Origin of the sequence: Winogradskyella litoriviva (genome assembly GCF_013249065.1) — a bacterium.
Classification (GTDB): Bacteria; Bacteroidota; Bacteroidia; order Flavobacteriales; family Flavobacteriaceae; genus Winogradskyella; species Winogradskyella litoriviva.
In genome coordinates, this window is the sequence record NZ_JABRWQ010000001.1 from 173015 (window position 1) to 230685 (window position 57671).

Here is a 57671-nt window from a genome sequence, read left to right on the forward strand (position 1 = left end):
GAAAAATCATTGATTGCTTTAGCTGTAGCGCATACAGAACAATGTCCTTATTGCATTGATGCGTATACAAAAGATTCGCTTCAAAGAGGTGTAACCAAAGAAGAAATGATGGAAGCCATACATGTTGGTGCTGCTATTAAAAGTGGTGCAACCTTAGTACATGGTGTGCAAATGATGAATAAAGTAAATAAATTAGATGGGTAAAAAAAGCCCCTTTTAATTTCCCCAAAAGGGAAAAACTAGCACTTGATTAATTAGCAAGCTTACAAAACCCGAAATAGATTAATGGCGACAGCAACAAAATCCCTAAAAAAGCAAGGAAGCGATTTAGCACAAAGCAACAAGCAATTAGAAATTCTCTCTAATGGTATTTTTCAAAATGGAGAATTACCAACGTTTAAAACTAAGATTTCTGAAACGAGTCAATTTCCCTTAAAAGCAAAAAAGCTTGAAATTCTACAAATCAATGTTGGCTACATGTGCAACCAAGTTTGCGACCATTGCCACGTAGATGCTGGTCCAGACCGTAAGGAAATAATGACCAGAGATACCATGAGACAATGTCTTGAGGTGATTAAAAATACAGGCGCACATACTTTGGATTTAACAGGTGGTGCACCAGAAATGAATCCAGATTTTAGGTGGTTTGTAGAAGAAGCTGCTAAAGCCGGAATTAAAGATTTCATTGTGCGTTCTAACCTTACCATCATTAGAGCGAATAAAAAATATTACGATTTACCTGAGTTTTTTAAAAAACACAATATACACGTCGTAAGTTCTATGCCTCACTGGACGCGTGGAAAAACAGACAAACAACGAGGCGATGGTGTTTTTGATAAATCAATTAAAGCCTTGCAAGAATTAAATGCCGTAGGTTATGGTATGCCAGGAAGTGATTTACGTCTCGACTTAGTTTACAATCCGTCTGGTGCATTTTTACCAGGAGACCAAGCGGCTATGGAAAAAGATTTCAAAAAAGCTTTGATGGAAGATTTCGGTATTGAATTTCACAATTTATTTGCCATTACTAATTTACCAATTGCGCGATTTTTAGATTTCCTTATTGCTTCAGAAAATTACGAAGATTATATGTATTCTTTGGTTGAAGCCTACAATCCTGCTGCTGTAGAAAATGTAATGTGTACCAACACCATTTCTATTAGTTGGGATGGTTATTTATTTGATTGTGATTTTAACCAGATGTTAGAATTGCCTGTAAATAGTAAGTCTAAGCATATTTCAGAATTTAATGAAGAATTATTAGAAGGACGAAACATCGTCATTTCGCAACATTGTTACGGTTGTACTGCTGGTGCAGGAAGCAGCTGTCAAGGTGTTGTTGCTTAACCCAATTCCTGTGAAAGCAGGAATCTAAAAATTACGAAACCAAAATTATAAGATTTCTGCCTTCGCAGGAATGACATATGAATAACCAAACCGCCATATTAATCTTTGCAAATTCTGCAGAAAAAGAATTGATGTCTACATCCCATTCTTCTGCTGATTTTTTTGAATTGCTTAATACGGAAACGATAAAAACGGTTAAAAAAACAGGTTTACCTTATTTTCATTATTCTGAAAAAGAACAAATAGGAAACACCTTTGGCGAGCGTTTTACAAATGCTATTGCTACAATTTACAATAAAGGTTTCAAACAAGTTATTACACTTGGTAATGATATACCGCATCTTACAGCCAATCATATATTAAAGGCAAAGGACCAATTAAATCATTCTGATGTTGTTTTAGGACCTTCAACGGATGGTGGTTTTTATTTAATGGGTTTCAAGCAAACACATTTTAATACCACTAAAATTCAGAATTTACCTTGGCAAACCAAACAACTTCGTCATTGTTTAAATGCTGAATTACAACAGCAACATATAAAAACAACTTATCTTGAAACCCTATCAGATATCGATGATGCTTCCGATTTTGAAATCATCTTAGAAAGTTTCAAACCTTTAGCTATTAAGATTAAAAAGCTACTCTTAAAGCTTCGGAAAGCCATTCAAACACACTCTAGTTTTACTACTGTTTTTCATGGTAAAACGGTTTTCAAAAAACACTATAATAAAGGCTCGCCTATTTTACTTCATATTTAAAACGGGAATTTAAATTGTTCTAATTCCCACGATTTTTTCATTCCAACTAAAACATCTCAAAAAAAAATCGCCACGTTTTGTGGTCTTAATATGAAGCACATTTACACAAGCTTACTGCTATGCTTATGCTTTTTCAGTAATGCTCAAATTACAATTACCGGAACCGTCACAGATGCAGTTTCTGCAACACCTTTGCCCTTTGTAAACATTACATCAAACACAGGTTTAGGCACTACAACAAATGATGATGGCACATACAGTATTGTGGTTTCATCTAACGCAGATACACTTACATTTTCGTTTTTAGGTTTTACATCTCAAACTATTGTGATTGGCGACCAAACCCTAATTAATATTGCTTTAGAAGAAGATTCTGCAGCTTTAGATGAAGTGGTAATTACAGCTTTAGGTTTAGAACGCGACACCAAAGAATTAGGTTATGCGGTTCAAGCGATTTCCTCAAAAAATTTAAACGAGGTAAAAACCATCAATTTTTTAGACAACCTACAAGGCAAACTAGCTGGTGTAACCGTTATACAAGGTGCAACAGGTGTTGGGTCGTCTTCTAAAATTACCATTAGAGGCGAAGCGTCTTTTTCTAATAACAATCCTTTGTTTGTGGTAGATGGTGTACCTATAAATAACGAAACAGTTTTTAATTTTACTAATGAAGCTGCTGCTGGATTTCAAGAAATTGATTTTGGTAATGGTGGCATGGAAGTCAATCCAGATGATATTGCGTCTGTTAACGTTTTAAAAGGACCAAGTGCTGCAGCTTTGTATGGCACAAGAGCCTCAAATGGTGTTATTGTTATAGATACTAAAAATGGTAGTAACCAAAGAGGCTTAGGCATTAGTATTAACACATCATTGTTTGTGGATTCAGCGTTTAGATTACCAGATTTTCAAAATTCTTATGGTCAGGGAAATTCCGGCCAATTTGCATATGTTGATGGTCTTGGTGGTGGCATCAACGATAATATTACCTATTCTTGGGGACCGCGTTTAGATACTGGTTTACTTATTCCGCAATTTGATAGTCCTGTGCAATTAGCAAACGGTTCTGTTGTAAGAGGTGGCGACACGGCACTTTATAATGGCATAGACATTACTGCGACGCCTTTTGTTTCTCATCCAGATAATTTAAAAGATTTCTATCAAACTGGAACCACAACCATTAATAACATTTCAATATCTAATGGATTTGATACCGGAAATTACCGCTTATCTTTTACAGATTTAAGAAGTGAATCTATTATTCCTGGTGTTAATTTAGACCGACAAACCGTTGCGGCTAAATTAAATTTTAATCCAAGTGAAAAGACTGAAATCAACGCATCTATTAGTTATATAAATTCTAGTAGCGACAACCGACCTTCTAATGGTTACGGAAGCGAAAATGCTAATTATTCGCTTGTGGCTTGGGGACCACGTTCTTTAAATATTGAAAGTTTAAAGGATTATTGGCAGCCTAGTTTAGAAGGCACACAACAATATTCTTTTAATTATACCTTTTTTGATAATCCGTATTTCATATTAAACGAAAACACCAATTCATTTAATCGCGACCGAATTTTTGGTAATATTTCTATGACACAAGAATTAGCCAAAAACCTAAGTATTTCCTTAAGAACAGGTATGGATTACAGTACAGAAAAGCGTCAATTAAGACGTGCTTACAGTAGCAACCGTTTTAGTAATGGTGCTTACGCAGAGCATGATGTGATGTTTAGAGAAATGAATACTGATTTTTTAATCAACTATAAAAATCAATTTAATGACTTTTCGGTGGATGTGTTTTTAGGTGGCAATAGACTCAACCAAACCGCAACCACAAATCAGTCGCAAACCGTGAGTTTGGCACAACCAGGAATTTACAATCTTAATAATGCAGCTTCGCCCATTGAAACGTTTCAATTTGAAAGTAAAAAACGCATCAATTCATTTTACGGCATTACAAAATTCGGTTATAAAGACTTTTTATTTTTAGATATTACTGGCAGAAACGATTGGTCTAGTGCTTTAGCAACACCATTTTCGGTAGATGGCACATCGTTCTTCTACCCTTCTGTGTCTTCAAGTTTTATTCTCTCTAACGTTACGGAATTACCGAGTATATTTTCATTTGCGAAGTTAAGAGCAAGTGTGGCACAAGTAGGAAATGATACCAGTGCTTACCAAACCTCTGGCGCTTTTGTTTCACAAACGCCTTACAATAGCGAACCCACGTTTAGCAACCAAGATTTTATTCCTAATGCGAATTTAAAACCAGAACGTACCACCTCTTATGAATTTGGTACCGATTTACGATTTTTGGATAACAAATTACGTTTAGATTTCACGTATTACAATGCCAATACCGAAGACCAAATCATTTCGTTACCTGTGGCTATTTCTTCTGGTTACAGTCAGCAAGTGGTAAATGGCGGCAAAGTGAATACACAAGGTGTAGAAATCATTTTAGGCATTACACCAATACAAACGGATAATTTTAATTGGATCACCACGTTTAATTTTGCCACAAACCGTTCAGTCATTAAAGATTTACCACAATCTGATGGACGATTAACGCTCGCGTACAGTAGAATTTACGATAGTTCTAATCAAACCGTTTGGTTTCAAGTGGAAGAAGGCGGACGCGTTGGCGATTTTTACGGCACAGGCTATCAGAAAAACGAAAACGGTCAGTTTCTAATTGATGATAACGGGAATTACATTGCGGATGACAATTTGAAAAAGCTAGGAAATTACAATCCAGATTTCACATTAGGTTGGCGCAATAATTTCAACTACAAAAGTTGGAACCTAAGCTTTTTATTCGATTGGCGACAAGGTGGCGAAGTCGTTTCTAGAACACGCGCTTTAGGAAATGTTGGTGGTCAATTGGCCGAAACTAATTACAGACCAGAGGACGGCATTGTCGCTCAAGGAGTCAACGTTAATACTGGTGCAGCAAATACGGTTGCTATTGCAGCAGAAAGTTATTACAGACAATTTTACGACAGAAACCACGAAGAAAACAATGTGTACGACGCGTCGTTTTTAAAACTTCGTCAATGTGCCATTGGTTACACCTTTAATTTTAAAGATGGCTTTTTAGGCTTAAAAGAAGGTGCAGATTTAAACCTGTCTTTAGTCGGAAATAATTTATTTGCCATTACTGAAAACCCACATTTTGACCCAGAACAATTAGCCGTGCAAGGCAACGGGTTTGTGAGTGGTGTTGAAGATATGAGTTATGCCACAACACGAAGCATTGGTTTTAAAGCCGGATTTAATTTCTAAAATATTAAGATGAAAAAAATCATATATACCATTTCAATTTTAAGCTTAATTTTTACAACAAGCTGCACCAAAGATTTTGAAGACATCAACACCAATCCTAACTCGCCAAGTTCGGTACAACCGAGTTTGTTACTGAGACAAGTTATTTACGATTTTGGCGAAAATATGAGCTACGAAGGTTTTGTGGCTGGCGATTTATTAGCGCAACACAGAACCGCTTTAGATTTTAATTTATTTGATAGGCATGCTTTAAAATCGCCACAATTAGGTGGTAATCCTTGGCCTATATTTTATACCAATTTAAGAGATAATGAAATCATTTTAAACCAATCAAGAACTGTTGAGACTTTTGCGGTTTATGAAGGCCCTGCGTTAATTTTAAAAGCCTATATGACAGCTGGTTTAACTGATTTATTTGGAGACGTGCCTTATTTTGAAGCCTTTAATGGAGTTGAAGGTTCTGTAACACCAACTTATGATTTACAGGAAGATATTTACCTTAACGACAACGGTATTTTAGATAATCTAGACAAAGGCATTGCAGCCATTGAAGCCTATTCAGATGCTATTCCACTAGAAGGCGATATTTTATTTAATGGCGATTTGGACGCTTGGATAAAGTTTGCAAATGCCTTAAAAGTTAAACATTTGCTTCGTATTTCAGATAAAGTAGATGTTTCAAGCTCAATGCAAACCTTATATGATGAAGGCAATTATATCACTTCAAACAGTGAGAATGCTATTTTCAATTTTACCAATACAGACCCAAATAGTTTTAGATTAGCACAATTACGAATTGGCGATTTCAACAACTTTGTATTATCAGAAACTATGGAAGACATCTTAATAAATTTAAACGACACTAGAATTTCGAGTTTATTTCGTCCATTTTCTAATTCAACCACAAATGAATATAACGGATTATTAAATGGAATTGACGCGTCTTCCACGTCTATTGCCTTAGCCGATTATTCGTTAGCAAGCACAGCTTTTAGAGAAGACACATCCACATTAGACGCTAATTTTATTACCGCTTGGGAAGTGCAATTTGCTTTAGCAGAAGCGGCTGCCAGAAACATAATTTCGGCAGATGCACAAACCTTATACAATAATGGTGTTATTTTAGCATTTGAGTATTGGAACACGGAATTACCAGCCGATTATTTAGCTGGTCCTGCAGCTTACAATGCTTTTGGATCAAATCCAATAGAGCAAATTTTGACTCAAAAATGGATTGCAAATGTGATTAATGGTTATGAAGGTTGGATAGAATACAGAAGAACAGGTTTCCCAGAATTACAAACTATTTCTGCGAGTTTAAATAATGATATCATTCCAGTAAGAATGCCATATCCTGCGGAAGAAGAAGCTTTAAATTTTGAAAATTATAGTGTTGCTGCATCTGCAACCGACAACAATAGTATAAATGTTCCAGTGTGGTGGAATGAATAAAAACGTATGGATATAATTGACTGGCAATGGCTTTTAATAATCGCATCGAGTGTTTTGCTCTTTGTGCTTTCGCCATTAGCTAAAACTACCGACCAATTTTTTAAGGCCGTTCATAAAAGAAAAGCGCCAAATGCTTTGGTGCTTACTGGTAGCCTTATTATTTCTTGGATTTTTGCCAAGAGTATTACCAATGCAGCAAATTTAGGCTTAAGCTTTGGTATTGTTGGTGGTGTGGCTTATGCTGGTTACTATTTGTCTTTTGCAGTTGCTGGTTTATTGATTTATAAAATTAGAACTGTTGGTGGTTTTAAGAGTATTCACGAATTCCTGACGAGCAAATTTGGCAAAGGCGCCATGGCTTTATTTTCAATTTTAATTGCCATTCGTTTGTTTAATGAAGTTTGGAGTAACACCATGGTTATTGGTAGTTATTTTGGAGACATTGGCAGTTCAGCCTACTACAAAGCCATTATTGTTTTTACCGCTCTAACCTTAGCCTATGCGATTAAAGGCGGATTGAGTAGTTCTATTTTTACAGATGTAATTCAAATGGTATTATTTAGTATTTTATTGTTAGTCATTCTTTGGAAAATCTTCTCAGTAGAATCCTTTACCGTCAGCGATGTTACGTCTTCAGGCACATGGAGTTTTGAGTTGGGTTTAAATCTGTTTTTTGCAGCTATTATTCAATCGTTTAGTTATCCGTTTCACGACCCAGTTTTAACAGATAGAGCTTTTATAAGTTCGCCAAAAGTCACGCGCAAAAGCTTTTTGTGGGCAAGTTTATTAGGTGCTATTTGCATTATTTTATTTAGTATTATTGGTGTTTATGCACAAACGCAAGGCTTTACTGGTCAGGCAGCAGTTCAAGTTGGTAAAGCGTTTGGTGTTATCATTCTATTAGTCATTAATTTTATAATGATAACTTCTGCAGCTTCAACCTTAGACTCTACATTTTCATCCTTTTCCAAATTATTAGCAGTTGATTTAGGCATGGTAAAAGACCTCACTTTTGGGCGAGTGTCCATGGCAACCATTGCCATTTTAGGAACCCTACCCATATTTTTAAATGCCGAAATTTTATCTGCAACAACTATTTCGGGAACCATGGTTATTGGCTTAACACCTATCTTTTTATTTTGGAAAATGAAAGTCCCAAAAATCAGTTTTTATCTTAGCATCATCACAGGATTGGTATTTGGATTCTTATTGGTATTTAATGTATTTCCTGAAGCCTTAATTTTTACAGAAGGAAAATATGCCGACTTGCTTTGGGTCAATATTTGGGGCATTTTTAGTTGTAATATTTTATATTTCATACCGAGATGGTTGAAATCAAATCAATAAGACTTCCTCTTTAGTGGGAAATAATATGAATAAAAAAATAAATGATATTGGTAAACTCTCTGGCAAAGTGCTACTTTTTGGTGGTGTTTACAGTAATCTTCAAGCGCTTGAAGCCTTAATTGCTGTGGCAGAAGCGGAAGGTATTCCACCAGAAAACTGTATTTGTACAGGCGACATTATTGGGTATTGCGCGCAGCCAGAAGAAACACTGCAAACGTTTAAAACGTGGAAGGCAAAAAGCATTGTCGGCAATGTAGAAATACAACTGCGCGATGATGAAGATGATTGTGGTTGCGATTTTAGAGTAGGCTCACGATGCGATAATTTTTCGCAACAATGGTATCCTTATGCTAAGAGCAAATTATCACAAGATTCTTTAAATTATCTTGAAACACTTCCAGACCATATTAAATTCACTCTAAGTAATAAAACTGTTTCTGTGGTTCATGGTTCTTATTTTAATGTTTCAGAATTTATATTTAAATCAACAGATTGGTCAATAAAAGCTGAAAATTTTGAAGCTGCAAAAAGCGATATGATAATTGCTGGCCATTGTGGTTTACCGTTTTTAGACCAACAAGATGATAAACTTTGGGTTAATCCTGGTGTTATTGGTATGCCTGCAAACGACGGAAATCCTTACGTTTGGTATGCTATTTTAGACGATTCAAAACCATTGACTACCGTAAATTTCCGTAAATTAGATTACGATTATACACGTACAAATCAACTGATGTTAAACGGATTACTACCAGAATCTTATGCAAAAACCATAGTTACTGGTATTTGGGATAACATGGAAATATTACCAGAAACAGAAAAACAATTACAAGGAAAACCTATATTACTGTAAGGTTGGACAAACAAATTATACTAAACCCTTATGAAGAATTTTATTTTACTCTCATTTCTGCTTCTAGGCATTGCAGGACATAGTCAAAGTAGTATAAAAAAGCTACTAAAAAAACATAACGAAGAAAGCGTTCCTTATATCTCAGTTGACGAATTGGCAATGCCAAAAACCGATGCTATTTTATTGGATGCAAGAGAACTTTCAGAATTTAATGTGAGTCATTTGGAAGATGCTATTTGTGTTGGTTATGACGAATTTAATTTAGAAACAACTACGGAATTACTTCCAGATAAATCGGCAACCATAGTAGTGTATTGTTCGCTTGGTATTCGCTCAGAAGACGTTGCAGAACAGCTTAAAAAGGCTGGTTACACCAATGTTTTTAATTTATTTGGTGGTATTTTTGAATGGAAAAATAACGACTTCACAATTTACAATACAGAAGGCGAAACAGATGATGTTCACGCATTTTCTAAAGAATGGAGTAAATGGCTGACAAAAGGAAATAAAATATATGACTGATGCACTTGTAATTGTGTTTGTAAAAAACATTAAACTAGGAACTGTAAAAACAAGACTTGCAAAAACTATTGGCGATTTTGGCGCTTTTGAGGTCTATACCGAATTGGTTAAAATCACAGAAAAAGCAACACAAGCATTAGCGTTTGATAAACGTATTTATTTTTCTACTTCTGTGGTTGATTCTCAATGGCCAAACGATTTTAAAACCGTACAAAACGGAACGGATTTAGGTGAGCGCATGAACAATGCATTTATAGACGGCTTTAAAGCTGGCTATAAAAAAATTGTTTTAATTGGTTCAGATTTACCAGACATTAATGCTTCTCATATTTCTAAAGGCATCGACGCTTTAGAGACTAGCGATGTTGTTTTTGGACCAGCAGAAGATGGTGGTTATTATTTGGTAGGCTTATCACAACCCAACACAACAATCTTTACAGACAAACCTTGGAGTCAACCCAATTTATTAACAGAAACTTTACAAGAGTTACACAAAAATAACGTTTCAGTTAGTACCTTAGACACTTTAAATGATATAGACACTTTTGAAGATTTAATTGCTTCAGATTTTTATAAATCTAACTTAAAACTTCAAGAAAAAATACAACAACTCAATGATTAAATTTATAACAGAAAGCACTGAATATTTACAAAGCAAAGGTTTTGAAAATCCTGAAATAGGTATCATTCTTGGTACTGGTTTAGGACAATTAATTAATGAAATTGAAATCATTGCCGAAGCAAGTTATAACCACATTCCTAATTTTCCAACGGCAACTGTAGAGTTTCATAAAGGCAAACTTATTTATGGTATTCTAGAAGGTAAGAAAATCGTTGTGATGCAAGGCCGTTTTCATATTTATGAAGGTTACACGTTGCAAGATGTTACTTTTCCTGTAAGAATAATGGAAAAATTAGGCATTAAGACTTTATTGGTCTCTAATGCTGCAGGAGCTGTAAATTTAGACTTCAAAAAAGGCGAATTAATGCTAATTGACGACCATATAAATTTACAAGGTGGTTCGCCTTTAGCTTTTAAAGGCGTTTCAGAATTAGGCGAACGATTTACAGATATGAGTGCGCCTTATGACGCTGAAATCAACTCAAAATTTGAAAGTATTGCTAAAGGACAAAACATCACTTTACACAAAGGTGTTTATGCTAGTGTTGTTGGACCACAATTAGAAACAAGAGCAGAATATCGCATGCTAAAAACTATTGGCGCTGATGCTGTTGGTATGAGTACAGTACCAGAAATTATTGTGGCTAACCATTTAAATTTAAAAGCGGCTGCTGTTTCGGTTTTAACTGATGAGTGTAACCCAGAAAATCTAAAACCTGTTGATATTGCTGAAATTATTGCCATGGCAGGAAAAGCAGAACCAAACATGATTACGTTGTTTAAAGAATTGATAAAGACACTTTAATATATAAAAGTATATAGTCCTTATAAAATTCTTATAAATTCCTATAATAGTTGGACTTTAAGAAACTAGATGTCCTTGGCTAAAAAACCAAATGTTAATGCAGTTAGACATAATGCAGTTGGATTATTAATTTGCGTTAATTTTAGACTAACATTAAGTCTTTAGAATTAAATTTTAAAACCGATTATATACCGCAAACAGGTAGAGATATTGAATTAGGTTTTGAAGGCGTTAAAGAATTTTCCAAGGATTTTATTAGTCAAGAATTGTATCCTGCATTCTCTAAAAAAAGAGAATCAGATGTTTAAAACTACTACCAATGAAATATCATTTTGCTTTAATTATATCACTATTTATAATGTCTTGCGCTACAAAAAAGCAGACGATTAAAACAGAAAACAATACTTCTGAAAAGACTACAAAAGAAACAAGCAAAGCAGATTTAACTGCAATTACAGAAGTACCAGAATCCAAAAATGAAACGCTTGTTGACACCGAAGTAGATTTAATTCCGTTACCACCAAAACCACCAAAACAATTATCTAACTTTAAGGAAGTAATACATAACCGATGGAATACGATATTGCAAAAGCATGTTTCTGAATCTGGTAATGTTGATTATAAGGCCATAAAAAATGAATCAGAATTTGACGTCTATATCGATTATCTCAGTGAAACAGTACCTGATGACACTTGGACTAAAGACGAAAAATTAGCCTATTGGATTAACGCTTACAATGCCTTAACTGTAGATTTAATTCTTAGACATTATCCTGTAAAAAGCATTAAAGACATTAAAGACCCTTGGGACCAAAGGCTTTGGCAATTTGGCGATACATGGCAAAATCTTAATGATATTGAACATAAGATTTTAAGAAAAATGGACGAACCTCGTATTCATTTTGCCATAGTTTGTGCATCTATCTCGTGTCCTAAATTACAGAACGAAGCCTTTACCGCTTCAAATTTAGAAACACAGTTAACAACGGCAACTAAAGAATTTTTAAACGATTCTACTAAAAATGAATTAACCGAAGACCACATTAAATTGTCTAAAATTTTTAAATGGTTTAAAAAGGATTTTGAACAAGATGGCGATTTAATAAATCTATTAAATCAATATGCTGACGTTAACATTTCAAGTTCAGCTAAAAAAAGCTTTAAAGATTACAACTGGAATTTGAATGATTAAAAACTCACCTAAAACATTTTTCGTAAGTAAACTATGATAAGTATAATTATTCCTGTTTTAAATGAAGCTGATACTATTGGTAAATTAATTCACCATATTAATCAAAATACATTGGCTTCAAATATTTCGGAAATAATTATTGTTGATGGAGGAAGTACGGATGGGACACAAGAGGTTGTAAATAAAATACTTGATGTCACATCGAGCGAAAGCGAGATGTCTCATAAAGAAGCTACAGAAACAAATTTCGAAAGTTCTGCTAAAGTAATCAACCCAAAAACAAGTTCAACATCCCAAAATCAATCAAAAATTGTATTGGTTAATTCTGAAAAAGGAAGAGCGAAACAAATGAATCTTGGTGCAAAGCATGCCAATGGCAGCATCTTATATTTTCTCCATGCAGATTCTTTTCCACCAAAAAATTTTGACCAACTGATTATTAATGAAGTGAATAATGGAAATAAAGCCGGTTGTTTTAGAATGCAGTTTGACAGTAATCATTGGTGGTTACGTTTAGCAAGTTGGTTAACTCAATTTTCTTGGCGCGCTTGTAGAGGTGGTGACCAAAGTCAGTTTATAACACGAACACTTTTTGATGATATTGGTGGTTATGATGAAAATTACATCATTTACGAAGACAATATTTTAATTAACGAACTGTACGCAAGAAACGAATTTGTTGTCATTAATAAAAAGCTAAAAACCTCAGCACGTATGTATAATAAACATGGCATTTGGAAAGTACAATATCATTTTTGGACGATTTATATAAAGAAAATGTTTGGTGCACCTGCGGATGATATGCTGTTTTACTACAAAAAGCATTTAGGTTAATTACGCTTTGTTTCTTCCTAATTCATTTGGATATAAATCTTTGACAACATCACTCTGAAAGATTTCTTTAGTTTCAATATCTATAGCAGACAATTTACCTGTAAATGCGGCACCTGTATCAATATTCCAAACATTAATGGCATGCATTGGTTTTGTTTTCTTAAAATTAAGCGTTGGTGTGTGACCAATATAAATTTCTGAATAGTGTTTTAGTCGATTTGGATATAAGGACGAATCCTTCTTAATTCGATTGTCCATCGTCAATGCCATTTCCCAAAGTGTCCTATCAAAATAGAATATCTGTGCATTATATTCTTTTTCTACACCATACATAGAAGTAAAACCTGCATGAACAAATAGGCGTTGTTCATTATCTAAATGATATAATGGCATGGACTCAAAAAAATCGAGATGTTTCAATTTCTGCGCTTTAGAAAACCCGTTATAGCTTTCTATGGTTCCTTTTCCACCATGACTGTACCAAACATCATTAACAAATTCTGAAGCCAACCAAGGCTCACACCAAGCATCATGATTTCCTTTTATAAAAACACAATTATTAACTTCAGAAAGTTCTATTAAATATTGAATAACTTGAGCAGACTCACTCCAACCATCTACATAATCACCAAGAAATATTAAATTATCTTCTTTGGTAACTTCGGCACGTTTTAAAAGTTGAATTAAAGCCTTTAAGCCTCCATGAATATCTCCTATGGCTAATGTTCGCATTTGGTAATCAAATTTAGGTGAAATTAAGATTTTTTAACTAAAAATATTGCCCAATACCAAAAACTAAGCCTTGCGTAGCATCTGGTGTTACACCAATACCATAGTCTATTCTAAATATGGCATTATATATTTTTTTATGAATAAAACGAAGTCCTAAACCAGGATAAACGCGGATATTTTTAGAATCAGCTAAGTCACCAAAATCACCTCCAGGATTTCGCCATGTACCAGCATCTAAAAATGCATTACCTTGCAAAGAAAACCAGTTTTTTTCATATATAGTATGGCGATACTCTGTGTTTATAACAATAGCTCCTGTACCTCTATCAATAGTATTACCAACACCTCTTAAGTTAACATTATTATCTACCGAAAATGGTGCAAAAGGTGTCTTATTATTGGTAGCCAAGCCTAATCTTACTCTATTAGCCCAATTGCCATTTTTACCAAATCGTTTGTAGTATAAAAAATCATTCCAACCAATTAAAAAACCTGGTAACTGTGCATCATCTCTAGAATGCACATATTGAAAATTAAATAAACTTCTAAAGCCTTCTATATACTGATAAGTATAATTAAGATTATTATAATCGTATATAAGTTTATAAAGCATTTTTTTTACTACCAATTCTTGTGGTACGTTAGGGTCTGTTGCACCGTATTTATATTCATAATCTTCGGTAAAATAATTCAAACCAAATTCAAACCTATTATTAAAATTTAATTGAAACAGCCCTAAAACCTCAAATGATTCATTATTATATTTATAATCAGCGGTACTATTGTTAAAAAACACAGGTTCTTGAGTTGTTAAATCTTGATAATTAATAGCTAGACCAAAAGACCTACTAAATAAATATGGTGCTCTAAAATTAACTGCATAAGAACTATAAATGTCTTTCTGGTAAAACCCACCAAAAATCATATTCTGTCCAAATAGATTAAACTCATATAACCCTAATCGGTATGCAAATTCATCATTATTAGTTGTATAAATATTTGCGGAAGGTATTATTGTAAAGTTCTCCTCTATATTATAAAACACATTAAATAGCGTTGGAACCTCAGTAGGAAAAACTTGATAGTACGCATGAGCAACAGAGGGCAATAATTTAATAAGTCTTATGTCTTCTTCTATTACTGAAGAATCTAATACAACACCAGGCTTAATATTAGATATTTTCTTTACAAAGGAAGATTTTAGCTTTTTATTACCTTGGATTTTAAGGTCAGCAACCATATTCTGAGAAAAGCTAGAACAGCAAAAACTTAATAATAACAACGTAATTATACGATTCATTCTACTGTAAATTGCGAAACAAATATTTCATTTATCCAATTATCAACGCTCACATCCATAATAGTCATTTTGTAATCGTCACCTAAAACTAAATCTGGAGGCGTTCCGTTTGTAATATTTAAAATCACATTAGACGTATCGTAATATTGAAATTGATTTTCATAGGTATAAGTTCCAGAAATTAAATCATTATTAATTGTAGATAATACTTGAAAAAATATAGCATTATTCATTTCCGAATTCACATTCCAATTAAAGAGCGGCATTTGCGACAGTTGTTGATTAATACTTATAGCATTTGCAAACAAGGTCGGTTGCGATTCATTTTTTAATCTAATTGGGTTAGACAATTTAATCTCATTATCTTTTTCAAAAGATACAATAAACCATCGTTCTGTAGTAAATTCACCTGTAAATTTTCGTAAATACCCATTAAAAACAGGAGCATCATTTAGAAATATCCGATTGTAATTTAAAAAATCATTAGAATCTACGTCAGTAGAACTCGTTTCATATAATCTATAATTAGTAGCGTCTTCTTCTGGATAAAAGAAAATTTCTACACTAACCGTATCATCTTCAGTATTCCCAGCACATGCAATTACGGCTCCATTTTCAACACTTCTATCTTGCAAGTAGTTGGTTAACGTATTAGAATTTTCAATTAAAGTATCTGTGTCATCACTTGTACAAGCCGACAATAATAATGCTACCACAATGTACTTAAATTTACTCATCATCCTTTTTATAATACGTTCTTATTACCTCTTCTACTGGTTTGTTTTGTGGTGTAAATCTTGAATTGTTTTTACCTCCAACCTCATGATGTTTATGAAACCATTTCCATATAAAACCACCTGCAAACCAAGGTTCTTTCCAAAAAGTTTCAAATAATGCTTTAGTTGTATTTACTTGAGCATCGAGATTAACTACATCCATTGCTATGTCTGAAACCCAAGGTTCTCTTCCTGAAAAATCCACACTTCTATAGCCATATTCTGTAAACAAAATAGGTTTGTTATAGGTGTTAGTTAACTCCTCAATTACAGGTTTATGGATTTTCCAACCCTCTAAACAATCTTGATAAGAAGGTGTTTTTTTATCACTTACAGGGAAATAAGCATCAACACCAATAAAATCTAACTGATCCCAAAAAGGTGTACGCTTAAACTCGTCCCAATTTGCAGCATAAGTAAGTTTACCTGTGTAAATATTTTTTATGTCTTTAATAAGGGCTCTCCAATACTCTGGTCTATGTTGTACAAACAATTCTAGTTCTGTACCAATACATAAAATCTCTGCATTAACCTCTTTAGCAAGTTGGGCATACTCTAAGATAAAATTAGAATAAGAGGCCTCTAAGATTTTCCAATTTTCTTCTGAAGACATTTTAATAAGTCCTGTAAATTCACCTCGCCAAACCCATATTTGAGGCTTTATCATTACTTTAATGTTTTTTTTACGAAGTTCCTCTATATACTGTTTAGCACCAGGTTTTGTCTCACCAAACCATTGTCTATCTGTATTGTGATTAATGTCTGGATGGTCTAAGTTTTTTATAAACCCAAATGGCATTACTGCAGCAAAATTGGCATTGACTTCAACTATTGGGTTAACATGAGACGCATCAATTACATCTCTAGAAGCAACGAAACTTACACCATTAATTTTGTCTTCTCGTCCTCTACAAGCTGAGAGCACAACTAATAATACCATGGAAAAAAGACGTTTAAAACTACTCATAAAGGATATTTTGGTCTCCTAATTTATACAAATCCTAAAACAATGCTCTTAAACCTATATTAAATGTTTCGCCTAAACCAGTGTTATTTCCTCTTACAAAATTGGTGTAAAGCGTTTCTATATTCAACACTTTTGTGAGTTGATATTTAAATCCACCTCCAATTGCAGTAAAATCTTGTTCAAAATTATTGCCAGTATCTATACGTTGAGAATGTTGAGCTAATGCCAAAACGGTAAACTTTTCACTTGGAAAATAACTTAAGAAAACACCTGGAGTTAAATTAAGACTATTGTTTGCAAAGCTATCTTCTTTTTTACCAAAATTATACTCTGTATTTAGCTCTGTAAAAATTTGCCAATCACCACTTGGAAACGTATAATCATAGAAAAATCTATTCTGAAAAATAAAACCTTTCTGATCTAAAAAGACACCATTATTATCATTTATAGGTAAAAAATCTTCAGACTCATTATCTACTAAAGGAATATGAAATGCCGTCTGAATCGTAAAATTAGATACATTTTTAAAAGGGTTAAACTTAATTGCTGGTGCAAATGATGTAAAACCAGAACGCCCTGTACCTGTTTCGCCATCAAAAGAAAATACGTCTAAAGCATCTCTATCAGCAATAACATTAGATCTAAACTCTAAAAGCAATCCAACATTAAATTTACTACTCTCTGAAACACCAGTAAAAATATCTACAGTAGACGTAAAAAATGTTTGTCTAGGTTCTTCTCCATCACTAAACGTACTTTCGGTTTGGGTATATAAATTATTAAACCACTTAATATCCCATTGCCCTTTATCTAATAATTTTGAAGGTGTATATTCTTGTATAACACTTTTTTGTACGTCTTCATCTTCTTGAGTAAATCCTAGAAATGTAACCATCATTGCTAAGACTGCTAAACTAATTTTTTTCATTGCTTTTTTTTAGTTGATTAGTATTAAATTATTGTTTGTTCAAATTCCAGTTATACGCAAAATAAGTAAGCTTGTAATTCTCCGGAATTTTTTCTGTTCTGTATTTATTAATAAACTCTATTTCTGTTAAGCCATCCATGGTAAAATCTTCTTTGTACCACTTCATAATTTCGGAAGCCTCAACCCTTTTTTTCTTTGTATTCACTTTTAAAAAATCACCATTTAAAGCTTTAATCGTTTGGCTTTCTAACTGTGTTTCTAATGTATTTGGCATATAAGCTTCACCAATTAACGGCGGACAACCAACGGCACCACAAACTAATACAAAATGAAAACGAGCATCTTTAAATTTTGCTCTTAATAATTTGTGCTCTATATCGTTTAGTGTAATTTCTTTGCCTGCTAAATCATAAGTCGTCTTATCAAAAAAACCTGCTGTATCTAAAGGAGATTTAGTTGGGTAATTATCTATTATACCTTTAATTACGGAAATATTATAGGCATTAATCCAAAAGGCTTTATAATTATTAGCATCTGTAACTTTAACAGTTATACCATTCGCAATTTTTAAAAGTTCATCTAATTCAGATTGGTCCTTATGTATACTTGCGTAATCAACTTTCCCTTTAGAAACGTGTTTATTTAAAAATGAATTTGTCCCTGTAAAAAATGAATTCAGGTCTTGCGCACTAACACTAAAAGTGATTAAAAATGCAATTAAAAAACGGTATACTTTCATAATATTTTAGTGATAGTTTAAAATTTAATAATCTCTAGGTCGTATATAAATGTTAACACTTACAAGGTGTTAAAAAAATAAAGCATTCAAAAAAAACAGATACCTTACAAAAACTCTTTTATTTAAATTCTTTCTAAATTAATAGTAATTCTTAAGTTCTTACCTTTAAATTCGACAGACTATTTAACCAACCACAAAAACATGAAGCACATCGTTATAATAGGCAACGGAATTTCTGGCGTTACACTAGCCAGGCATATCCGAAAACTATCCGATAAAAAAATCACCATTATCTCGGCTGAAACAGATTATTTCTTTTCACGTACAGCATTAATGTATGTGTATATGGGACACATGAAGTTTGAACACACCAAACCTTACGAAAATTGGTTTTGGAAAAAGAACAGAATTGAACTTAAAAAAGGTTACGTAAAAAACGTTGAAACCAAATCTAAAACACTTCATTTTGCCGAAGGAGACACCATGCAATATGATAAATTGATTATTGCAACAGGAAGTAAACCCAACAAATTTGGTTGGCCAGGACAAGATTTAAATGGTGTTATGGGTATGTACCACAAACAAGATTTAGAAAATCTTGAAAAACATGCACCTAATAAAGAGGTCTGTAAACGTGCTGTAATTGTTGGAGGTGGTTTAATAGGAATTGAATTAGCCGAAATGTTGAATTCTAGAGATATTCCTGTTACCTTTTTAGTACGCGAAGATAGTTTTTGGAATGGTGTTTTGCCTCAAGGTGAAAGCAAAATGATTAACAGACATATTAAAAATCACCATATAGATTTAAGACTTTCTACAAATTTGAAAGAAATTAAATCGGACGAAAACGGCTATGTTAAGTCTATAATAATTGAAGAAACAGGAGAAGAAATTCCTTGTAATGTAGTTGGATTAACTGCTGGAGTGACACCAAATATCGATTTCTTAAAAGATTCTGAAATTGAATTAGGACGAGGTGTAAAAGTGAATCGTTTTTTAGAAACGAACATAAAAGACGTCTATGCTATTGGTGATTGTGCAGAACAACATGAAGCTATAGGCAACCGAAGGCCAATTGAAGCCGTTTGGTACACAGGCAGAATGATGGGAGAAACTTTAGCGCAAACTATCTGTGGAAATAAAATTGAATACAAACCAGGTCATTGGTTTAACTCTGCTAAATTTTTAGATATTGAATATCAAACCTACGGTTGGGTTTTTGGAGAACGTGGTCGTCCAGAATACGAAAAACATTTTCATTGGAAACACAATGATGATACTAAATGCATAACCGTAGCTTACCACAAAGACACTAAAGAATTTTTAGGTATCAACACTTTTGGAATTAGAATGCGACATGAAACTTTTGATACTTGGTTAACAGAAAAACGCGATGTAGATTATGTAATAAATCATTTATCTGAAGCCAATTTTGATCCTGAGTTTTATTCAACATTTAAAAACGAAATTTTAAAAGCCTACAACAATCAATTACAAATCGCTTAATTATGAGTCATAAATTAAATCATAGTATGTCTTTAGCTAAACCTGATGCTTTAGATATATCAAACAAACAAAAAATAGCCTTAGCGGTTGGTATTGTAGGTTTATTCATTCTAGTTTTAGCTTTATTTAACACTAATTTCCCTAACAAAGCCATTTTCTTATCACTTTCATTAGGTTTAATTATTGTTGGCATCGTTGTGTATGCAAGAGATGCCTACCTCAACAAATTAGAAGGTATAAAAAATGATGGTGTTTGGTTTAAATCTATATCGTCTCGTGGTATTTGGGGTTGGATTGTTGGTATTATTTTAACCACATTTTATATCGTTCTTTATTTCTTTCCAAAGTATTTAGGATTAGGCTCAGATGGTGAAGCTAACTCAGGCTTAATTGGCTTATTTGACCCATTGAGTCAACTATTGGGAGGCAGAAACGCCAGCCAATGGTTTGTGTATGGCACACTTTACACAGTTGCTATACTGGCTTTTGGTTATAAATTCATTCTAAAATATAGACATAATCGTTACCAACAATTACGTACCGTTTCTGTTATGTTTTTTCAATTAGGTTTTGCCTTTTTGATTCCAGAATTTATGTACGTTATGAATAACGACTTACCTTATTACGACCTTAAAAGTATTTGGCCTCTTAATTATTATATTTTTGATGAATGGTCTGTTAACGGCTTTCTTTCTAACGGTAATATAGGACTAGCACTACTACTGTTTGGTATCATATCCATATTTGTCATTACACCAATTCTTACATACAAATACGGCAAGCGTTGGTATTGTTCTTGGGTTTGTGGCTGTGGTGGTTTAGCGGAAACTGCAGGAGATTCATTCAGACAATTATCATCTAAAAAAATGTCGGCTTGGAAATTAGAACGTTGGTTAATACATACAGTTCTTGTCTTTTCTGTACTAATGACAACAGCAGTGATTTATACGTATTTAGGCTATGACAAAAATGACTTTTGGCTTACTAGAGATGTTTTCATTGCTTTAGTTATTGGCTTTTTAACATTAGTATTTGCCGCTGTTATGTTTTTTAAAAGACAAGAACTCGGTAAAGATGCCAAATATGGAGCCATTGGTTTCTTTGTGGCAATTACCGTATTACTAGTGATGCATTTTACTGGCACAACTGAAAACCTTTTCTATGTAAAAGCAAGTGTATTAAGATCTTCATATGGAATTTATATTGGCTCTATTTTTTCTGGTGTCATTGGTACTGGTTTCTATCCTATTTTAGGAAATCGTTCTTGGTGCCGTTTTGGTTGTCCAATGGCTGCCGTTTTAGGATTTCAGCAACGTATGTTTTCTAAATTTAGAATTACAACAAACGGCGGACAATGTATTTCTTGTGGTAACTGTTCTAACAGTTGCGAGATGGGAATAGACGTACGTGCTTATGCTCAAAAAGGTGAAAACATTGTACGATCTAGCTGTGTTGGATGTGGTATTTGTTCTGCTGTTTGCCCAAGAGGTGTTCTTAAACTAGAGAATGATAGCATGAAAGGAAGAATTAACCCAACAGAAATTTTATTAGGTAACGATGTTGATTTAATGGATTTAGTAAATCAGAAATAATGCGTGTTTTTCTATTTTTATTATTTTTTTCATCCTTGGCATTTGGTCAAAAAAACTACATTAAAAACACCTATGACAATGGTAAAATTAGTTCCAAAGGTTGGCTTCAAAACAATCTAAAAGTTGACTATTGGTACTTTTATCATACCAATGGTCAATTAGAAAAACGAGGTGCTTTTCTCAATGGAAAAGAAAACGGATTTTGGAGTTTTCACGATAAAAACGGAAACATTGAGGCTTATGGTTATTTTAAAAATGGACTTAAAATAAATCATTGGAAAACATTTTATAACAATAGACTTTTAGAAGAAGGCCATTATCATAACGGCAAACGATCTAAATATTGGAAATTTTATTTCCCAAACGGAAGATTAAAAGAAAAAGGACATTACAAAGACAATCAAAAAACCTCCTACTGGAAAACCTATTTCAACAATGGGAAACTAGCCAATGAAGGTCAATATTTAAATGGAAAACAAACAGGATATTGGCGATTTTTCTATAATAACGGCCAAATTGAAAAAGTTGGTGATTATAAGTTAGGAAAACTCACTAGCTATTGGCAATTTTACAGCGAAAATGGTTTAAAAACCTCAGAAGGTCATTTTATAAATGGCAAAAAAGATAGTTGGTGGTTATTTTATGATAAAAATGAAAAAATTAACCACAAGTGTCAATTAACTAACAATAAAAAAAATGGATATTGCCTCATGTATAAAAATGAAGAATTAATAGCTGCTTCAAAATATTCTAAAGGAAAAAAACTGAAAGAATGGACAGATTTAAAATCATTTAAAAGAGACAATAAACTATCAGATTTAAAATAATGCCCAATATAAAAGTTATAATTCCGGCATATAATGAAGAAGAATCTATTCCTCTTGTTATAAAAGCTATTCCCAACCTAGTTAATGAAATTATTGTTGTTAGTAACAATTCTACCGATAACACAGAGATAAATGCAAAAAATGCAGGAGCAACCGTTTTAGTTGAAAACCAAAAAGGATACGGTTTTGCCTGCTTAAAAGGCATGGAATATATTTCTCAACAAAAAAACAAGCCAGATATAGTTGTTTTTTTAGATGGAGATTACAGTGATTATCCTGAAGAATTAACCAAAATAATTCAACCTATTATTGAAGAAAATATAGATTTTGTTATTGGATCTAGAATTAAAGAATTGAGAGAAGAAGGTTCCATGACGCAACCTCAAATTTTTGGCAATTGGTTAGCTACCAGCTTAATGAAACTACTTTTTAAATCAACATTTACAGACTTAGGTCCTTTTAGAGCCATAAAATACGATAAACTTTTAGGTTTAAAAATGGAAGACAAAACGTATGGTTGGACGGTAGAGATGCAACTAAAAGTTTTAAAGCAAAAATTAAGTTACAGAGAAATACCTGTTAATTATAGAAACAGAATTGGTGTCTCAAAAGTTTCAGGAACGATAAAAGGTGCTATCTTTGCAGGCATAAAAATCTTGACATGGATTTTTAAATATAGTTTTAAGTGATTTACCTCCAGTATACAATTATTGTAATTTACACTATTGCCATAGTGCTCATCTTTATGTACGCATTAGCGCAACTTAATTTGCTGTACAATTATCTTTCCTCTAAAAAAAATAGAGAAGACTGTGTAAAATTTGATTTCTCTAATCCAGATGAAATTCCTTACGTTACTATTCAACTTCCCGTTTTCAACGAGATGTATGTTATGGAGCGTTTGTTAGATAATATTGCACTTTTACAATATCCAAAGGACAAGTTAGAAATTCAAGTTTTAGATGATTCTACCGACGAAACAGTAGAAACTACAAAAACTCACATAGAGCAACTTGCAAAAACAGGATTAGACATAAAACATATTACCAGAACTGACCGTAGCGGTTTTAAAGCTGGAGCACTAAAAGAAGGTTTAGAAATTGCTAAAGGCGAATTTATTGCCATTTTTGACGCCGATTTTTTGCCACAACCTAATTGGCTACAACGTACAATTCCTTATTTTAAAAATGAAAAGATTGGTGTTGTACAAACTCGTTGGGGACATATCAATAAGGATTATTCTTTACTAACTAGAATACAAGCATTTGCTTTAGATGCACATTTTACACTAGAGCAAGTTGGTAGAAACAGTAAAGGGCACTTTATTAATTTTAATGGTACTGCTGGTGTTTGGCGAAAAGAATGTATTCTCGATGCTGGAAATTGGGAAGGCGACACTCTTACAGAAGATTTAGATTTAAGTTATAGAGCTCAATTAAAAAACTGGGAATTTAAATATCTAGAAGATGTTGAAACGCCTGCAGAATTACCTATTGTTATAAGTGCTGCACGTTCTCAACAATTCCGTTGGAATAAAGGTGGTGCAGAAAACTTTAGAAAAATGCTTTGGCGCGTTATAAAATCTGATAATATTTCTGCCAAAACAAAAGTTCATGGCTTACTTCATTTATTAAATAGTTCCATGTTTTTAAGCATTTTCACAGTTGCTATTTTGAGTATACCAATGTTGTATATAAAGAATGAATACGCACACCTAAGAAACTACTTTTATGTGATGAGTTTCTTTGTAATGAGTACCATTATTTTCTTTGTTTGTTACTGGTTTATGTATAAAAGTATTTATGGAAGTGGATTTAAAAAATTCTTTAGTTACGTTGGTATGTTCTTTACCTTCTTTTCAATAGCTATGGGCTTTTCACTTCATAACTCTATAGCAGTTATTGAAGGCCATATTGGTAAGAAAAGTGAATTTGTACGTACACCTAAATTCAATATTAAAAAGTTTAAAGACAATTGGAAAAACAATAAATACCTGCGTAAAAAAGTTTCGCCTAACGTAGTGATTGAAGGCATTCTAATGCTATATTTTGCTTTTGGAATGTACAGTGCTTTTATTGTGGGTGACCAAGGTGGTGATTTTGGTTTGTTTCCTTTTCACTTAATGCTATTTATTGGTTTTGCTTATGTGTTCTTTAAATCACTGACATCTAAAGTGTGATTGCGCTCTGGAAATATCACAAAATTCCACTCCTATTTTCTGTTATAAGTAGTTTATTTTATGTCGCTTTCGCCTATGATTTAGTGCGTTCAGATTCCACTAAATTAATATTACTCTACGCTGCACTCTTTGTATTTGCTTTTAAAATTATAAAGACCACTGGGTTTAATTTTAAGCTTTTAGTAATCTTCTCTATTGTATTTCGGTTGTTGTTTCTATTTGCTACTCCGAATTTATCACAAGATTTTTATCGATTTATTTGGGATGGTCAAATAATTCTTTCTGGTTTCAACCCTTACCTATCAACACCAAATTACCAAATGGAAATGGGTGTAATTACTGGGTTTAACAACCAAGTAGAATTATTCAATGGTATGGGAAGTTTAAGTGCGTCGCATTTTACAAATTATCCGCCAATTAATCAACTCTGTTTTGTAATAGCAAACCTTTTTCCTGGGCAAAGTATTTTGAGTTCAGTTATCGGTTTAAGACTTATAATTATTGCTGCTGACATTGGAACCTTATACTTTGGAAAAAAGCTTTTAGAACAATTAAAAATACCATCGTCTAATATCTTCTGGTACATTTTAAATCCTTTTATAATAATAGAATTAACAGGGAATCTTCATTTTGAAGGTGTTATGATTTTCTTCCTTATTTGGAGTTTGTATTTATTACAATCAGGAAAATGGAAATGGGCAGCTGTAGTTTTAGCATGTTCCATTTCGGTAAAATTAATTCCGTTGATGTTGTTGCCTTTGTTTTTTAATCATTTTAAAACATCTCATAAACAGAGTAAATCAATAACGTTTTTAGACACCATTAAAAACCTAAATTTACCACAATTAGTTGCTTTCTACACCATAGTTATTACCACTATAATTCTGCTTTTTATTCCGTTTTTTTCAATGGAATTTGTAACTAATTATACTAAAACAATAGGATTGTGGTTTGGAAATTTTGAATTTAATGCAAGCTTTTATTATCTCGCCAGAGCTATAGGCTATGCTATAACTGGCTATAATGAAATTGCCATAATTGGTAAGATTTTACCCATCGTTTCAATACTAATTATATTAGGATTTACATTCTTTAAAGACAATAGCAGTTTACCAAAACTGATAACTTCCATGTTACTGGTGCTCACACTATATTTATTTTTAGGGACAACGATTCATCCTTGGTATATTGCAACTTTAGTAATTTTAAGTGTGTTTACCAATTATAAATTTCCATTGGTTTGGTCTTTAGTGGTTGTACTGAGTTACCAAGCCTACGCTCACGATATTTTTAAAGAAAATCTATGGATTGTTGCGTTAGAGTATATCATCGTTTTTGCAGTATTTATATGGGAAGTTCTTATAAAAAAAAGACTGCCAGTTCCCTAGCAGTCCATTCTAAACTTCAATAACTTATAACTGATTTATTTCAACTTTTTTATTTCTATTATTTTAAAACTTTCAAAGGTTTCTACATAACCGTTATCGTCTTCTTCTTCGTATTCAGTTATTTCATATGTAATTTGAAAACGTTTCCCTATCATTTCATCAGACTTTAGGTTTACTGCTTTTAAAGCTGTTTCTGAAATTTCTGTAAAGAACATTGTTATCTCACTTTCGGCATCATCTTCATCCTCTTGTATTATAAAAGCATAGCCATCCTCAGCATCGTAACCATCAAAAGTAGCTGTTGCTGTTACTTTTCTTTTGTCTTGTGTTTTAGTTTTTTTCTCTAATAATGCATTTGCGCTAAATACAACGATAGAGCATATAAAAACGAGTATAAATTGTTTGTTTTTCATGTTTGGTAAAAAATTAAAATTCTTGTTTAAATTCCTGTGTTTTAAATTTTAGATATAGATATAGCACTAACTCGCAATATTTTACAAGTATTGTGGTATCTATAACTTAATTACTTTGTGGTTTTGGGAATTTGCTACCTCAAGCCCAAATGCTTTTAGAATATAACCTTAAGGCTATAATTACTGTAGCTACAATTGTAGAAGTACTTTTTAGTTTAATTAAATATTAAATTAAGCATTATGCTTTAAACATCTCATTATAGTTTTTAAAGCTTTTAAACTCTAACATATAATCATTAGGGTCTTTTATAAAAAAAGATGAATGCTCACCTATTTTATCCTCTAAAAAAGTAGCGTGAGTAACTACTTTTAAATTTAGTTGAATCAGTTTTTCGTATAAGTCTTTCCAGCTGGTTTCATTGACTATAACACCAAAATGAAATGATGACAATAATTTGCCTTCAAACACATAATTGGGACTATTGAAATTAAATTTTTCGGCTTGTATAAATGTAATTTGATGTCCAAATAGATTTATATCTAACCAATTTTCATTTGTTCTTCCTAAGGAAGCTCCAATGCTATTTATGTAAAAGTTCTTGGTGTCTTCTACATTTAAACATGGTAACGAGATATGAAATGATGTTTCCATAATTCAACCATTTAAAATTTATAACATTTTAATATATAGTAAATTACAAAATATTCTCAATATGACTACTATGATTTATCCAAAATCTTCATCCTCAGCTCCAGGTTCTAATTCTGGATCTACAACCGCATCTGGATCATCGTCGTCAAAATCTTCGTAATCATCTTCATCGTAATTCTCCATGGTCTGCTCTAGTTTAGTACTTACTTTTACTAAATACTTAGTATCTTCAGTAGTTACCTCAACAGCTTCAATAGTTTCATTTTTAGCATTCTTAAATGAAACAATCTGGTCATCATCATAACCATCAGGATATTTTTCAACAAGAAGAGCTAAAATTTCTGGTGTTAATTTTTTAAAATCTACGATAACTCGCTTTAAATGTGCGTCTTTCGGTTTCATTATTTAATAAAATTTCTAGTGCTAATTTTTTTTAAATATAATACTTATTTGCTTACACGTACAACATCATAAAAATCTTTTCTTCTATCTTTTAAATTTTTTACAGCTCCAAAAGCGTGTAATTCTCTTAAAAGACTGAGGTCCACATCTGCAACTAAAATCATTTCGGTATTGGTAGTAGCTTCCGCTTTTATACCATTACTAGGAAACGAAAAATCGCATGGTGTAAATACAGCTGATTGTGCATATTGAATATCCATATTACTAACATTTGGCAAATTACCAACGCTACCTGCAATGGCAACATAACACTCATTTTCTACCGCTCTCGCCTGCGCACACAGACGTATTCTAGAATAACCGTTTTGCGTATCTGTTAAAAATGGAACAAATAAAATGTCCATGCCTTCATCTGCTAATAGCCTTGATAATTCTGGAAACTCAGAATCATAGCAAATTAAAATGCCTATTTTGCCTGCATCAGTTTCAAACGTTTTTAACTCATTTCCGCGTTGCATTCCCCAAACTTTAGCTTCATCTGGTGTTACATGAATTTTCTCATAGCGCTCTAAACTTCCATCTCTTCTGCATAAATAGCCAACATTATACAACACATCATCTACCAATTCTGGCATGCTTCCTGTAATGATATTTATGTTATAAGAAATAGACAATTGTTGCATTTTCTCAACAATTACCTTAGTGTAACCTGCTAATTCTCTAATAGCTTGTGGCTCGTGCAAGTGATTGTACTTTGCCATTAATGGTGCATTAAAAAATTCAGGAAATACTGCAAAATCTGAACGATAAGCAGACACACTATCTACAAAATATTCTACTTGCTGCATCAACGCATCTAAATCTTTGTAAGGACGCATTTGCCATTGAATAAGCCCTAATCTCACAATGGTTTTTATAGCCGAAGCTCGCTTGCTTTTTTTTGTATAATAAATATTATCCCATTCCATTAAAACAGCATATTCATTTGATGCTGTATCGCCTTCTAAATACCCTTTTAATATTCTTACAGGATGAAAATCATTAGAAATTTGAAAATTTAAAACCGGATCATGTATCTCTTTACGCTTTACTTTTTCAATATATTCTTTTGGTGTAAACTGCTTATGCTTATGGTAATTTGGCATTCGGCCTCCAAAAACAATTCCTTTTAAATTAAGGGTTTCGCAAATTTCTTTTCTGTAATCATATAAACGTCTTCCTAAACGTAATCCTCTGTATTCTGGTTTAATAAATACATCTATTCCGTAAAGTACGTCGCCATTGGCATCGTGCTTTTTAAACGTATCTCCTTTTATAATATCTGCATACGTATGCTCATCATCTATACTGTCATAATCAACAATAAGCGATAATGCACAACCTGCAATATTACCATCAATTTTTATAACCACTTGTCCTTGCGGAAAAATAGAAGTTAAACGTTCTATGTGATGTTTTTTCCAGTAAGAATCTAAAACACCTCCATAAGATTCTAAGGTTGCTGACTTTAATTCTTCAAAATCATCAACCGTTAGAAACTTTAATTCAATATTATCAATCTTTTGATTGTCCATGATTACATATCCAAGAGATAAGCAAAAATTAATGGTGCAACAATGGTAGCATCACTTTCTATGATGAACTTTGGCGTATTAATATCTAGCTTTCCCCAAGTTATTTTTTCGTTTGGCACTGCACCAGAATACGAGCCATAACTTGTTGTACTATCACTAATCTGGCAAAAATAGCTCCAAAATGGTGTGTCTTCTCGCTCCATATCTTGGTATAACATTGGCACTACACAGATTGGAAAATCGCCTGCAATTCCGCCTCCAATCTGAAAGAAACCTATACCATCTTTAGAATTATCTGTGTACCAATCTGCTAAAAACGTCATGTATTCTATACCAGATTTCATAGTGCTTGCTTTTAACTCGCCTTTAAGCACGTAGCTTGCAAAGATGTTACCCATGGTGCTATCTTCCCAACCAGGACATACAATAGGCAAGTTTTTTTCTGCAGCAGCATACATCCAAGAATCTTTTAAATCTATTTCGTAATGCTCTTCTAAAACACCAGATAATAATAATTTGTACATATACTCATGTGGTAAATAGCGTTCGCCTTTAGCTTCAGCTTCTTTCCAAATTTTAACGATATGTTCTTGAATGCGTCTAAATGCTTCCTCTTCTGGAATACAAGTATCTGTAACACGGTTTAAGCCCTTCTCTAATAAATCCCACTCATCTTGAGGTGTTAAATCTCTATAATTTGGTACACGTTTGTAATGTGAATGCGCTACCAAATTCATAATATCTTCTTCTAAATTTGCACCTGTACAAGACACAATTTGCACTTTGTCTTTACGAATCATTTCTGCAAAAATCTTTCCTAATTCCGCAGTACTCATAGCACCAGCCAAAGACACCAACATCTTTGCCCCAGAATTTAATTGGTCTTCGTAGCCTTTTGCTGCATCAACTAAAGCAGCCGCATTAAAATGTAAATAATACTTTTCAATAAATTTTGAAATTTCGCCTTTATTAGTAGTCATCTTCTGATTGGAATTTAGATTTTTTATTTCCTTGGTTATTTGCATCGTTAAAATTACTCTCAAAAATATCTTCGATGTCTTGATCTTTAAATTTGTAACTCAACATTTTGTAGTACAATTTTGCTGCTAGGAAGTCTGAGGATTTATCATTCTTATTCGGACATAATTCAACAATATCAAAACCAACCACGTTCTTTTCTTCAAACACTTGTTTTAAGAATTCTAAAGTTTCGTAATACAATAATCCTCCTGGTTCTGGTGTACCAGTACTTGGCATAATTGAAGGATCTAGCGCATCTAAATCGAATGTAATAAATACGTTATCTGTCATTTGATCAATTGCAGAATCCATCCAGCTATCATCTTCTGCCATTTCATGAGCAAAGTATGTTTTGTCTTCGTCCATTACCGTCTTTTCAATGATATCCATAGAACGAATACCTACTTGAATTAAGTTAGTGGTTTGGCTCGCTTCATAAACTGCACAAGCATGGTTACATTTAGAACCTTCATAACTTTCACGTAAATCTGCGTGTGCATCAATATGTAAGACAGTTAAGTCTTCAAACATTTCATTGAATGCTCTAATGGTACCTATTGAAATAGAATGTTCACCACCAAAAACAGTAACAAATTTATTTTTCTTGATGTATTTTTTTGTTGCTAAATGAACCGCTTCTACCATAGCTTCTGGCGACGCGTTTTCTGTTACTGCATCTGCTAAAAACACACCTTGTTGGTAAACTTCAGAATCTGTTTCAATATCATAAAGTTCCATATTTGCAGAAGCATCTAAAAAAGCATCAGGACCATTGTCTGCGCCTTTTTGCCAAGTACTTGTACCATCATAAGGTACAGGAATTAGAACAATTTTAGCTGTTTCTAATTTTGCTAACTCATCTGGAATACCAGCGTAATTTTGTTTGTTCATAATCTTTTACTCTAAATTTTATTTTCTAAAAGTTCTTTTGACGTAATTATTGTAGGTTCTTTTGTCTCAGTTTCATAACCCAAAATGCCTAATAAATTTTCACTCTTTTGCTGCTCCGCAAATACTCGAGTGCTTAAGTTTCCTTCTTCGTCTTTTTGAATTAAAACATGTTTTGGTGTTGGAATTAAACAATGTTGTAAACCGCCAAAACCTCCAATGGTTTCTTGGTAAGCACCAGTGTTAAAAAAGCCAATATATAAGGGTTTGTCTTTATTATACTTTGGTAAATAGATGGCATTAACATGCTGCTCGCTGTTGTAATAATCATCGCTATCGCAAGTTAAACCTCCTAATAATACACGCTCGTAACTATCATTCCAACGGTTAATTGGCAACATCACAAAACGTTTGTTAATAGCCCAAGTATCTGGTAATGTTGTAATGAAAGATGAGTTAATCATGTTCCATTTTTCACGATCGTTCTGTTGCTTTTGGTAAAGTATTTTATAAATAGCGCCACCGCTTTCGCCTACTGTAAAACTTCCAAATTCGGTAAAAATATTAGGTACTTCAACTTCTTCTTCCTCACAAACCAATTTTATTTGGTTTACTATTTCATCTACCATGTAAGCATAATCAAAATCAAAAGCTAATGAGTTCTTAATGGGAAAACCACCTCCAATATTTAGACTATTTAATGATGGACAAATTTTCTTAAGCGATGTGTACACCTTAAGACATTTGTGCAACTCATTCCAGTAATACGCATTATCTCTTATGCCTGTATTAATAAAAAAGTGTAACATTTTTAGCTCAACTTTTTTATTAGTTTGAATTTGAGATTTGTAAAAAGGCACAATGTTTTTATAACCAATCCCTAAACGCGATGTATAGAACTCAAACTTTGGTTCTTCTTCTGAAGCAATCCTAATTCCAACTTGAAACTTACCGTTTATCTCTTCTGATAATAAATCTATTTCTTCATAATTATCAATTATTGGGATACAGTTTTTATGGCCATCATTAATAAGTTCAGCTATATTTGTAATGTACTTTTCGCGTTTAAAACCATTACTTAACACATAAGTCTCGTTTGTTATTTTCCCCTCTTTTTTAAGGGCTTTAACAATATCTATATCAAAAGCTGAAGACGTTTCAATATGAATATCATTAGTTAATGCCTCATCTAAAACGTGTTTAAAATGCGAGCTTTTTGTACAGTAGCAATAATTGTATTTGCCTTTATAATTGTGTTTCTTAAACGCATCAGCAAACCATATTTTTGCACGCTGAATGTTATTAGAAATTTGAGGTAAATAGGTGAATTTTAATGGAGCTCCATGTTCCTCAACCAATTTCATTAGGTCGATATTATGGAAACGCAAGGATTTACCCTCAAGTTTAAATTCGTCTTGTGGAAAGTGAAAGGATTGATCTATCAGATCAATGTATTTATTGTTCATGATGTTAATTAGATAAAATTCCCACTGTAATGGGACTTAAGTATGTAAAATAAAAAATATATGCGTAAACTGTGTTAAGGTTACGTTATCTCATACCTGGATTTGGCTTTGTGTAGTTGGTACAAAACCATAAATATGCTGGCTAGCAGCAATTACAGAAGCGGAAGTTAGCTCTAAAATTCGGTTACTTAACCTGTAAGCTGCTCTTGAATATGACTTCCTAATTTTCAAGAACCCGAACATAAAAACATGTTTCAATTGTTCAGCTAAAAACGGGCTTTATTATCTTGTTAGATTGACACCAATTTTCGCTGCAAATGTAAATTATTTTTTAATACGGAAAACATTTTTTTATTTTTTTTGAGAATATTTTTTAAAAGAAACAAAACACTAAAAATCAACACCTTAAGCACATCAGTCCCTACCTTTGAAAATTACTTAATTAACCTAGCAAAAAAGTCTTATATATCTCAATATTATTAACTAAAATGTTAAATTTTAAGAGATAAAATCGTTAAATTTGAGATAGAAAGTTGTACGTATTATGACGTATCTATCTTACATATCGGTTTACTTAATATATCTTCTTGCCATAACAAGTTTATACAGTCTCAACGTTGCCAAATTAGAAACTTCCCATACATTAATTTTTAATAAATATAACCATATTATAAAACGAGACTCTGCAAAAGTTGCTCTTCAAAACAAAATAAAAATTGCGAATAATGACAGTTTAAAAATAGCATTAGCCTATTATGATTATGGGCAATACTTAGATGTTAATGGAGAAAAAGATGCTTCTATAAAAAACTTAAAAATTGCTCTGCAAATAGCAAAACAATTAAAGAATGATGAAAAAATTGCTGCAATAGGCAATTATTTAGCGAGTACTTATTGGGAAGTTGGCACTTACCAACCATCAATTGATGTATACATTATTGCTTATAAAAGTGCCGTAAGAACTAAAGACAGCAGCCAGATTGCTAAAATAAGTATGAATTTAGCAAGCAACTACAATTATTTAGGCGAGTATGACTTAGCCATAAAATACGCACTTAACGCACTAAAAATAAAAGAAAAAGCCAAAGACTGGGAACGTATATGTTATCATTACGTTTCTATGGCAACTATTTTTAAAGAAACTAATAATATTGAGAAATGGGAATTCTACATAAACAAAGCCTATAAATTAAAAGACCAAGAAAATTGTGCCTCACTTGGCGATATTGCTAAAATATATAACAACTTAGGCTCTATTTCTGAAAGAAAAGGACAACATAAAAAAGCACTTGCCTATTTTGATTCATTAAAGGTATTAAGCAAAGAAGTTGGCTTTAATAAAGGTATCAGTGCTGCACTAAGTAATAGTTCTGATATTTATAAAAAATTAAATCAAACCGAAAAAGCGCTGCAATTATTACAAGAATCAGAGAACTATTTTAGTGACCCATATGAAATTATTTCTAACAATAATAGTAAGGCAGAACTCTATCGCCTGTTGGGACAAGACAATGAAGCGCTCTCATTAGTTTTAAAGAATACAACGCTAAAAGATCTTTACTTTTATTCTATGGAGCACCAAAAAACATTACAGCTCTTGTCTGAGATAAATGCCAATTTATTAAACTACAAAGAAGCCTTACGTTGGAAAGACTCTCTACGTTCTCTAGAAAATAAGCTTCACGATTCTAAGGTTCAAAAAGGGATTGAAGAATTAGAAACCAAATACGAAACTGAAAAAAAAGAACAACAAATAGAATTATTGACTACTGAAAATGAATTGAAAAATCAACGTATTAATGCAGGCCTTGTAATTCTTTCATTCTTAATCATTTTAATTCTACTCATTTTATACATTTTAAATATTAAAAACAAGCAAGCAGAATTAAAACAAAATAATTTAAGATTACAAGTATTAAGAACCCAAATGAATCCGCACTTTGTTTTTAATGCATTGGGATCTATACAAAACTTTATGATGAAGAATGATGCTCGTAAAGCCTCACAATACCTCTCGCAATTTGCAGCTTTAACACGTGCTACACTAAATAACTCAACAGTAGCATCCATAACTTTAGCTGATGAAATTAGTATGATCGAAAACTATATGGCATTAGAGCAAATGCGAAAGCAAAATAAATTTAATTATAGCATTAATTATGACCAAGATTTGGATCTAGATTTTATAAGAATTCCGCCAATGCTTAACCAACCCTTTATAGAAAATGCTATAAAACATGGTTTCAAAAACATTGACAAAGGCGGCATTTTAACTATTACAATTACAGACAAAAAAGATTGGATTGAATTTATTATTGAAGATAATGGTGAAGGATTTTTAGAAGGCTTCACAAATAAAGATCATAAATCTATGGCAATGTCCATTTTTGAAAATAGAAGAAAACTAATAAGACAGAAATACAAAAAGGACTTTAAGTTCGAAATCGTCAATTTAAGAGACAAACACCCTAACCAAACAGGCGTAAGAATTACAATTAACATTCCAATATTAAATAATGATTAGAGCTATTATCATAGACGACGAACCTGCAATGCAAGAAGTCAACAGCCAATTACTATCCGAGTATTTCCCTAATATTAAACTCGTAGGAACTGCAGATTGTATCAAAACTGGTATTAATTTAATACATAAAAAAAAGCCAGATTTAGTGTTATTAGACATTCAGTTATCTGATGGTTCTGGGTTTCAGCTATTGCAAAAACTACCATCTTATAATTTTAAAGTTGTTTTCATTACCGCGTTTGATTCCTTTGCCATAAAAGCAATAAAGTTTAGTGCTATAGATTATATTTTAAAACCGGTAAATGAGATTGAGTTTCAACAAGCTATACAACGCGCCATTGCGTTAATTGAAAAAAAAGAACATACCGAATCTCAAGTGAATGTTTTAATGGATTCGTTTAAAAAAGAGTTGCAAAATAAAAAGCTTGTTTTGCGTACTCAAAATTCTATGCACATTGTAGACATTAGCGATATTCATTTTTGCAAAAGTGATAATAGTTATACTACATTTTATTTAGATAACAACGAAAAGATTCTGGTTTCTAAAAGTTTAAAAGATTACGAGGGTATACTTAAAGAATATGGTTTTTTTAGACCACATCAATCCTTTCTGGTCAACCTCAATCATATTAAAAAGGTTGACAAAACCGACCATGGTTTTTTAATAATGAAAAACAAAAAGGAAATCCCAATTTCAACACGTCAAAAGAAAAACCTAATTGATCTGTTAGACCGTTTATAGTTAAAAATTGCAAATAGATTTTTAATTATCATAAAAGCGTCAAAAAGGATAGCTACACATTAAGTTTTTCGCATGTTTAACAAACTTCAACTTGCTAAAAACTAAAAACTTGTAACACAAATACAATTAAAAAACTAGCGAATTCAAATTGAGTTGTAACGGAATCAAGTTCTGTTAAAAACAACTAAAAGTGTGTTGTAAATTTATTGTATAAACAGCACATATTATGAAAACTTCTAACCCAAAAACAAGATCAAAATTTCTATTTAAAATATTGATTGTACTCAGTATGCTCATAGTGATACCTCAATACTCTAATGCACAACTATTAAAACGATTAAAAAAGAAAGCGGAGGACAAAGTAGAACGCGAAGCAGAAAAAAGAGCAGAAAAACGTATCAATAAAAAAATTGATAAAGAATTTGACAAAGCCGAAGATGCTATTGATGGTAAAGACAAGAAAAAAACAGATAGCATTTCAGAAAAAACAAAATCTAAAAAAACTGAGACTAACCAAAACACTAAAACAAGTGAAGAGGCAAAAAATCAAAAACCAAATGTAATTTGGAGTAAGTTCGATTTTGTTCCTGGAGAAACTGTAATATTTGAAGATGGACCAAATCTAGACGAGGAAAATGGAGAGTTTCCGAGTCGTTGGGATTTAATTAATGGTCAAGTAGAAATTGCCCAAGTAGATGGTGAAACAGTTATGATGTTTTTAGATGGAGGAGAAATAGTTCCGTATTTAAAATATTCAGCAAAAGATTATTTACCCGAAATATTTACAATTGAATTTGACTTCTATAAACCTTTGGGAGGAAATCGTCTAACTTTTTATTTAACAGACCAAAAAAACCAAAGAGGTAAAAAAGTTTATAATAACCCTCAAGAATTTGAAGTAACACCAGTAAGAATTGATCCACCTGAAGGCTCTGCTGTAATGCATTCTGGCAGAGATTACGATTATTGCGAAAATGGATGTTGGACACATGTCTCTATAGCCTATACAAAAGGAAAATTAAAAGTCTATTTAGATGACACAAGACTAGTTAACATTCCTCACTATTCCTTTAACCCAACGGGTTTTACCATTTATCCATATTTTGCTAGTGCAAAAGATAATGTTCCATTTTATGTTAAAAATGTACGTATTGCCAAAGGTGGTGTAAAATACTACGACCGTGTACTTTCTGAAGGAAAAATTATTGTAAACGGAATAAAATTCGATGTCAACAAAGCAACGCTTAAAGCTGAAAGTATGGGTCCAATTAACAATATTTATGAGTTAATGCTAAAACAACCAGAGCTAAATTTTAGTATAGAAGGACATACAGATAGTGATGGAACAGACGACACAAATATGTCTTTATCTAAAGAAAGAGCAAAAACAGTTATGGAACAACTTATAACAATGGGTATTTCTTCAGATCGATTAAAATTTACTGGCTTTGGCGAATCTAAACCAATTGACAACAATAGCACACCAGAAGGTAAAGCCAACAACAGACGTGTAGAATTTGTAAAATTTTAAGTCATGAAAAGAAAACATCTAATATTAGCAATAGTTTTTCTATACGTCGCAGTATTGAACGCCCAAAAAGAAACGATTAGTGGCAACTGGTTATTAACAAAAGTTATTCAAGGTGACCAACCTTATGAACCACTTTTTATTCAAAAATTTGAAGAGAATGGTAAAATGAAAGCTATGGGACAAGAGCTAGGAACATGGGAATATATCCCAAACGAAAAACGCCTCCTTATGCATTCTGAAGCCTCAAAAGAATTTGATGGCGAATTTAAAATTATTCTATTCAACTCTAAAAAACTTCAACTAAAGCAAGCTGATGTGCAACTATTCTACACTAAAATTAATTTAGATAAAGTAGTAGAAAATAATGCTTTAATGAATTTTGAAGGCGAATGGATCTTAGAAAATGATTTAAATGAAACCCAATTACTAAAAATAGAACTTCCAGATACGTTTTTAATAACACGAATAACTGCTGGTGGAGGATCTTCAGCTTACAATGGCACATGGTTATTTAATCCTGAAGAAAACTCAGTTTTATTTATGGGCAGAACTAATTTATTAAAAGGCTTTTGTGCCATTAAAGAAATTTCCGAGAATAAGTTTATACTAGAAAGAAAAGGCATTAAAATTATTGGCAAAAAAGAATCATCTGTAAAACCAATAGAAAGTTTAACTTTTAATATTGAAGATTTCCCTGAAGAATCAACCGACACATCACCTTGGCAAGATTTTGACGCCTTACTCAACGAATTAAAAAATGTACGCTATTTAAAATATAAGCAGAGTAAACTCATACCAAATACATCATCTTTTAGCCACAAGACTTTGGTATCTAAAATCGATGTAAACTCTGAAGAAAGAAGAATCAGTTTAGCCAATTTAAGCATTACTAAAAAAGATACCATGCAAATTTCAGAGCGTGTAAAAGGCGATTTATACAATCAATACAACGACTTTTTTCCTCAAGAAGAATTAGGCCCTTATAAACTAGTTACAACCGAAACCATAAAAGTACCAGCAGGCGAATTTAAATGCAAAATTTTTGAAGGTTTCGATGGTGATGCTAAAGTTAAATACTGGATGATAATAGACAAACCAGGTATCTATGCTAAAATAATCCGTGAAGATATTGGTCTTTTCGATAAGGTAGAATATTCAATAATTGAATTAGAAGAAATTAAAAAATAGTATCAAAATGAAAGCTTTACTTATATCCATAACATTAGTTATTAGTGTTTCAGTCTTTTCTCAAAACCAAGCGGAACAAACAAAAATTAAAGACTATTTAGAAAGCAGCTTACAAAACAAAAATACGTTACTAATTAGTAACGCTTCGCAAAACGTAACCGCATCAGACATCTATCAAAGTGAATTACTGTTTAGTTCAAGTTATCAAGATGGACATAACATATTACAATTACAGTATTTTATTAAAACTGCAAATCAACTAATCGCTTTTAAAGACAGAAACGATTTGCTAGCCTCGAGCGCATTTATTAAAAGTTTAAATGCTAAAAAGTTTAAACTAAAAACTGAAGATGATGGTGTTGCTTTTCAATCCTTATTAAAATTATTGGACAATGAACGTGGCTTAGGTTTTTTTATTGAAGATAACACTTGGTATTTTAATAGAAATACAAGATTTGGGGAGACTATGGCCTATGTGGTTACAACAGCTAACAACGGACAAATCACTAAAATAGTTTATGAAAACGACTTAAAAAAGACCTTACCAGAAACACTATTACAATCTGGAGAAACAATAGACTATACAGATTACGAAGCTGCTATTTCAAAAAAAGATAGTGCCTTTATGCATCAGTATTTGTTAGATAACGTTAATTATGAATTTGAAATTACACCACTAAATTTTTATTCTCTCAACAAAATATCCACGCTTTCTATCCACAAATGCAATCTTAAAGTAACCGAAGGAGAAGAAGGAAACAGTTTTACAAATAATACACCATTTATGTTAATCTCTAATAATGGTGAGTACATAAAAACTTCAATTGATGGCCTTTTAGAAATGCCAATATTTTTAAATAGTCTTCAAAAAAAATACACACTAAAAACAGAAGATGATGCCAGACTTTTTCAATACGTGTTAGATGACCTTTCACCAGTAAGTAAATTTGATATAGAACTAAAAACCTTTTATAAAAAAGACAATATGTGGTTTTTTGTTAGAGAAAAAAGATTTGATGATTTAAAGGGATTTATTGTTTTAATAGATACCAAAAACAAGGTTAATCATATAGAATACACTACTATTTCTGAAAAAAGCATCATTAGATTAAAAATGAAAGACCCTAATTTTAGGGTAGATTATAAATTTAAACTTGTACAACCTACTACTAATAAAGTTACTCTAAAAAAAGGTGAAGGTTTAAGCATAGAAGTTAGTTTTGACGAAGCTGCAGTAAACGCATCAGGTTGTTGGATTCTTACAAGAAGAGATGGAAGTGATTCAGGAACCTACGCTGGCAATAATCTTCATTCTCCTTATAAACAAGGTATAACAGGTATGTCGTTAGAAGGCAACCATCACATTTTTGAATACTTTTTACTAAAAAATGAAACTATGAATGCAGAAGATGCTTTAAGTACAATAACCGTTGAAGTCGACATAAAATAAAGACTGTAAATCTAGGAATTAACCATTAAATAAAAATATCATGAAAACAACAGCAAAAATTTTATCGGCATTACTTATTTGTTTCGTATTTACATCTTGTGATGATGACATCTTAGATGTTGATTTTGATACCACTGTAAAAGCAACCATTGTTGCAAACGTTGACCAAGGCCAAGAAACAGTAAACGAAAGTGTTGTACTAAGTTTAGACAACAACGATACACACGATTATTTAGACAAAATTAAAGATGTTACCATTAAAAAATTAACCTATAGAATAATTAGTTTTTCTGGTGATTCTCAAGGCTCAGTTGATATAGATTTTTATGCAGACAATATTACTTTACAAACAGAAGCATTTGTTGTTAACGATGCTTACAACTCGGCAACTGTATTTGAAGTTACTGATATTAGTAAGCTCAACACTATGGCAAATATGTTAAAAAACAACAATCACACAACAGTAGGCATCACAGGTAATACAGTAGCAACAGAAGGCGGAATGAACTTTAATATTGAAGTCACTGCAGAACTAGAAATCACAGCAAACCCTTTATAATCTTTAAAACTTAAAATATGAAAACATTCAGCCTCATTGCACTTGCTTTAATGTTATTAAGTTGTAACGAAAGCCAAAGCAATACGTTTGTTGATTCTTCAGAGAAGAGCCAACAGCAAGACACAATACTTAAGCGCTATAAAGTAAAATCCGGAATTATAACCTATGATATAGCCATTAAAGGAGATGTAATAGGAAGTAAAATAACTGGTCATGGAATAGAAAACTTATATTTTAAAGACTTTGGTGCTTTAGAACTCGTTGAAGAAAATTCTTCACAAACCACAGTAACTAATTTATTTGGAAATAAATCTACAAATACAACCAATACGCACACCATTACTAAACTAGATAATGGCACTAGTTTTAGCGTAGATTTTAAACAGAAAAAAATCTATAAACAAAAAGATTTAGCGATGGCCTTAACAAAACAGTTTCAGCCAAATGCTGATGCTGGCGAAGTAGGAAAAGAAATGCTAAAAGGCATAGGAGGAGAAAAAACAGGTATCGAAAATTACAAAGGTTACAACTGTGAAATTTGGGAAGTAATGGGAGTAAAACAATGGATATACAAAGGTGTAACTTTAAAATCCGTTGGCAGTATTATGGGAATTACAACTACAAAAGAAGCTACAAATATTGAGTTTAATGTTAATGTAGATAAAAGTAAATTTAAACTACCAGACTATACCTTTGTTGAGCAAGATGGTTTATTTGAAGATGTAGAAATTGATACTGATTTTCAAGATATGGATGAAAATCTAGATAAACTAAAAAATATGTCTTTTGAAGATTGGAAAAAATATGCACAAGCTAATGACGAAGAAATGCTAGAAATGAATGAAACCGAACTTCGAGAAACCTATGATATGATTCAAAAAATGATAAAGATGAGACAACAATAATTAAAACTTGAAAATAAGTGTTTCATGATCTGTGTTGATTTAGATAACAGTTCTAGTTTTAGGCCTCAGATTTAAGTGTTAATCTGAGGCTTTTTTTACGTCATAATATCTCAACGCACATTATTATACATCCACCTTTACTAACCTAAAACAACACTTTACTAATCAATTCATTGACATTACTCAATACAATTATTAACTTGTATACATAACATCTAAATTTGATAGAAACAAAATACAGATATTATGAAAACACAAACATTACCTCAAACACAAAACCTTAAGACCTTTAGTTTAATTGGTCTTATACTAATGACCTTTTTTGCCTTCAATCTTAGTTATGGGCAAATAGCAACCACTCCTACCAAAAAAATTACCACCAATGAACGCACAATTAAAGGTGTTGTAAGCGATGAAACCGAAACGCTATTAGGAGTAAACATTGTATTAGAAGGTACAACCACAGGAACAACTACCAACGAAAAAGGTGAATTTACGTTTCCTAAGAAATTAAAAACAGGTGATATTCTATTGTTTAGTTATTTAGGTTATGAGACACAGAAAGTAGAAATAAAAGACGATACTACTTTTATAAATTTAAAGTTAACTATAGACTCTGTTACTATGATTGGTGCCTTAGATTCTGGCAAACCTTATAAATCTAAACGTAAAGATTAATTTTAAGATTGTCTCTACGAGCGTAATTTAGAGTTTAAATCTCTAGACTGCGCTCAAAGAGACTTAAAAACAATTAAGTGAAACACCTTCAACTTATATTATTATTTCTGTTCTTTTTAGAAATACCATTGCATGCGCAAATCTCCGATTTTACTCATGCTAATTTTAAAAAAGCAGATAGCATAGCGTTAGCTAACTCAGATGAAGACCTTTATAATTTGCCACTATTAGCTCACAAATTAACCTCAAACTTAGATACAGAAGCAGAACAATTTAGAGCAATCTACTTTTGGGTTTGTCATAACATTTCTAATAACTATAATTTATATTTAAGAAATAGCTACAAACGTAATCGATTTAAAAATGATAGTATAAAGCTTAAAATCTGGAATAACGATTTTAAAAAAAAGCTTTTTAAAAAATTACTCAAAAACCAAACAACTATATGTACAGGTTACGCTTATTTAGTAAAGGAACTGGCTTCACTTGCTAATTTAGAATGCGAAATTGTGCAAGGTTATGGAAGAGTAAGCACTACAGACATAGAGAAATTAGACCTACCAAACCATTCTTGGAATGCTATAAAACTGAATGGCAAATGGTATTTGTGCGATCCAACTTGGGCAAGTGGTATACCAAATCCTAAGACTAATAATTTTAAATTTCAGTATAACGATGGCTTCTTTTTAGCAGAACCAAAACTCTTTGCTATTAATCACTATCCCATAGAAAAAAAATGGTGGCTTTTTGAAGAAAACGTACCATCGTTTAAGGATTTTTTAGAAGCTCCGATTTTATATGGTAAGGCCTATGAAAATTTAAAGTTTCATAATTTCCCAAAGCAAATGCATAAAGACACTAAACTTTTTGAAAACATAACTTTTGAATTTGAAACGAAAGAGACTCTAAACAAAAAAGACATCACGTTCTTAATTGACAATGGGTCAGATAGTAAACAAATAGAACCTAATTCTGTTACCATTGAAGATTACAATTTAAAAATAGAACATCAATTTTTAAAAAAAGGTTTTTATGATGTTCATCTCTACATTAAAAATAACTTAATTTCAACTTATACTTATAAAGTTAAAAACTAATAGTTATATCATTTTTAAAGTGTTCAATTCTTGTTCTGTTAAGTGTTTCCAGTGACCACGAGGAATATCTTTTTTGGTTAAATGACCAATCGCTACACAATCTATTTTTACAATATCGTAGTTAAAATGTTCAAAAATAGTACGTAGAATAGTGTTACCAGTATTTTTTATCTTTATGCCTACTTGATTTTTAGATTCATCTTGTATGTAGCTAATCTCTTCAACAGCTACTAATTTACCATCTACTTTAAAACCTTCTTGTATCTTTTTTAAATCTTCAAATTTCAAGTTTTTATCTAATTCAACCTGAAATAAACGTGGAACACCATTTTTAGAATTTGTAAATTTCTGTACAACAGTATCGTCGTTTGTAAACAACAATAAACCCACAGAGTTTCTTCCTAAACGACCAATTGGTTTTATGTTAGCATTTGTTGCATTGGCAACTAAATCCATAACTGTTCTTCCTTTTCCTTCTGCTGTTGTTGTAGCAAATCCTTTTGGTTTGTTTAATAACACGTATACTTTAGCCTCTGGTGTAATACGTTGTCCATCAAATTTAACCTCATCGGTACGTTTTACTTTGTAACCCATTTCTGTTACAATTTTACCATTAACAGTTACTAAACCAATAGCAATATTCTCATCAGCTTCTCGACGAGAGCACATGCCAGAATTTGCAATGTATTTGTTTAAACGAATCTCATCTGGATTAGAAGTTGATTTTGCAGGTTTAGCTTTTTTCTTGAAAGGAGCATTTCCTCTAGCATAACTTTTGTTTTTGCTATTAGCATTTCCTCTTCCTGAAGTTTTCCCTTTTCCTTTGCTATCTTGATTTCTGCTCATGTTGTAATTTTTCGCAAAGGTAAAACAATAGTTTACATCTTGCACTTAAATGTTTAAGTTGTTTGGTTTTACATCATAATAATGATATAAACATAACCTATATTCTATTTAAAACAACCGAAACATCTATTAATAAGATAGAAAATACACCTGCTACAATTATAAATTTTAAGATATTATGAAGCGTAAGGTAATGGGTTTTCTTATTTGATTTTAAAAGGACAATGAGATAAACCAATAATAAGAATATACTTAGGTAAAAGTAATAATACATGTGGCCAATCTTAAAGAATGAAATCAATATAATAGCAGAAACAATAGTTAATAAACCAACAACAGTAAGCATACGCTTAGATACTTTTTCACCATATACAACTGGCACAGTTCTGTAATTTAATGCTAAATCTCCTTTTATATTTTCTAAATCCTTGGTGAGTTCTCGCATAGAAATTAATAAAAACAAAAATATACCATGTGCAAAAACCACTTTTTCGAAATTTTGGTAATAAATAAAGATGACAAAAAATGGGGTTACAGTTAATATAGCCGAAACCATATTTCCAATAATTGGTTGTTTTTTTAATCGATGCGAATAAAACCAAATCGCAAAAATATAAACGGCAAAAAAGATAACGGCTTTAAATGAGACATAACTTGCAAAAACAACTGCTACAAAATTAAGTACAAAATAAAAGGATAGTTTAGTGTTTTGACTCACCAAGCGATCTAACATCGTTTTTCTTGGTTTGTTGATTAAATCTTTTTCGGAATCGTAAAAATTATTAATAATATAACCCGATGCAATTGTAGCTGATGATGCTAGTACAAGCATTAATAAATTAACATCTAACAAAACGGATTTTAAAGGTCTGTGATGTGCAAAAATATAAACCGAAGCTAAATATTGAGCAATTACAATGACAAGAATATTGTAACCTCTTACAACAGAAAATAGGCTGAAAAATTTAAGAAGAATGTGTTTCTGCCGTCTAGATAACATGAGTTAATTAGGTAAATCTTGAAAGAACACTTAAAAAACGTTCAGTATAACTAAATTGATTTAGAAATTATATACAACCTCTAACTTCTGACCTTTTAAAGCTTCCTTTGCTTTATCTATATTTTCAGTAAAGCCTAGGATATAGCCTCCACCTCCAGAACCACAAAGTTTTAAATAGTAATCATTAGTTTCAAGTCCATTTTTCCAAAGCTCATGAAACTGAGAAGGAATCATTGGTTTAAAGTTATTTAGCACCACCTTAGATAATTGCTTTGTGTTTTTAAATAAGGACTTTATATCGCCTTTTAAAAAATCATCTACACAAGCATCTGTATGTTTTATAAATTGGTCTTTTAGCATGCTACGGAAACCTTCATTCTTCATGTTTTCCATAAAAATACTCACCATTGGTGCAGTTTCACCAACAATACCACTATCTAATAAAAACACAGCACCTTTACCATCTGTTTGCTGAGACGGAATACCTGTAGCTTCAATATTATCTTTAGAGTTAATTAAAATAGGAAGGCTTAAATAACTATTTAAAGGGTCTAAACCAGACGATTTTCCGTGAAAAAAAGATTCCATTTCAGAGAATATCGTTTTTAACTTCAATAACTTTTCACGTGTAAGATTTTCTAAAACGGTAATCTTATCCGAAGCATATTTATCGTAAATAGCAGCAACTAAAGCTCCACTACTTCCTACGCCATAACCTTGAGGAATTGAAGAATCAAAGTACATGCCTTTATCAACATCATTTTGCAGTGTATCAATATCAAAAGCTACTAATTCTTTATCAAGATTTCTCAAATAAGCCACATAACGCACTAAACTTTCGTTAGATTTTATAGCGTCTTGACTAGGGTTTTTATCTACTTTTAAAGCACCATTATAAAAATTATAAGGAATAGATAAGCCTTTAGAATCTTTTATAATTCCATATTCGCCGAATAATAAAATCTTAGAGTAAAATAATGGTCCCTTCATATATAGTGTGCAATTACTTTAACAAATATACGTATTATAATTGTATTTGGTTTGCGCCTTGTCCGATTTGGTCGCAAATGTAATGACCATTTTGGCAAAAGCTAACCAATTCATCCTTAATAAATTCAAGGACATTTTCTTTTTCACTTTCCGGATAAAGGACATGAACATTTGCACCTGCATCTAACGTAAAACAAACCTTAGAATCTGTTTTTTCTCTAAATGCCCAAATTTTATTAATAATCTCTAGCGTATTTGGTTTCATTAATATGAAATACGGCATACTCGTCATCATCATGGCATGTAGCGTTAATGCTTCACTTTCAACAATTTTTATAAATTCGTTTAAGTCACCAGAAGCTAAAATAGTTTTCAATTTTGCTAAATTAACATGGGCTTGATCAAAACGTTCTTTTGCAAATGGATGACCATACATTAATTGATGACCAACGGTACTGCTCACTTGCTTTTCGCCTTTATCGACTAATAAAATGGTGTCTTGATAGTTGCTAAAATTTGAATGCACATCACCTTTAAATTTTACACCATATAAATCAGAACTTTCCGCTATACTCTCATTTTTTCCCCAAACTACAAGTTCGCCTTCTATACTTCTGCAAGCGCTACCAGAACCTAACCTTGCTAAGAATGATGCTTTTTGGTTAAAGTGAGATTTAGCTTCGCTGAACTTACGTTTCTCGTCACTCATACTTCGCTCTGTCGAAATGACATCAGCTTTAAGTTCTTGTTCAATACTCATTAAACAAAGTGCTATCGCACTCATGCCAGATGCCGAAGATGCAATCCCAGAACTATGTGGAAATGTATTTGATGTTTCTATTTTAAAATGATAATCCTTTAAAAAAGGCATATAAATTTCAATACGCTCAAAAAAGGTTTGAATTTTTGGTTTGAAAGCTTCGTTTTTTTCACCTTCAAAATAAATATCGAAACTAAAACCTTTCTCTTGCTTCTTAGTATATGTGATTTCAGTAATGGTTTTACAGTCTGAAAGTGTAAAACTTATAGATGGGTTTTCTGGAATTTGATGTTTCTTTTTTCCCCAATATTTTACCAAAGCAATATTACTTGGTGAAGCCCATTTTACGGAACCACTTTCTATTGTTGAATTGTAGGTTTTAAGAATAAAGTCTTGTTCTGTCATTGTACACTAAATATCTGACCAAGATTGCCTTGAGGCAGCCTTTTCAATTGCTTGTAATTATTATTTGCAAAAATAAGTAATTTCTATAGGTTCTTACTTTATTCTTCCGACAATGCGAGTAGTTTCACCATAGTTTTATAGTTTCTGGCAGTAGCATGGATATTCAACTTTTTTTCAAAATAACTAAGATTGAATTTTGCACGACCATAACCTTTAGCACAAAACAGATAAATACAGTCGTTAAGAATTACATAGTCATCATCTGGATATGTTTTTTGAGAGGCCTCATTAACTAACATCTCATCAGGAACGTCACTTAACATTACAAAATAACTTTCTGATTTTTTCTGATCTGCAAAAGGACAATTATTGAAAATAGTCAATAATTCCGCTCTAGTTCTCACCAAAACAGGAACTTTAAATCCAAAATGATCTAAGATTGAGTTTTGAATAGTTTTTTCTAATTCTTTTGAATCCTCATTAATAGATTGAAAAATAACATTACCACTCTGAATGTAAGTTTTTACATTTAATAATCCTGAATTACTTAACAATTCTCTTAGCTGAACCATTGGCACTTTTTTGTGTCCACCTACGTTAATTCCTCTTAGTAGCGCTATGTAAGTTTGCATAAATTAAAATTGTTGATATTAAATAAACAAATGTAATACCATATCCGTACTTAACATCATCATAATATTTGATAATTATCACCTAAAATTAGATAAATTTTTGTGTTTCTGAACCTAAATTTAGATACAAAAAATCCGTAAAACGCAAATAAAAACGATTAATGACGTTTTATTTTATAAAAAATTGTAGTTTTACCGAACCCTAACCGATTACTAACATGTGTTTTACCAAATTGAACACTGTTTTATTATTATTTATAAGCCTAACCACCAGTGTTTTATGTGCGCAAGCACAAGAATCGCTTATAATCAATGATAGCAGTTCTTGCTCTTTTAACAGTCGTAAGCTAGACTTACTCGTTAAAAACGACAGTCTTTATCAAGCAACCATTCTCATTAACAATGCAATTAGTTTTTCTAAAAAATACAATTTAAAGAAAACTGAAGCTAAATCTTATAATGCTTTAGGTTTTGTATTGACTAAAATGTCAAACTTTAAAAAAGCTGAAAACTACCACGAAAAGGCATTAACAATCTATGATTCTCTTAATGAGAACAAGGGAATAGACATCTCTTATTCTGGTTTGTTAAATGCCTATGTATTAGAAAAAAGCTATACTAAATTTGATAGCCTTTTTCCTATAGCTCAAAAAACATCAAAGAAACTTAATAGTGAAACATACTTTATAAATCTTGAGTATAAAATTAAAAAAGACTATTTCAGTTTTGATAATGCCAGTATGTTAAATTATAGCGATTTCGGATTAAAAGCTATAAAGAAAACAGATTTTGACACCTTAAATTTTTCTAAAAATTATAGAACAAAGGATTTAAAAAAGAACTTAATGCTATCCTTTAAATATTACAATGCTATTGCTCGCGTTAAATTATCGAATTTTAATCCAGACGATTACGAGCCCTTGTTTTCAATAAACGAAGAAGAGCTTAAAGACCTAATTACCACAGATATTAATTCTTATAGAAAAATAGCCTCCTTAAATTATTACAAATACCTTTATTATATTAATAGTCAGAAAAATTTAGATTCTGCTAATAAGTATTTACTTAAATCTGACACCTATAAGTATCGTGCACTAAATAATTTAGAGATTCAAAATACCAGAAATGGTGAGTTAATTTACAAAATTATAAACGCTGAGCAAGAACTAGCCTTAGCAAACGAAAACCGTAAAGAAGAAGCAATCAACTCAAAGATATTTCTATTTAGTACTATTATAATGAGTATTGTTTTGGCTATAATATTAACTGTCTTCTACTTTTACTTTAAAGCCAGAAAGAATGTCATAAAGATTAATAAAGCATTAAAAAACTCCAATTCTAAACTTATTGAAATTGACAAAGACCGATTAGAATTTTTCTCTATTCTAAGCCATGAGTTACGCACACCAATTTACGGCATTAGTGGTTTAGCAACACTTATTGACCAAGAAAATGATAGCGTAAAAAAGCAATCGTATTTAGATTCATTAAAGTCATCGAGTAATTACTTATCCATTTTAATTGATAACATTTTACAAGCCAATAGACTTAAATTTGGTAATAAAACCCTTCGATTGAAACCAGATAAAATCGAAAAAATTGTTAGCCACGTTGTGAGCACAGTTGCAATAGCTGCTAAAAATAAAGATTTAGAACTGATAGTTAATATTGACAAATCAGACGAGAGTGAGTATATTTTGGTAGATAAAGTTGCCTTTAGTCAAATATTAATCAATTTGGCTTACAATGCTATTCGTTACACTAAAAAGGGCTCTATAACCATCAATGTTATTGAAAAAAGCAGAAAAGATGAGGAAATCACTTTAGGTTTTGAAATTAAAGACACAGGTATTGGCATTAAAGAAGAACACAGGTCTGTTGTTTTTAGTGCTTTTGAAAACAAGACGTTTTTAAATAAAAACAGTAGTGGTTCTGGTTTGGGATTATATATTGTAAAGACCTTATTAAAAAGCCATAATGCTGATATCGATTTTGTATCCACACCAAACAAAGGGACTTGTTTTTTCTTTGAAATAACGTTTCAGCTTTCTGTGTCAGAAGAAAACAAAAGTACACCTACACTTTTAGTACATAGAGATATGCATGTTCTTATTGTTGATGACAATAAAATCAACTTATTAATTACAAAAAAGAATATTGAAAAAATTGCTGGCTATAGCTGTCAAACTACCTCCAATGGTAAAGAAGCTATTTCACTTGTAAAAGAGAAGGATTTTGATTTAATATTAATGGATATTAATATGCCAGAAATGGATGGTTATGAGGTAACAAAGCATATAAGATTGTTAAATCCTTATATACCGGTTTTAGCACTTACTGCATTAAACTCTTCTGAGATTTCTGTGAAAGCTGAAGCTTCTGGAATAAACCAGATTATTACAAAACCTTATATTTTTGAAGATTTCAAAGCCATAATTCTATCTTATCGCACAATGTATAATCAATGCAACATTATAGATGCTGAAGCAATATAAGCGCCTGTCCATGCATTTTGAAAATTAAATCCACCTGTTACGGCATCTACATTTATGACTTCGCCTGCAAAATAAAGATTAGGAATTCGTTTACTCTCAAAGGTTTTAAAATTTACTTCTTTTAAATCTACGCCTCCTGCAGTTACAAATTCTTCTTTAAAGGTACTTTTTCCTGTCACCTGAAAAATGGCCTTTGTTAATTGCTCTGCTAAATTTTCTAATTGCTGTTTATTAATGTCTGCCCAACGTTCGTTTTCACCAATATTAGCTGCTAAAATTAGTTGTTTCCAAAGACGTTTTGGCAAATCGAATTGTGCTGAATTAACAAGTGTCTTTTTAGCAAACTCTTGTTTGTAATTTTTGAGTTTATCTAAACAACTCTCAGTATCTAAGCTTATAAAATTAACTTCGATTTTAAAGTTATAATTGCGCTTTGCTAACGCCACAGCACCAAATGCAGACAATTTTAAAATAGCTGGTGCACTCATACCAACATGAGTGATTAAAAGTGGACCATTAGATTCTAAATCAGTGCCAACAACTTTTATTTCGGCATGTTTTGCAACAACACCAGGAATATCTTTAATCCGTTTATCTTTAATATCAAAAGTAAAAAGCGATGGTACTGGTTGTATAATGGTGTGTCCTAAATCTTCGAGTAATTTCCAGATTTTAGGATTACTTCCTGTAGTAACTAATAATTTTTTAGATTCAAAAATACCTTGAGAGGTTTCAATTTTAAACCCATTGTTTAAAGGATGAATTGCTTTAACAGCATGGTTGTATAATAGCTCTACATTATGTTTTTTTGATTCATTTAAAAAACAATCTATAATGGTTTGTGAAGAATTTGAAACCGGAAACATTCTACCATCTTCTTCAATCTTTAATTCTACACCACGTTCTTCAAACCAAGCAATGGTATCTCCTGTCATAAAATTATGAAAAGGTCCTAAAAGTTCTTTTTCGCCTCTTGGATAATTTAACACTAATTCTGATGGAATAAACTCAGCGTGCGTAACGTTGCAGCGTCCTCCTCCAGAAATTTTTACTTTTTGTAGACCTTCTTTACCACGTTCTAAAATGGCAACGGACAATTTGGGATGTTGCTCTGCAATATTAATTGCAGCAAAGAAGCCTGCAGCTCCTCCTCCAACTATAATTATATCTTTATGAGTATTCAATGTTTTGATTTTATTTTTATGATGACCAGATGTTTAAAATGCAAAGCCCAATCTAAAAGCCAAACGCAGACCTTCATCACTATTAAAAGCAGATAAGTTTAGTGTTAATAAATCTGCAGCATTAGCAAATACGCCACCTCCTAAAGATGTATTCCAAGTTTTAGAATCTTCGTTATCTATCCAAACTCTTCCATAGTCAAAACCACCATATAAGCCAATTTTTAATGGCATAACACTTGTGCGCACTTTTCTTAAATTTAGCCGTAAATCGGTGCTTTGAACAAAGGCACTCTTACCATTAAATCTTTGATTTCTGTAACCACGCAAACCGTTATCTGCGCCTATTGTTGCACCTTGATAAAACTCATAATTATCACCCAAGTTAAAATGTCCACTCATTTTAGTCGCTAAAACCAATTGACCATTTGGCACTAATTTATAATCGAATCCTAGTTCTGGAATAAGATAACCAAAGCCTTTTGAGGTATCTGTATTATTTCTAAATCCAGCTTGTAAACTAAATAACATTCCTAAGGTAGGAAACGCTTCATTATCTGAATTAATAAATTGATAGGTTGCATCTGCACCATAAAAATTATTTGAAACTTCAGTATTATCGCCTATTACTACATCATTAATATATCTGCCTTCGGTATCTTCTACTTCAATAGCTTCATAAGTTAATCCGAATTTAAAGCTTGCACCATATCTACCATTCCATTTTAAGGATGGTTCAAATTTTAGAGTTCTTAATTTTACTCTATTATAATCTAAGCCTACATCTAACCCATCGTTTTTTTCTGCTTCTGGGTTTAAAGATTCATTACCACTTCCAAAGAAATTAAAAGCATAATTAGGACTCGTAAAACGAGCGTCTAAACCTAAATTAAAATTACCAATGACATTAGCAAATTCACCTGTATAATTTAATTCAAAACCTTCTGTTGCAAAATAATAAGATGCTGAAAATTGGTGCTGCGTTGTAAATGGATTGCGCTCAAAACCATAGGTTGTATAAACATCCACAAACCCAAATTTAAAGCCATCATCTGGGTTTGCACCAATAGAAGGAATGATTTGGTTGGTGCTATTTTTTAACTTTTTATAATCATAAACATTTGTCTTATAGTCATCAGAAAACTTTTTATTGCCTTTATTTGTTACAATTGTATTTTTCTTTGATTTATAATCGTAATACTTAACACGCTTGCCGTTTTCAATAATATATTTATCGTTATTCTGGCCACCAATTAGTATCACTTTTATTAAATTTTCGCCTTCCCCTTTTACTTCAAAAACATCATCATCGTCTAAAGCATATATCCAAATTTCTTTTGTTTCATTTCTATGGTATATACGCTCATGAAACTTATCTTTCTTCTCTCCTTTTTTTATGCGATAGGCTGTAACTTTAGTTTGTCCGTTTGGCATACGTTCTATATCAAACCAATCATCTTTATTTGTTCCTTTTATTACAGCATACTTGTTTACTAATTCAAAATATCGATTAGATATATTTTGAAGATTAGCACGTCTTGCTTTCAACTTTTTCTTAATATCTTCTACGGTATTACCTTGCATCTCTTCTGGCATGTTTAAAAATGCTTTTTCAATAATATCATCTGTAATATTCTGTTGAATATGTTTTACTTGAGCATCCCAAACAGCTTTTCCTGATTCTGAAATAAGCTCCATATCTATAGGGTAAGGCTCCACATTAACGCCTTTTACATCTACCAAATCATCTGAATATTTTCTCAACAAACGAGCCGTTGGCATTAATTTAACTGCTGTCCCTAAAAGAAAACCATCTGACATTTTGGAGAACGCTTGATCACGATCTCTTGGCATTGGTCTGTATATTTTTTTTCCGTTTTCTTTAAACTCAATCCATCGCCATTGGTCTTGATGCCTATCCCAATCTCCAATAAGCATATCGAATAATCTCGCTTTTATATAAGCTGCTTCGTCTATTTTAATATCCTCGTCTTTATGGATTTTTTTCATCATATCGTTTGTGGATAATAATTTATTTTGAAACCCAAAACTAGCTTTATCACTATGACCTTCTGAAGTATGTTCTTCAATCATATAAAGTTCATCGCCATATTCATCATTATATTGTCCTAATCGTTCTTGCTTAGGCACAAAATACAAAACAGGATTTGTGTGATAAACACCTATAGCATCAGCTAAATCACCAATAACCAAAGGAGCGTACGGATGAGAACCTGTAAATACGTCTAAAATTAAAGCTTCAGTTGCTGTATCATTAAACTGACCTTCTATATATTGATCTTTAAAAAGGACAGCTTGCAAATATTGAAGGGCTTGTTTACGGACGGCTCGCATAACATATTGTGTACCGTTTTTATCTTCTAATCGTAACGATTTAGATTGATTTCCTCCTCCTTTTTTAACAGGAATTAATCCTCCAAACAAGGTGTCTAAACTAACATTTGGAGCCTTAACCTTGGTACTGTATTGTTTCCTGTAACGTTCTCCCCAAATAAATTTACCGAAACCACTAACATCAGTTTCGTCTTCAGAATAAATAGAAGCCAACGTATGAGACGCATAATTCTCTTTGTATTCTTTTGGTGTTTCTGGCTTATTTTCTGGAAACACTTCTGTTTCAAAAACAACAGCGTCCTTATCGGCAGAGAAAAAAGACACGTGTGTTGAGCCATCTTTGTATACAATTAGTTTAGCATAACCAAGAGTTCCGTAACCAAAAACACCACTGCCCACATTACGAACAGCCGAAACTTTAGAGCCAGCACCTGACACTATTTGGTGTAAATTATCTTCAACTAAATATTGTAAGTTATGCTCATGCCCAGAGACAAAGACTACCTTTTTATTAACTTGTGCTAACGTTACTAAACGACTTTGTAACTCATTATAATAATGATTTTGAAGATCTACATTTGCAATACCGCTTGTTTTTCTAATCACATTTTTAAGAGTGCCTAGCACTGGGATTGGTGTCATATGACTTCCAAAACTAAACTGTCCTCCATGAGAACCATTTGTAAACATTGGATGATGTAGTGCAATTATGGTTGTTTTACCTCTGGCCTTTTTCACTAAGCTACTAAACTCATCTAAAAAACCTTGTCTTGTTTTAATATCACAGTCGTCATTTATGGTTGGTTGGTCATTCCAATTATTGATGTACCAATGTGTATCTACTAAAATCAGTTCAATTTCATCTGAAATATGAATTTTATCTATTGAACAACCATCCTCAGGTAAAAAACTATCTTTACCAAGTGCTTTTTCTACTATTTTCTCTTGGTTTTTTAAACCTTTAATATCAGAATACCAATCATGGTTTCCTGGAATAAAAATAGTTTCGCCTTTAAAATTTTTAACAGCTTCTGTTTGAATTTGGATTCTGTGCTTTGCTAACTCATACCCTTCTGAAGATTCTTTAGGCAGACCTTTTGGGTAGATATTATCACCTAAAAAAATAGCAGTACTATTTTTATCTGCCCTTTCTAATTCTGCCTTAAATGCTTTTAAAGCTTGGGAGCTTTCGCTAAGATCAGAATTACCAGCATCACCAATTAAGTAAAAACTGTGCTCTATTTCTTTATTAATTGGTAACGGTTTTTCAGAACCTAAAACAACTTGTTTTTTTAGTGTTGCACAAGCATTGAAACCAAAAAGTAAAACTAAAAAAAAAGCGAACCTAAATACTAACTTCATAAAAAACAGGGTTGGTTATCAAAAATACAAATTAATAGTTCTAATCTTCATGCTATTAAAAAAATAGGACAATATGTGATTATTTTAGAAAAACCTCGTGTTAATAATAGTCCAAAAAGTATTTATTAACTTGCACTTTAAATAACTTAAATTGAGACGGCTAATTTTTCATTTATAAAGCTAAAAACTCTTAAATTAGATTCATATTTATAGCATATGGAAAACACAATACTAGAAGCAGAAAAATACGTTATATCTTATTTAAATAATAATTTAGACGCCTCATTTGTGTATCACAACCTTGCTCATACACAGCGTGTTGTAGATAAAATAAATGAACTTTTAGCAGAAACTCCATTAAGTGATACTGAAAAAGAACAATTGTTAATTGCAGCTTGGTTTCATGACACTGGGTTTACAAAAACCATTGAAAATCACGAAAAAGAGAGTGTAAAAATAGCCACTGAGTTTTTAGAATCTCATAATATCTCTAAAGAAAAAATTGACGCCATTTCTGCTATTATCCTTGCTACTGAAATGGATTATCAGCCAAAAACCCAACTTGAGGGTTTTATTAGAGATGCTGATTGCGCTCATTTATCGAGTAAAAATTATAATGATTATGCTGCTTTACTTAGAAAAGAATGGGAATTAACCTTAGGTAAAAAAGTATCTAAATCAGAGTGGATACAAGAAAATATTCGTTTTTTAACCAACCATACTTTTCATACCGATTTAGCAACTAAAAAATGGGAAAAACGAAAAGGCAAAAATCTAGCTAGCCTTTTAAAAAACCAAAACAAGGTTAAAACGAATACCCAAAAATTAAAACAGAAAAAAGCAGAATTAAACTTTAAAAAAGAAAAGTTAGATTTGCCAGATCGTGGTATTGAGACTATGTTTAGAGTTGCCCTGAGAAACCACATTACTCTAAGTGACATTGCAGACACAAAAGCTAATATTTTATTATCTGTAAATGCAATTATAATTTCTTTAGTGTTATCTAATTTAGTATCTAAACTAGATAATCCAACAAATAATTATTTAATTTGGCCAACCTTTATTTTTGCTTTATTTACTGTTATATCTATAGTTTTATCTGTTATAGCAACAAGACCAAATGTTACAAGCGGAAAATTCACAAAGGAAGATGTTGCCAATAAAAAAGTAAACTTATTATTCTTTGGAAATTTCCATAAAATGAAACTCCATGAATTTGAATGGGCTATGCAAGAAATGATGCAAGACAAAGAATATCTCTACGGCTCATTAACTAAAGATTTGTACTTTCTAGGTCTTGTATTAAACAGAAAATATAAAATATTACGACTTACGTATACTGTATTTGCTGTTGGTATAATTGTGAGTGTAATTGCCTTTGCTGCAGCTTTTCAAATTGCAGGTGTAGAACCCCCAATCTCAGCGCTACCTTAACTTAAGCTTTAATTTCTTTCATTAAATCATCATAAGTATAGAAAGCTTTATCGTCCTTATCTTTATGGTATAACACATTGACTCTAATAGCTTTTAAACCTGTTACAGCTTGTAAATCTTGGAGTTCTACAATTTCTACATCATCGCCTAAGTACTTCTTTGCTTGTAAAAATTTTACATATCTTAGATATTCTCTTTCATCTTCTTTCTGAGAATAAACAATACTAATCTTTCCTTTTTGAGTAACGCGTTCTTCCGTTCCCTTTACAAAAGCCTTATCTACACGCTTTTTTACAATCTCGTATCTTGCATTATATGTTCCGTCTACATCAAACTGTTTTTCATCCATTCTAAAACTAATAGATAATGGTTGGTTAAATACCAAAATCATTGAAGCTACATCTAATGCTACCGGAAAATCAGATTTCATTTGGTAATAAGCATTTTCCATTTCTACCATAACTTGGAGTTGCCATAATCTCAAATTATAAAGGTAAATAGGATTAAAACTATCTTCTTTTGTAATAGACTCTCCAATGTACATGTTATGTTCTACACCATCCGTTTTAAAACGCTCATAATAATGCGGATACATAAGTTGTGCTTTCTCTTGTTTTTGATCTAACAAGGATGCCATTTCTTTATTAATTAAAGAAATAGTGTCATCATAATGCTTTCTATGGTGATATAGTGCATCTGTACGATCATCCACTCTTTTAAAATAGACATCTATTTGTTCTTTTAGGTCATCAACAATATAGAGATGTTTTAAAATAGGTTCAATGTCATTCTTTATAAATTCTGAAATTTGATGCTCGCTATCAACTTGAAAATGCGCTTCAATAGCTTCTAAATAGTCATTTATTTGATAGATATATTGTTCGTATATTGGCAGTACTTCAATTTTAGAAGCATTTTGTAAAATCCTTTTTACAGCATTTAATTGCATAGATAAATCTTGCTGTGTCGCCCAATTTCTTGCTTCAGAGGACCCTTTTATATCTATCTGCCCATACAAAGGATAAATATTTTCAAAAGCTATTTTATTAAAACTAGCTTTCTTACCATTCATTTGGTCTTTTATAAAACTTCTAGCTTCTTTTTTAAACCTCCAATGTACACTAGAATGTATTGATGTACATTCTTTTTGGATAATAGCCTCAATTAAATT

At 32.0% G+C, this 57671-nt stretch carries 50 protein-coding genes (2 of these 50 running past the window's edge); 29 read left to right on the plus strand and 21 right to left on the minus strand.

The window, feature by feature from the left end; translation table 11 throughout:
* The 12 genes from HNV10_RS00705 to HNV10_RS00760 form a co-directional block, all read left to right on the plus strand.
* On the plus strand, positions 1-204 hold the 3' portion of the coding sequence (locus tag HNV10_RS00705) for an arsenosugar biosynthesis-associated peroxidase-like protein (RefSeq protein WP_092445017.1). It extends 132 nt beyond the left edge of the window; the window shows 204 of its 336 coding nt (coding positions 133-336); its start codon lies off the left edge, out of view; the stop codon is at positions 202-204.
* 81 nt (positions 205-285) lie between these two features.
* On the plus strand, positions 286-1347 hold the full coding sequence (arsS, locus tag HNV10_RS00710) for an arsenosugar biosynthesis radical SAM (seleno)protein ArsS (RefSeq protein WP_173299414.1): 1062 nt from the start codon (positions 286-288) through the stop codon (positions 1345-1347).
* A gap of 77 nt (positions 1348-1424) precedes the next feature.
* Positions 1425-2105, plus strand: coding sequence for a TIGR04282 family arsenosugar biosynthesis glycosyltransferase (locus HNV10_RS00715; protein WP_173299415.1), 681 nt, complete (start codon positions 1425-1427; stop codon positions 2103-2105).
* Positions 2106-2195: 90 nt separating this feature from the next.
* Positions 2196-5390 (plus strand): SusC/RagA family TonB-linked outer membrane protein, encoded by a 3195-nt coding sequence (locus HNV10_RS00720; RefSeq protein WP_173299416.1) that lies wholly within the window; start codon positions 2196-2198, stop codon positions 5388-5390.
* Positions 5391-5399: 9 nt separating this feature from the next.
* Positions 5400-6842, plus strand: coding sequence for a SusD/RagB family nutrient-binding outer membrane lipoprotein (locus HNV10_RS00725; protein ID WP_173299417.1), 1443 nt, complete (start codon positions 5400-5402; stop codon positions 6840-6842).
* A gap of 6 nt (positions 6843-6848) precedes the next feature.
* Entirely contained in the window at positions 6849-8189 is a 1341-nt protein-coding gene (locus tag HNV10_RS00730; RefSeq protein WP_173299418.1) for a sodium:solute symporter family transporter, read from the plus strand.
* A gap of 25 nt (positions 8190-8214) precedes the next feature.
* A complete protein-coding gene (locus HNV10_RS00735; protein WP_173299419.1) occupies positions 8215-9042 on the plus strand; it encodes a metallophosphoesterase family protein in 828 nt (275 codons plus the stop codon).
* 30 nt (positions 9043-9072) lie between these two features.
* Positions 9073-9564 (plus strand): rhodanese-like domain-containing protein, encoded by a 492-nt coding sequence (locus tag HNV10_RS00740; RefSeq protein WP_173299420.1) that lies wholly within the window; start codon positions 9073-9075, stop codon positions 9562-9564.
* Positions 9557-10186 carry a TIGR04282 family arsenosugar biosynthesis glycosyltransferase gene (locus HNV10_RS00745; RefSeq protein ID WP_173299421.1) on the plus strand — a complete coding sequence of 210 codons (630 nt, stop codon included), beginning with the start codon at positions 9557-9559 and terminating at the stop codon, positions 10184-10186. Before HNV10_RS00740 ends, HNV10_RS00745 begins: the two co-directional genes overlap by 8 nt.
* Entirely contained in the window at positions 10179-10991 is an 813-nt protein-coding gene (locus tag HNV10_RS00750) for a purine-nucleoside phosphorylase (RefSeq protein ID WP_173299422.1), read from the plus strand. Before HNV10_RS00745 ends, HNV10_RS00750 begins: the two co-directional genes overlap by 8 nt.
* Positions 10992-11310: 319 nt before the next feature.
* A complete protein-coding gene (locus HNV10_RS00755; RefSeq protein WP_241695436.1) occupies positions 11311-12183 on the plus strand; it encodes a DUF547 domain-containing protein in 873 nt (290 codons plus the stop codon).
* A gap of 33 nt (positions 12184-12216) precedes the next feature.
* Positions 12217-13017 (plus strand): TIGR04283 family arsenosugar biosynthesis glycosyltransferase, encoded by an 801-nt coding sequence (locus tag HNV10_RS00760; RefSeq protein WP_173299423.1) that lies wholly within the window; start codon positions 12217-12219, stop codon positions 13015-13017.
* Here HNV10_RS00760 and HNV10_RS00765 read toward each other — a convergent pair whose 3' ends face one another.
* From HNV10_RS00765 to HNV10_RS00790, 6 genes are read right to left on the minus strand one after another with little or no spacing between them, the layout of a single operon-like run.
* Complete coding sequence (locus HNV10_RS00765) at positions 13018-13749, minus strand: metallophosphoesterase family protein (protein ID WP_173299424.1); 732 nt, start codon at positions 13747-13749, stop codon at positions 13018-13020. It lies immediately after the preceding gene.
* A 37-nt stretch (positions 13750-13786) separates the two neighbouring features.
* Positions 13787-15049, minus strand: a complete 1263-nt coding sequence (locus HNV10_RS00770; RefSeq protein WP_173299425.1) for a POTRA domain-containing protein — start codon at positions 15047-15049, stop codon at positions 13787-13789.
* Complete coding sequence (locus HNV10_RS00775) at positions 15046-15786, minus strand: hypothetical protein (RefSeq protein WP_173299426.1); 741 nt, start codon at positions 15784-15786, stop codon at positions 15046-15048. Before HNV10_RS00775 ends, HNV10_RS00770 begins: the two co-directional genes overlap by 4 nt.
* Positions 15779-16792: a glycoside hydrolase family 113 gene (locus HNV10_RS00780; protein ID WP_173299427.1), complete on the minus strand. Its 1014-nt coding sequence runs from the start codon at positions 16790-16792 to the stop codon at positions 15779-15781. Before HNV10_RS00780 ends, HNV10_RS00775 begins: the two co-directional genes overlap by 8 nt.
* 34 nt (positions 16793-16826) lie before the next feature.
* Positions 16827-17720 (minus strand): hypothetical protein, encoded by an 894-nt coding sequence (locus tag HNV10_RS00785; protein ID WP_173299428.1) that lies wholly within the window; start codon positions 17718-17720, stop codon positions 16827-16829.
* 28 nt (positions 17721-17748) lie between these two features.
* Positions 17749-18459 (minus strand): DUF547 domain-containing protein, encoded by a 711-nt coding sequence (locus tag HNV10_RS00790; RefSeq protein ID WP_173299429.1) that lies wholly within the window; start codon positions 18457-18459, stop codon positions 17749-17751.
* 201 nt (positions 18460-18660) lie between these two features.
* Here HNV10_RS00790 and HNV10_RS00795 point away from each other — a divergent pair, with 201 nt between their 5' ends.
* The 6 genes from HNV10_RS00795 to HNV10_RS00820 are packed head-to-tail and all read left to right on the plus strand — an operon-like array spanning position 18661 to position 25951.
* The gene (locus HNV10_RS00795) at positions 18661-19965 is read left to right on the plus strand and encodes an NAD(P)/FAD-dependent oxidoreductase (protein WP_173299430.1); all 1305 of its coding nucleotides are present in this window, start codon (positions 18661-18663) and stop codon (positions 19963-19965) included.
* Between the two features lie 2 nt (positions 19966-19967).
* Positions 19968-21557, plus strand: a complete 1590-nt coding sequence (locus HNV10_RS00800; protein ID WP_173299431.1) for a 4Fe-4S binding protein — start codon at positions 19968-19970, stop codon at positions 21555-21557.
* Positions 21557-22384, plus strand: coding sequence for a toxin-antitoxin system YwqK family antitoxin (locus HNV10_RS00805; protein ID WP_173299432.1), 828 nt, complete (start codon positions 21557-21559; stop codon positions 22382-22384). Before HNV10_RS00800 ends, HNV10_RS00805 begins: the two co-directional genes overlap by 1 nt.
* Positions 22384-23073 (plus strand): glycosyltransferase family 2 protein, encoded by a 690-nt coding sequence (locus HNV10_RS00810; protein ID WP_173299433.1) that lies wholly within the window; start codon positions 22384-22386, stop codon positions 23071-23073. The genes HNV10_RS00805 and HNV10_RS00810 overlap by 1 nt, the downstream gene beginning before the upstream one ends.
* Positions 23074-23129: 56 nt before the next feature.
* Positions 23130-24563: a cellulose synthase family protein gene (locus tag HNV10_RS00815; protein ID WP_194241009.1), complete on the plus strand. Its 1434-nt coding sequence runs from the start codon at positions 23130-23132 to the stop codon at positions 24561-24563.
* The gene (locus HNV10_RS00820) at positions 24560-25951 is read left to right on the plus strand and encodes a mannosyltransferase (RefSeq protein WP_173299434.1); all 1392 of its coding nucleotides are present in this window, start codon (positions 24560-24562) and stop codon (positions 25949-25951) included. The genes HNV10_RS00815 and HNV10_RS00820 overlap by 4 nt, the downstream gene beginning before the upstream one ends.
* Before the next feature lie 35 nt (positions 25952-25986).
* Here HNV10_RS00820 and HNV10_RS00825 read toward each other — a convergent pair whose 3' ends face one another.
* The 7 genes from HNV10_RS00825 to HNV10_RS00855 form a co-directional block, all read right to left on the minus strand.
* Entirely contained in the window at positions 25987-26364 is a 378-nt protein-coding gene (locus HNV10_RS00825; RefSeq protein ID WP_173299435.1) for a hypothetical protein, read from the minus strand.
* A 238-nt stretch (positions 26365-26602) separates the two neighbouring features.
* On the minus strand, positions 26603-27016 hold the full coding sequence (locus HNV10_RS00830; RefSeq protein WP_173299436.1) for a VOC family protein: 414 nt from the start codon (positions 27014-27016) through the stop codon (positions 26603-26605).
* Positions 27017-27091: 75 nt separating this feature from the next.
* Positions 27092-27418 carry a hypothetical protein gene (locus HNV10_RS00835; protein WP_173299437.1) on the minus strand — a complete coding sequence of 109 codons (327 nt, stop codon included), beginning with the start codon at positions 27416-27418 and terminating at the stop codon, positions 27092-27094.
* Positions 27419-27462: 44 nt separating this feature from the next.
* A complete protein-coding gene (locus HNV10_RS00840) occupies positions 27463-28992 on the minus strand; it encodes a bifunctional GNAT family N-acetyltransferase/carbon-nitrogen hydrolase family protein (protein WP_173299438.1) in 1530 nt (509 codons plus the stop codon).
* Between the two features lie 2 nt (positions 28993-28994).
* The gene (locus HNV10_RS00845) at positions 28995-29972 is read right to left on the minus strand and encodes a deoxyhypusine synthase family protein (protein ID WP_173299439.1); all 978 of its coding nucleotides are present in this window, start codon (positions 29970-29972) and stop codon (positions 28995-28997) included.
* Positions 29962-30903: an agmatinase gene (speB, locus tag HNV10_RS00850; RefSeq protein ID WP_173299440.1), complete on the minus strand. Its 942-nt coding sequence runs from the start codon at positions 30901-30903 to the stop codon at positions 29962-29964. The genes HNV10_RS00845 and speB overlap by 11 nt, the downstream gene beginning before the upstream one ends.
* A gap of 11 nt (positions 30904-30914) precedes the next feature.
* On the minus strand, positions 30915-32366 hold the full coding sequence (locus tag HNV10_RS00855; protein WP_173299441.1) for a type III PLP-dependent enzyme domain-containing protein: 1452 nt from the start codon (positions 32364-32366) through the stop codon (positions 30915-30917).
* Positions 32367-32910: 544 nt separating this feature from the next.
* On the opposite strand from HNV10_RS00855, the gene HNV10_RS00860 reads away from it, so the two are divergent.
* The 9 genes from HNV10_RS00860 (at position 32911) to HNV10_RS00900 (ending at position 43040) form a co-directional block, all read left to right on the plus strand.
* Positions 32911-34890 (plus strand): histidine kinase, encoded by a 1980-nt coding sequence (locus HNV10_RS00860; RefSeq protein ID WP_173299442.1) that lies wholly within the window; start codon positions 32911-32913, stop codon positions 34888-34890.
* Positions 34883-35632: a LytR/AlgR family response regulator transcription factor gene (locus tag HNV10_RS00865; RefSeq protein ID WP_173299443.1), complete on the plus strand. Its 750-nt coding sequence runs from the start codon at positions 34883-34885 to the stop codon at positions 35630-35632. Before HNV10_RS00860 ends, HNV10_RS00865 begins: the two co-directional genes overlap by 8 nt.
* Positions 35633-35858: 226 nt before the next feature.
* A complete protein-coding gene (locus HNV10_RS00870) occupies positions 35859-37163 on the plus strand; it encodes an OmpA family protein (protein ID WP_173299444.1) in 1305 nt (434 codons plus the stop codon).
* 3 nt (positions 37164-37166) lie between these two features.
* Positions 37167-38351, plus strand: coding sequence for a hypothetical protein (locus HNV10_RS00875; RefSeq protein ID WP_173299445.1), 1185 nt, complete (start codon positions 37167-37169; stop codon positions 38349-38351).
* Between the two features lie 7 nt (positions 38352-38358).
* A complete protein-coding gene (locus HNV10_RS00880; RefSeq protein ID WP_173299446.1) occupies positions 38359-39801 on the plus strand; it encodes a hypothetical protein in 1443 nt (480 codons plus the stop codon).
* A 40-nt stretch (positions 39802-39841) separates the two neighbouring features.
* Positions 39842-40360, plus strand: a complete 519-nt coding sequence (locus tag HNV10_RS00885) for a hypothetical protein (RefSeq protein ID WP_173299447.1) — start codon at positions 39842-39844, stop codon at positions 40358-40360.
* 17 nt (positions 40361-40377) lie between these two features.
* Positions 40378-41265 carry a hypothetical protein gene (locus tag HNV10_RS00890; RefSeq protein WP_173299448.1) on the plus strand — a complete coding sequence of 296 codons (888 nt, stop codon included), beginning with the start codon at positions 40378-40380 and terminating at the stop codon, positions 41263-41265.
* Between the two features lie 246 nt (positions 41266-41511).
* On the plus strand, positions 41512-41943 hold the full coding sequence (locus tag HNV10_RS00895) for a carboxypeptidase-like regulatory domain-containing protein (protein ID WP_173299449.1): 432 nt from the start codon (positions 41512-41514) through the stop codon (positions 41941-41943).
* 77 nt (positions 41944-42020) lie between these two features.
* On the plus strand, positions 42021-43040 hold the full coding sequence (locus tag HNV10_RS00900) for a transglutaminase domain-containing protein (protein ID WP_173299450.1): 1020 nt from the start codon (positions 42021-42023) through the stop codon (positions 43038-43040).
* Positions 43041-43043: 3 nt separating this feature from the next.
* Here HNV10_RS00900 and HNV10_RS00905 read toward each other — a convergent pair whose 3' ends face one another.
* From HNV10_RS00905 to HNV10_RS00925, 5 genes are all read right to left on the minus strand, one after another.
* A complete protein-coding gene (locus HNV10_RS00905; protein WP_173299451.1) occupies positions 43044-43886 on the minus strand; it encodes a pseudouridine synthase in 843 nt (280 codons plus the stop codon).
* A gap of 97 nt (positions 43887-43983) precedes the next feature.
* The gene (locus HNV10_RS00910; protein ID WP_173299452.1) at positions 43984-44886 is read right to left on the minus strand and encodes a geranylgeranylglycerol-phosphate geranylgeranyltransferase; all 903 of its coding nucleotides are present in this window, start codon (positions 44884-44886) and stop codon (positions 43984-43986) included.
* 60 nt (positions 44887-44946) lie between these two features.
* A complete protein-coding gene (locus HNV10_RS00915; RefSeq protein ID WP_173299453.1) occupies positions 44947-45876 on the minus strand; it encodes a mevalonate kinase family protein in 930 nt (309 codons plus the stop codon).
* Positions 45877-45910: 34 nt separating this feature from the next.
* Positions 45911-47041 (minus strand): diphosphomevalonate/mevalonate 3,5-bisphosphate decarboxylase family protein, encoded by a 1131-nt coding sequence (locus tag HNV10_RS00920; RefSeq protein ID WP_173299454.1) that lies wholly within the window; start codon positions 47039-47041, stop codon positions 45911-45913.
* A gap of 98 nt (positions 47042-47139) precedes the next feature.
* Positions 47140-47673 carry a DUF1697 domain-containing protein gene (locus HNV10_RS00925; protein ID WP_173299455.1) on the minus strand — a complete coding sequence of 178 codons (534 nt, stop codon included), beginning with the start codon at positions 47671-47673 and terminating at the stop codon, positions 47140-47142.
* A 218-nt stretch (positions 47674-47891) separates the two neighbouring features.
* Between HNV10_RS00925 and HNV10_RS00930 the strand changes: the two genes are divergently transcribed.
* The gene (locus HNV10_RS00930; protein WP_173299456.1) at positions 47892-50168 is read left to right on the plus strand and encodes a response regulator; all 2277 of its coding nucleotides are present in this window, start codon (positions 47892-47894) and stop codon (positions 50166-50168) included.
* Here the strand turns inward: HNV10_RS00930 and HNV10_RS00935 are convergent.
* Entirely contained in the window at positions 50135-51352 is a 1218-nt protein-coding gene (locus HNV10_RS00935; protein WP_173299457.1) for a BaiN/RdsA family NAD(P)/FAD-dependent oxidoreductase, read from the minus strand. The two genes, HNV10_RS00930 and HNV10_RS00935, sit on opposite strands and share 34 nt — an antisense overlap.
* Positions 51353-51385: 33 nt before the next feature.
* A complete protein-coding gene (locus HNV10_RS00940; protein WP_173299458.1) occupies positions 51386-55066 on the minus strand; it encodes a metallophosphoesterase in 3681 nt (1226 codons plus the stop codon).
* A 216-nt stretch (positions 55067-55282) separates the two neighbouring features.
* Here HNV10_RS00940 and HNV10_RS00945 point away from each other — a divergent pair, with 216 nt between their 5' ends.
* Positions 55283-56500, plus strand: coding sequence for a Pycsar system effector family protein (locus HNV10_RS00945; RefSeq protein ID WP_173299459.1), 1218 nt, complete (start codon positions 55283-55285; stop codon positions 56498-56500).
* Between the two features lies 1 nt (position 56501).
* Here the strand turns inward: HNV10_RS00945 and HNV10_RS00950 are convergent, their stop codons facing one another.
* Positions 56502-57671 carry the end of a GAF domain-containing protein gene (locus HNV10_RS00950; protein ID WP_173299460.1) on the minus strand. 1203 nt of this gene lie beyond the right edge of the window, so only the last 1170 of its 2373 coding nucleotides appear in the window; its start codon lies beyond the right edge, outside the window — the gene reads right to left on this strand; the stop codon is at positions 56502-56504.

Excerpts from the sequence above, each read along its gene's own strand:
- arsS (WP_173299414.1), top strand. The coding sequence starts at position 286 with ATGGCGACAGCAACAAAATCCCTAAAAAAGCAAGGAAGCGATTTAGCA.
- HNV10_RS00715 (WP_173299415.1), top strand. The coding sequence starts at position 1,425 with ATGAATAACCAAACCGCCATATTAATCTTTGCAAATTCTGCAGAAAAA.
- HNV10_RS00720 (WP_173299416.1), top strand. The coding sequence starts at position 2,196 with ATGAAGCACATTTACACAAGCTTACTGCTATGCTTATGCTTTTTCAGT.
- HNV10_RS00725 (WP_173299417.1), top strand. The coding sequence starts at position 5,400 with ATGAAAAAAATCATATATACCATTTCAATTTTAAGCTTAATTTTTACA.
- HNV10_RS00730 (WP_173299418.1), top strand. The coding sequence starts at position 6,849 with ATGGATATAATTGACTGGCAATGGCTTTTAATAATCGCATCGAGTGTT.
- HNV10_RS00735 (WP_173299419.1), top strand. The coding sequence starts at position 8,215 with ATGAATAAAAAAATAAATGATATTGGTAAACTCTCTGGCAAAGTGCTA.
- HNV10_RS00740 (WP_173299420.1), top strand. The coding sequence starts at position 9,073 with ATGAAGAATTTTATTTTACTCTCATTTCTGCTTCTAGGCATTGCAGGA.
- HNV10_RS00745 (WP_173299421.1), top strand. The coding sequence starts at position 9,557 with ATGACTGATGCACTTGTAATTGTGTTTGTAAAAAACATTAAACTAGGA.
- HNV10_RS00750 (WP_173299422.1), top strand. The coding sequence starts at position 10,179 with ATGATTAAATTTATAACAGAAAGCACTGAATATTTACAAAGCAAAGGT.
- HNV10_RS00755 (WP_241695436.1), top strand. The coding sequence starts at position 11,311 with ATGAAATATCATTTTGCTTTAATTATATCACTATTTATAATGTCTTGC.
- HNV10_RS00760 (WP_173299423.1), top strand. The coding sequence starts at position 12,217 with ATGATAAGTATAATTATTCCTGTTTTAAATGAAGCTGATACTATTGGT.
- HNV10_RS00765 (WP_173299424.1), bottom strand. The coding sequence starts at position 13,749 with ATGCGAACATTAGCCATAGGAGATATTCATGGAGGCTTAAAGGCTTTA.
- HNV10_RS00770 (WP_173299425.1), bottom strand. The coding sequence starts at position 15,049 with ATGAATCGTATAATTACGTTGTTATTATTAAGTTTTTGCTGTTCTAGC.
- HNV10_RS00775 (WP_173299426.1), bottom strand. The coding sequence starts at position 15,786 with ATGAGTAAATTTAAGTACATTGTGGTAGCATTATTATTGTCGGCTTGT.
- HNV10_RS00780 (WP_173299427.1), bottom strand. The coding sequence starts at position 16,792 with ATGAGTAGTTTTAAACGTCTTTTTTCCATGGTATTATTAGTTGTGCTC.
- HNV10_RS00785 (WP_173299428.1), bottom strand. The coding sequence starts at position 17,720 with ATGAAAAAAATTAGTTTAGCAGTCTTAGCAATGATGGTTACATTTCTA.
- HNV10_RS00790 (WP_173299429.1), bottom strand. The coding sequence starts at position 18,459 with ATGAAAGTATACCGTTTTTTAATTGCATTTTTAATCACTTTTAGTGTT.
- HNV10_RS00795 (WP_173299430.1), top strand. The coding sequence starts at position 18,661 with ATGAAGCACATCGTTATAATAGGCAACGGAATTTCTGGCGTTACACTA.
- HNV10_RS00800 (WP_173299431.1), top strand. The coding sequence starts at position 19,968 with ATGAGTCATAAATTAAATCATAGTATGTCTTTAGCTAAACCTGATGCT.
- HNV10_RS00805 (WP_173299432.1), top strand. The coding sequence starts at position 21,557 with ATGCGTGTTTTTCTATTTTTATTATTTTTTTCATCCTTGGCATTTGGT.
- HNV10_RS00810 (WP_173299433.1), top strand. The coding sequence starts at position 22,384 with ATGCCCAATATAAAAGTTATAATTCCGGCATATAATGAAGAAGAATCT.
- HNV10_RS00815 (WP_194241009.1), top strand. The coding sequence starts at position 23,130 with ATGTACGCATTAGCGCAACTTAATTTGCTGTACAATTATCTTTCCTCT.
- HNV10_RS00825 (WP_173299435.1), bottom strand. The coding sequence starts at position 26,364 with ATGAAAAACAAACAATTTATACTCGTTTTTATATGCTCTATCGTTGTA.
- HNV10_RS00830 (WP_173299436.1), bottom strand. The coding sequence starts at position 27,016 with ATGGAAACATCATTTCATATCTCGTTACCATGTTTAAATGTAGAAGAC.
- HNV10_RS00835 (WP_173299437.1), bottom strand. The coding sequence starts at position 27,418 with ATGAAACCGAAAGACGCACATTTAAAGCGAGTTATCGTAGATTTTAAA.
- HNV10_RS00840 (WP_173299438.1), bottom strand. The coding sequence starts at position 28,992 with ATGGACAATCAAAAGATTGATAATATTGAATTAAAGTTTCTAACGGTT.
- HNV10_RS00845 (WP_173299439.1), bottom strand. The coding sequence starts at position 29,972 with ATGACTACTAATAAAGGCGAAATTTCAAAATTTATTGAAAAGTATTAT.
- speB (WP_173299440.1), bottom strand. The coding sequence starts at position 30,903 with ATGAACAAACAAAATTACGCTGGTATTCCAGATGAGTTAGCAAAATTA.
- HNV10_RS00855 (WP_173299441.1), bottom strand. The coding sequence starts at position 32,366 with ATGAACAATAAATACATTGATCTGATAGATCAATCCTTTCACTTTCCA.
- HNV10_RS00860 (WP_173299442.1), top strand. The coding sequence starts at position 32,911 with ATGACGTATCTATCTTACATATCGGTTTACTTAATATATCTTCTTGCC.
- HNV10_RS00865 (WP_173299443.1), top strand. The coding sequence starts at position 34,883 with ATGATTAGAGCTATTATCATAGACGACGAACCTGCAATGCAAGAAGTC.
- HNV10_RS00870 (WP_173299444.1), top strand. The coding sequence starts at position 35,859 with ATGAAAACTTCTAACCCAAAAACAAGATCAAAATTTCTATTTAAAATA.
- HNV10_RS00875 (WP_173299445.1), top strand. The coding sequence starts at position 37,167 with ATGAAAAGAAAACATCTAATATTAGCAATAGTTTTTCTATACGTCGCA.
- HNV10_RS00880 (WP_173299446.1), top strand. The coding sequence starts at position 38,359 with ATGAAAGCTTTACTTATATCCATAACATTAGTTATTAGTGTTTCAGTC.
- HNV10_RS00885 (WP_173299447.1), top strand. The coding sequence starts at position 39,842 with ATGAAAACAACAGCAAAAATTTTATCGGCATTACTTATTTGTTTCGTA.
- HNV10_RS00890 (WP_173299448.1), top strand. The coding sequence starts at position 40,378 with ATGAAAACATTCAGCCTCATTGCACTTGCTTTAATGTTATTAAGTTGT.
- HNV10_RS00895 (WP_173299449.1), top strand. The coding sequence starts at position 41,512 with ATGAAAACACAAACATTACCTCAAACACAAAACCTTAAGACCTTTAGT.
- HNV10_RS00905 (WP_173299451.1), bottom strand. The coding sequence starts at position 43,886 with ATGAGCAGAAATCAAGATAGCAAAGGAAAAGGGAAAACTTCAGGAAGA.
- HNV10_RS00910 (WP_173299452.1), bottom strand. The coding sequence starts at position 44,886 with ATGTTATCTAGACGGCAGAAACACATTCTTCTTAAATTTTTCAGCCTA.
- HNV10_RS00915 (WP_173299453.1), bottom strand. The coding sequence starts at position 45,876 with ATGAAGGGACCATTATTTTACTCTAAGATTTTATTATTCGGCGAATAT.
- HNV10_RS00920 (WP_173299454.1), bottom strand. The coding sequence starts at position 47,041 with ATGACAGAACAAGACTTTATTCTTAAAACCTACAATTCAACAATAGAA.
- HNV10_RS00925 (WP_173299455.1), bottom strand. The coding sequence starts at position 47,673 with ATGCAAACTTACATAGCGCTACTAAGAGGAATTAACGTAGGTGGACAC.
- HNV10_RS00930 (WP_173299456.1), top strand. The coding sequence starts at position 47,892 with ATGTGTTTTACCAAATTGAACACTGTTTTATTATTATTTATAAGCCTA.
- HNV10_RS00940 (WP_173299458.1), bottom strand. The coding sequence starts at position 55,066 with ATGAAGTTAGTATTTAGGTTCGCTTTTTTTTTAGTTTTACTTTTTGGT.
- HNV10_RS00945 (WP_173299459.1), top strand. The coding sequence starts at position 55,283 with ATGGAAAACACAATACTAGAAGCAGAAAAATACGTTATATCTTATTTA.